Annotated in this window: 53 protein-coding genes; 22 read left to right on the top strand and 31 right to left on the bottom strand. The window is 35.2% G+C overall.

Going from position 1 to position 57,671, the window contains the following annotated elements:
- The first annotated feature begins 267 nt into the window (after positions 1–267).
- The 5 genes from A9G11_RS01185 (at position 268) to rpmE (ending at position 4,176) form a co-directional block, all read left to right on the top strand.
- Complete coding sequence (locus tag A9G11_RS01185) at positions 268–729, top strand: DUF721 domain-containing protein (RefSeq protein WP_065617712.1); 462 nt, start codon at positions 268–270, stop codon at positions 727–729.
- Between the two features lie 62 nt (positions 730–791).
- Entirely contained in the window at positions 792–1,196 is a 405-nt protein-coding gene (locus A9G11_RS01190) for a YhcB family protein (protein ID WP_065617713.1), read from the top strand.
- 81 nt (positions 1,197–1,277) lie between these two features.
- Positions 1,278–2,651, top strand: a complete 1,374-nt coding sequence (locus tag A9G11_RS01195) for a Do family serine endopeptidase (RefSeq protein ID WP_065617714.1) — start codon at positions 1,278–1,280, stop codon at positions 2,649–2,651.
- A 120-nt stretch (positions 2,652–2,771) separates the two neighbouring features.
- Positions 2,772–3,824, top strand: coding sequence for an outer membrane-stress sensor serine endopeptidase DegS (gene degS, locus A9G11_RS01200; RefSeq protein ID WP_065617715.1), 1,053 nt, complete (start codon positions 2,772–2,774; stop codon positions 3,822–3,824).
- A gap of 136 nt (positions 3,825–3,960) precedes the next feature.
- A complete protein-coding gene (gene rpmE / locus A9G11_RS01205; RefSeq protein ID WP_065557564.1) occupies positions 3,961–4,176 on the top strand; it encodes a 50S ribosomal protein L31 in 216 nt (71 codons plus the stop codon).
- Positions 4,177–4,263: 87 nt separating this feature from the next.
- Here the strand turns inward: rpmE and metJ are convergent, their stop codons facing one another.
- On the bottom strand, positions 4,264–4,581 hold the full coding sequence (gene metJ, locus A9G11_RS01210; RefSeq protein ID WP_065617716.1) for a met regulon transcriptional regulator MetJ: 318 nt from the start codon (positions 4,579–4,581) through the stop codon (positions 4,264–4,266).
- 179 nt (positions 4,582–4,760) lie between these two features.
- Between metJ and metB the strand changes: the two genes are divergently transcribed.
- Complete coding sequence (gene metB, locus A9G11_RS01215) at positions 4,761–5,927, top strand: cystathionine gamma-synthase (protein ID WP_065617717.1); 1,167 nt, start codon at positions 4,761–4,763, stop codon at positions 5,925–5,927.
- A gap of 45 nt (positions 5,928–5,972) precedes the next feature.
- Here the strand turns inward: metB and citX are convergent, their stop codons facing one another.
- From citX to A9G11_RS01250, 7 genes are all read right to left on the bottom strand, one after another.
- Positions 5,973–6,539, bottom strand: coding sequence for a citrate lyase holo-[acyl-carrier protein] synthase (citX, locus tag A9G11_RS01220; RefSeq protein WP_065617718.1), 567 nt, complete (start codon positions 6,537–6,539; stop codon positions 5,973–5,975).
- 75 nt (positions 6,540–6,614) lie between these two features.
- Entirely contained in the window at positions 6,615–8,144 is a 1,530-nt protein-coding gene (gene citF, locus A9G11_RS01225; protein WP_176701217.1) for a citrate lyase subunit alpha, read from the bottom strand.
- A gap of 12 nt (positions 8,145–8,156) precedes the next feature.
- Positions 8,157–9,044 carry a citrate (pro-3S)-lyase subunit beta gene (gene citE, locus A9G11_RS01230; RefSeq protein ID WP_065617719.1) on the bottom strand — a complete coding sequence of 296 codons (888 nt, stop codon included), beginning with the start codon at positions 9,042–9,044 and terminating at the stop codon, positions 8,157–8,159.
- A complete protein-coding gene (gene citD / locus A9G11_RS01235) occupies positions 9,041–9,331 on the bottom strand; it encodes a citrate lyase acyl carrier protein (protein WP_065617720.1) in 291 nt (96 codons plus the stop codon). Before citD ends, citE begins: the two co-directional genes overlap by 4 nt.
- A 23-nt stretch (positions 9,332–9,354) precedes the next feature.
- A complete protein-coding gene (gene citC / locus A9G11_RS01240; RefSeq protein ID WP_065617721.1) occupies positions 9,355–10,389 on the bottom strand; it encodes a [citrate (pro-3S)-lyase] ligase in 1,035 nt (344 codons plus the stop codon).
- 4 nt (positions 10,390–10,393) lie between these two features.
- On the bottom strand, positions 10,394–11,239 hold the full coding sequence (locus A9G11_RS01245) for a fumarylacetoacetate hydrolase family protein (protein ID WP_065617722.1): 846 nt from the start codon (positions 11,237–11,239) through the stop codon (positions 10,394–10,396).
- Positions 11,240–11,334: 95 nt separating this feature from the next.
- Positions 11,335–12,723, bottom strand: coding sequence for a 2-hydroxycarboxylate transporter family protein (locus tag A9G11_RS01250; RefSeq protein ID WP_065617723.1), 1,389 nt, complete (start codon positions 12,721–12,723; stop codon positions 11,335–11,337).
- A 182-nt stretch (positions 12,724–12,905) separates the two neighbouring features.
- On the opposite strand from A9G11_RS01250, the gene A9G11_RS01255 reads away from it, so the two are divergent.
- Together A9G11_RS01255 and A9G11_RS01260 are read left to right on the top strand one after the other, a co-directional pair.
- On the top strand, positions 12,906–14,498 hold the full coding sequence (locus tag A9G11_RS01255; protein ID WP_065617724.1) for an ATP-binding protein: 1,593 nt from the start codon (positions 12,906–12,908) through the stop codon (positions 14,496–14,498).
- A 13-nt stretch (positions 14,499–14,511) separates the two neighbouring features.
- A complete protein-coding gene (locus A9G11_RS01260; RefSeq protein WP_065617725.1) occupies positions 14,512–15,213 on the top strand; it encodes a response regulator in 702 nt (233 codons plus the stop codon).
- A 412-nt stretch (positions 15,214–15,625) separates the two neighbouring features.
- On the opposite strand, the gene A9G11_RS01265 is transcribed toward A9G11_RS01260, so the two are convergent.
- From A9G11_RS01265 to A9G11_RS01275, 3 genes are all read right to left on the bottom strand, one after another.
- Positions 15,626–16,090: an AraC family transcriptional regulator gene (locus A9G11_RS01265; protein WP_065617726.1), complete on the bottom strand. Its 465-nt coding sequence runs from the start codon at positions 16,088–16,090 to the stop codon at positions 15,626–15,628.
- Between the two features lie 93 nt (positions 16,091–16,183).
- On the bottom strand, positions 16,184–17,581 hold the full coding sequence (locus A9G11_RS01270) for a glycoside hydrolase family 1 protein (RefSeq protein WP_065617727.1): 1,398 nt from the start codon (positions 17,579–17,581) through the stop codon (positions 16,184–16,186).
- 11 nt (positions 17,582–17,592) lie between these two features.
- Positions 17,593–19,497 (bottom strand): beta-glucoside-specific PTS transporter subunit IIABC, encoded by a 1,905-nt coding sequence (locus tag A9G11_RS01275; RefSeq protein WP_065617728.1) that lies wholly within the window; start codon positions 19,495–19,497, stop codon positions 17,593–17,595.
- Positions 19,498–19,764: 267 nt separating this feature from the next.
- Here A9G11_RS01275 and A9G11_RS01280 point away from each other — a divergent pair, with 267 nt between their 5' ends.
- Positions 19,765–20,925 carry an MFS transporter gene (locus A9G11_RS01280; RefSeq protein ID WP_065617729.1) on the top strand — a complete coding sequence of 387 codons (1,161 nt, stop codon included), beginning with the start codon at positions 19,765–19,767 and terminating at the stop codon, positions 20,923–20,925.
- Between the two features lie 105 nt (positions 20,926–21,030).
- On the opposite strand, the gene citG is transcribed toward A9G11_RS01280, so the two are convergent.
- From citG to A9G11_RS01360, 16 genes are all read right to left on the bottom strand, one after another.
- Complete coding sequence (citG, locus tag A9G11_RS01285) at positions 21,031–21,918, bottom strand: triphosphoribosyl-dephospho-CoA synthase CitG (RefSeq protein ID WP_065617730.1); 888 nt, start codon at positions 21,916–21,918, stop codon at positions 21,031–21,033.
- A 302-nt stretch (positions 21,919–22,220) separates the two neighbouring features.
- On the bottom strand, positions 22,221–25,241 hold the full coding sequence (locus tag A9G11_RS14740; RefSeq protein ID WP_065617731.1) for a DNA translocase FtsK 4TM domain-containing protein: 3,021 nt from the start codon (positions 25,239–25,241) through the stop codon (positions 22,221–22,223).
- A gap of 104 nt (positions 25,242–25,345) precedes the next feature.
- Positions 25,346–25,870: a gamma carbonic anhydrase family protein gene (locus tag A9G11_RS01295; RefSeq protein ID WP_065617732.1), complete on the bottom strand. Its 525-nt coding sequence runs from the start codon at positions 25,868–25,870 to the stop codon at positions 25,346–25,348.
- Positions 25,871–25,872: 2 nt separating this feature from the next.
- Complete coding sequence (locus A9G11_RS01300) at positions 25,873–27,093, bottom strand: Bcr/CflA family multidrug efflux MFS transporter (protein WP_442902960.1); 1,221 nt, start codon at positions 27,091–27,093, stop codon at positions 25,873–25,875.
- A gap of 160 nt (positions 27,094–27,253) precedes the next feature.
- Positions 27,254–27,943, bottom strand: a complete 690-nt coding sequence (rsuA, locus tag A9G11_RS01305; RefSeq protein WP_065617734.1) for a 16S rRNA pseudouridine(516) synthase RsuA — start codon at positions 27,941–27,943, stop codon at positions 27,254–27,256.
- A 2-nt stretch (positions 27,944–27,945) separates the two neighbouring features.
- Positions 27,946–28,695 (bottom strand): class I SAM-dependent methyltransferase, encoded by a 750-nt coding sequence (locus tag A9G11_RS01310; RefSeq protein ID WP_065617735.1) that lies wholly within the window; start codon positions 28,693–28,695, stop codon positions 27,946–27,948.
- Complete coding sequence (gene prlC / locus A9G11_RS01315) at positions 28,682–30,709, bottom strand: oligopeptidase A (protein WP_065617736.1); 2,028 nt, start codon at positions 30,707–30,709, stop codon at positions 28,682–28,684. The genes A9G11_RS01310 and prlC overlap by 14 nt, the downstream gene beginning before the upstream one ends.
- A gap of 93 nt (positions 30,710–30,802) precedes the next feature.
- Positions 30,803–31,060, bottom strand: a complete 258-nt coding sequence (locus A9G11_RS01320) for a BolA family protein (protein ID WP_065617737.1) — start codon at positions 31,058–31,060, stop codon at positions 30,803–30,805.
- 94 nt (positions 31,061–31,154) lie between these two features.
- On the bottom strand, positions 31,155–31,427 hold the full coding sequence (locus A9G11_RS01325) for an STAS domain-containing protein (RefSeq protein WP_065617738.1): 273 nt from the start codon (positions 31,425–31,427) through the stop codon (positions 31,155–31,157).
- Positions 31,428–31,433: 6 nt separating this feature from the next.
- Entirely contained in the window at positions 31,434–32,078 is a 645-nt protein-coding gene (gene mlaC / locus A9G11_RS01330; protein ID WP_065617739.1) for a phospholipid-binding protein MlaC, read from the bottom strand.
- 10 nt (positions 32,079–32,088) lie between these two features.
- Positions 32,089–32,799 carry an outer membrane lipid asymmetry maintenance protein MlaD gene (mlaD, locus tag A9G11_RS01335; protein WP_065617740.1) on the bottom strand — a complete coding sequence of 237 codons (711 nt, stop codon included), beginning with the start codon at positions 32,797–32,799 and terminating at the stop codon, positions 32,089–32,091.
- A gap of 11 nt (positions 32,800–32,810) precedes the next feature.
- Complete coding sequence (gene mlaE, locus A9G11_RS01340) at positions 32,811–33,590, bottom strand: lipid asymmetry maintenance ABC transporter permease subunit MlaE (RefSeq protein WP_065617741.1); 780 nt, start codon at positions 33,588–33,590, stop codon at positions 32,811–32,813.
- Complete coding sequence (gene mlaF / locus A9G11_RS01345; RefSeq protein ID WP_218056001.1) at positions 33,590–34,405, bottom strand: phospholipid ABC transporter ATP-binding protein MlaF; 816 nt, start codon at positions 34,403–34,405, stop codon at positions 33,590–33,592. The genes mlaE and mlaF overlap by 1 nt, the downstream gene beginning before the upstream one ends.
- A 1,213-nt stretch (positions 34,406–35,618) precedes the next feature.
- Positions 35,619–36,317 carry a methionine ABC transporter permease gene (locus A9G11_RS01350; RefSeq protein WP_065617742.1) on the bottom strand — a complete coding sequence of 233 codons (699 nt, stop codon included), beginning with the start codon at positions 36,315–36,317 and terminating at the stop codon, positions 35,619–35,621.
- Between the two features lies 1 nt (position 36,318).
- Positions 36,319–37,362, bottom strand: a complete 1,044-nt coding sequence (locus tag A9G11_RS01355; protein WP_065617743.1) for a methionine ABC transporter ATP-binding protein — start codon at positions 37,360–37,362, stop codon at positions 36,319–36,321.
- 8 nt (positions 37,363–37,370) lie between these two features.
- Entirely contained in the window at positions 37,371–38,513 is a 1,143-nt protein-coding gene (locus A9G11_RS01360) for an amidohydrolase (RefSeq protein WP_065617744.1), read from the bottom strand.
- 181 nt (positions 38,514–38,694) lie between these two features.
- Here A9G11_RS01360 and A9G11_RS01365 point away from each other — a divergent pair, with 181 nt between their 5' ends.
- Positions 38,695–39,543, top strand: a complete 849-nt coding sequence (locus tag A9G11_RS01365; protein ID WP_065617745.1) for a MetQ/NlpA family ABC transporter substrate-binding protein — start codon at positions 38,695–38,697, stop codon at positions 39,541–39,543.
- A 32-nt stretch (positions 39,544–39,575) separates the two neighbouring features.
- On the opposite strand, the gene A9G11_RS01370 is transcribed toward A9G11_RS01365, so the two are convergent.
- Both A9G11_RS01370 and pepN read right to left on the bottom strand, forming a co-directional pair.
- Positions 39,576–39,908: a rhodanese-like domain-containing protein gene (locus tag A9G11_RS01370; protein WP_065617746.1), complete on the bottom strand. Its 333-nt coding sequence runs from the start codon at positions 39,906–39,908 to the stop codon at positions 39,576–39,578.
- 121 nt (positions 39,909–40,029) lie between these two features.
- Positions 40,030–42,663, bottom strand: a complete 2,634-nt coding sequence (pepN, locus tag A9G11_RS01375) for an aminopeptidase N (protein WP_065617747.1) — start codon at positions 42,661–42,663, stop codon at positions 40,030–40,032.
- Positions 42,664–42,927: 264 nt separating this feature from the next.
- Here pepN and pncB point away from each other — a divergent pair, with 264 nt between their 5' ends.
- The 6 genes from pncB (at position 42,928) to mdtH (ending at position 50,445) form a co-directional block, all read left to right on the top strand.
- Positions 42,928–44,121, top strand: a complete 1,194-nt coding sequence (pncB, locus tag A9G11_RS01380) for a nicotinate phosphoribosyltransferase (protein WP_065617748.1) — start codon at positions 42,928–42,930, stop codon at positions 44,119–44,121.
- 148 nt (positions 44,122–44,269) lie between these two features.
- The gene (gene asnS / locus A9G11_RS01385; protein ID WP_065617749.1) at positions 44,270–45,673 is read left to right on the top strand and encodes an asparagine--tRNA ligase; all 1,404 of its coding nucleotides are present in this window, start codon (positions 44,270–44,272) and stop codon (positions 45,671–45,673) included.
- 294 nt (positions 45,674–45,967) lie between these two features.
- Entirely contained in the window at positions 45,968–47,188 is a 1,221-nt protein-coding gene (locus A9G11_RS01390; RefSeq protein WP_065617750.1) for a porin, read from the top strand.
- 295 nt (positions 47,189–47,483) lie between these two features.
- On the top strand, positions 47,484–48,641 hold the full coding sequence (locus tag A9G11_RS01395) for a porin (RefSeq protein WP_065617859.1): 1,158 nt from the start codon (positions 47,484–47,486) through the stop codon (positions 48,639–48,641).
- 133 nt (positions 48,642–48,774) lie between these two features.
- Positions 48,775–49,233: a methylglyoxal synthase gene (locus tag A9G11_RS01400; RefSeq protein ID WP_065617751.1), complete on the top strand. Its 459-nt coding sequence runs from the start codon at positions 48,775–48,777 to the stop codon at positions 49,231–49,233.
- Positions 49,234–50,445, top strand: a complete 1,212-nt coding sequence (mdtH, locus tag A9G11_RS01405; RefSeq protein ID WP_065617752.1) for a multidrug efflux MFS transporter MdtH — start codon at positions 49,234–49,236, stop codon at positions 50,443–50,445.
- Here mdtH and A9G11_RS01410 read toward each other — a convergent pair.
- Both A9G11_RS01410 and lpcA read right to left on the bottom strand, forming a co-directional pair.
- Positions 50,411–51,202, bottom strand: a complete 792-nt coding sequence (locus tag A9G11_RS01410) for a class II glutamine amidotransferase (protein ID WP_065617753.1) — start codon at positions 51,200–51,202, stop codon at positions 50,411–50,413. The two genes, mdtH and A9G11_RS01410, sit on opposite strands and share 35 nt — an antisense overlap.
- 4 nt (positions 51,203–51,206) lie before the next feature.
- The gene (lpcA, locus tag A9G11_RS01415; protein WP_065617860.1) at positions 51,207–51,782 is read right to left on the bottom strand and encodes a D-sedoheptulose 7-phosphate isomerase; all 576 of its coding nucleotides are present in this window, start codon (positions 51,780–51,782) and stop codon (positions 51,207–51,209) included.
- A 373-nt stretch (positions 51,783–52,155) separates the two neighbouring features.
- Between lpcA and ribH the strand changes: the two genes are divergently transcribed.
- From ribH to ubiB, 6 genes are all read left to right on the top strand, one after another.
- Positions 52,156–52,626 (top strand): 6,7-dimethyl-8-ribityllumazine synthase, encoded by a 471-nt coding sequence (gene ribH, locus A9G11_RS01420; RefSeq protein ID WP_065617754.1) that lies wholly within the window; start codon positions 52,156–52,158, stop codon positions 52,624–52,626.
- Positions 52,627–52,630: 4 nt separating this feature from the next.
- Complete coding sequence (gene nusB, locus A9G11_RS01425; RefSeq protein ID WP_065617755.1) at positions 52,631–53,050, top strand: transcription antitermination factor NusB; 420 nt, start codon at positions 52,631–52,633, stop codon at positions 53,048–53,050.
- Positions 53,051–53,071: 21 nt separating this feature from the next.
- The gene (locus A9G11_RS01430) at positions 53,072–54,121 is read left to right on the top strand and encodes a TrmH family RNA methyltransferase (RefSeq protein ID WP_065617756.1); all 1,050 of its coding nucleotides are present in this window, start codon (positions 53,072–53,074) and stop codon (positions 54,119–54,121) included.
- 85 nt (positions 54,122–54,206) lie between these two features.
- Complete coding sequence (gene nadR, locus A9G11_RS01435; protein WP_255308514.1) at positions 54,207–55,208, top strand: multifunctional transcriptional regulator/nicotinamide-nucleotide adenylyltransferase/ribosylnicotinamide kinase NadR; 1,002 nt, start codon at positions 54,207–54,209, stop codon at positions 55,206–55,208.
- Positions 55,209–55,271: 63 nt separating this feature from the next.
- Positions 55,272–56,048: a bifunctional demethylmenaquinone methyltransferase/2-methoxy-6-polyprenyl-1,4-benzoquinol methylase UbiE gene (gene ubiE / locus A9G11_RS01440; RefSeq protein ID WP_065617758.1), complete on the top strand. Its 777-nt coding sequence runs from the start codon at positions 55,272–55,274 to the stop codon at positions 56,046–56,048.
- Positions 56,049–56,062: 14 nt separating this feature from the next.
- The gene (gene ubiB, locus A9G11_RS01445) at positions 56,063–57,604 is read left to right on the top strand and encodes a ubiquinone biosynthesis regulatory protein kinase UbiB (RefSeq protein ID WP_141674323.1); all 1,542 of its coding nucleotides are present in this window, start codon (positions 56,063–56,065) and stop codon (positions 57,602–57,604) included.
- Positions 57,605–57,671: the final 67 nt, after the last annotated feature.

A 57,671-nucleotide genomic window follows, 5' to 3' on the forward strand; every position in this document is an offset into this window, starting at 1 on the left:
TCAATAATCTCGTTTGTCTAAAAATCACTAAATCTAGATCAATTTTATTTTGGATGAGGTGATTTTTTCATTGTTTTAATTTATAACGGTATAATTTGTTGTTATTTATTCGATGTTAAGTAAAAAAATTATAATTAAATGTAAAGATATTTTTTTGAGAGGACATTTTTTGATAAATAAGGTAAATTAGTTAACATATAAAATAAACAACTTATTTAAAAAACAGATTTGTTATTTGTTGCTTGGCTGGAGGAATAAAGCTAATTTATGCGTTATAATGAGCCACAAAAATTAGCGTCAATTTTGGCGAAAGTTTCCTCATTGTCGAAAATACAAGAAAGAACGAATGCACTCAGTAAGTTATCTAATGTTGTTAGTGATTTATTACCATCACCATTAAATCAACAATGCAGAGTTGCAAACTATCGACGCGGTATATTAGTTATAGAAGTAAGCTCTGCAAGTTGGTTAACTAGATTGAGATATGAACAAAGTGAATTAATCTCAGGTATACGTAGGCAAATATTACCTTCTTTATCCTCAATCCAATATCAGATTAATCCAAATATTACAGCACAATTATCCCAAGTTGATAATCAGTTACTGAATAAAGCGAAGACACCAAGCATCATGACGCAGAAAAGTGCAGAGTTTTTATATACGTTAGCGGAAAATGTGCCAGATAAGTTAAAAAAACAATTGATAAAACTTGCTAACCATGCAAAATAAGTGAAGTTAATTAAACGACAGTTTTATATAATCATATAACGAAAAGAAACAAGGAGTGAAGTATGGATAAAGATATGATGACTTATCTTGTCATTGGGATAGTAATTGGTTTTGTTATTGGATTTATTTTTATGAGCATTATTAGCCCTAAAGCACGTAAATATTCCAAAGTTAAACGTGAGCTAGATCAAACAAGAGATGAGTTAAATTCACAGAAACAAATGATAGTTAAGCATTTTTCTCATAGTGCTGAAATCTTAGATAATATGGCTAAAGATTTCCGACGTCTTTATCAACATATGGCTGAAAATTCTAGTCAATTTGTCATGAATGAAGATATACCGACAATAGAACTTAATTCAGATAGTGATAACAGCAATAAAAATGAATTAACGCTTGATAAACAACCAAAAGACTATTCAGATAATCCTTCTGGTTTATTCAAAACTGATGAAAATAAATCTTAACTATTGTGAACTTTTTTGCTGTTAGTTTATGGCATGACATTTATTTAATTATTTAATTATTTAAAAAGTGAGAGTTGTAAGATGATCAATTCATTTAAAAAACACAAAAAATTACTGAGCATTATTGCATTAAGTTTAGGTATGAGTTTGTCTACATTGCCTAATGCATTTGCGGCTTTTCCAACAATTCCAAACGGTGATAATACAGAGCAACCGAGCTTGGCGCCGATGCTTGAAACAGTATTGCCTTCAGTTGTCAGTATTAAGGTTAAAGGCACTGCGCAAATGGATAATAATATGCCGGAGGAGTTCAGACGTTTTTTTGGTTATCTTGATACTCCTCAACGGCCTTTTGTTGGTCAAGGATCGGGTGTGATAATTGATGCTGAAAAAGGCTACATAGTAACCAACAATCATGTTATTGATAATGCTGATGATATTACTGTGACGTTAAATGATGGTCATGAATATAAAGCAAAACTAATTGGTAAAGATCCACAGAGCGATATTGCTTTACTTAAAGTTGAAAATGCAAAAAAATTGATAGCTATTAAATTAGCTGATTCCGACAAATTACGAGTCGGTGATTATGTGGTTGCGATTGGTAATCCATTTGGTATTGGTCAAACAGTGACATCAGGAATAATTTCCGCACTAGCCAGAAGCGGATTGAATATGAATGGATTTGAGAATTTTATTCAAACAGATGCTTCAATCAACCAAGGAAATTCAGGTGGGGCGTTAGTTAATTTGAATGGAGAATTAGTTGGCATAAATACAGCAATCATTGCACCGAATGGTGGAAATGTCGGTATTGGTTTTGCTATTCCAAGTAATATGGTTAAAAGTTTGACTTCTCAACTAATCGAATATGGTGAAGTTAAACGTGGTGTACTTGGTATAAAAGGAAATGAGTTAACCTCTGACATAGCCAATGCGTTTGATCTGGATGTTCAAAAAGGGGCATTTGTCAGCGAAGTTCTTGATAACTCAGCAGCTAAAGATGCGGGTATAAAATCAGGTGATGTGATTGTATCAATGGATGGTAAACCGGTTGATAGTTTTGCAGAATTGCGTGCTAAGATTGCTACAACGGGGGCAGGGCGTACTGTTCAATTGGGTATAATTCGTGATGGTAAAGAAGTAAATCTTGAGGTTAAACTCAAAAATAGTGATGAATCTACAACTGAAGCTAAATCGCTACACTCAGCTTTAGAGGGAGCAACACTCAGTAATGGTGAAGTAAAAGGTCAAAAAGGTGTTTTGATTGAGAGTATTGCTAAAAATTCACCGGCCTCTCGATTAAGTCTACAAGAAGGCGATCTTATTACGGGTGTTAATAAAGAACGCGTAAATAACATTGCTGATTTGCGCAAAATTATTGATAGCAACCCATCTGCAATTGCTTTGAATATTGTAAGAGGTAATAGTCGTATTTATCTAATTTTACACTAATTTATTATGCCACTTAATTTCGTCGATGTTTTAGTTTTACATCGACGAAAACAGCAATTCTAACCTTTATATAGATATGATAGAATCATATCTATTCTTCCCATGGTAATCTTGATAACAATGCTTAAGAAATTTTTATGGCCAGTGTTGATTGGTACAGTTTTAGCGATTGTATTATTAATTATTTTCCCTTCTTTGCGAAATGGATCTCAATCTAATTTCTCAGTCTCGTTTTTTAATAATGATCCGCTAAGTTATTCTGATGCAGTAAAAATTGCAGCACCAGCCGTTGTCAATATTTATAGCCGTTCAATTAATACTGTACCTCAGCAATCACAAAATAACGCCATTACACCACTTGGTTCAGGAGTGATTATGAGTGAAAATGGCTACATAATTACCAATTATCATGTGGTAGATGGCGCCGAACAGATTATTGTTGCCTTGCAAGATGGGCGAATTTTTGAAGCTTTATCTGTTGGATCAGATAAACTTGTCGATATTGCAGTATTAAAAATTGAAGCAACCAATATACCTACTATTCATATTAATCCTAATCGTGAACCGAAAATAGGTGATGTCGTTTTGGCAATTGGTAATCCTTATAATATAGGGCAAACCATTACTCAAGGAATTATTAGTGCGACAGGTCGTGATGGATTAAGTCCATATAGGCGACAAAATTTTATTCAAACTGATGCTTCAATTAATCATGGTAACTCAGGTGGTGCATTGGTTAACACAAAAGGTGAATTGGTCGGAATTAATACATTGACCTTCGCTAAAAATACCGGTAATGAAGTTCCGGAAGGTATTGGATTTGCTATTCCAACATCATTAGCTGTTAAAATAATGAATAAATTAATTCAAGATGGCAAGATTATTCGTGGTTATATTGGCATTGATGGCTTAGAGTTTGCACCAACACAAAATCCAAGTGATTTGCCAGTTATCTTAGGTATTTTAGTGACCAATGCTGAAGGCCCGTCATTGCAAGCTGGTGTACAAGCTGATGATATTTTAATTATGGTGGATAATAAACCAGTAAAATCTATTGTAGAAACAATGGATCAAATTGCAGAGTTGAAACCAGGAACAACCATCCCCATTATAGTATTACGAAATGGGGAGAAGGTTGAGCTAAAAGTAACAATTGGTCAATTACCCGTTTAGTTGTTTTATCGCTTGATAATACGTCTAATTGGACGTATAATCGCGACCTATTCTGTTTTTTAACACTCGTATGGTGTATAGATTTTGCTTTAATAGCCATTTATATAGCGATACGAACAAACTTTAGAGGCTTATTATGAAAGAAGGTATTCATCCAGAATATACTGCAATTACAGCAACTTGTTCTTGTGGAAATGTTATTAAAACTCATTCAACTATTGGTCATGATATTCATCTTGACGTGTGTGGTGAATGTCATCCGTTTTATACCGGTAAACAACGTGATGTTGCAACTGGCGGACGTGTAGATAAATTTAAACAACGTTTTGCAATGGTTGGTGGTAAAAAATAATATTTGCCTGATTCTAAACCAGCAATTATAAGAAAGGCGCTATGTGCGCCTTTTTGCTTTTTATATAATTGTGATTGAGTAATTCAACTACTCATCTATTAATTGAGGATCTATTCCTAACGCTTTCATCATCTCTCTAGCTTGTTCAGGAATACCGTCATCATGATCTTTTTGTAAATCTTCATCGCATGGTAAAGGTTGCCCAGTGTACGCATGAAGGAAAGCTTCACATAATAACTCACTATTTGTGGCATGACGTAAATTATTAACTTGTCGTCGAGTGCGTTCATCAGTTAATATTTTTAATACTTTTAACGGAATTGATACTGTAATTTTTTTGACTTGCTCACTTTTTTTACCATGTTCGGCATAAGGGCTGATATATTCACCATTCCATTTCATCATAATTTATTTTCACCAAAATCACATTACAAATAATGTGGATAATTTTAGCTTTTTTTTCAAGATACTGCAATCTACACATCAAGATAGTTAGACGTCTAGACATGTTGACGTCTTATATAAATGTGATATGCTTATAACACTGTTTTTACGACAAATCATTGTTATTTAGGGATGTTATTATGGCGAATCCAACTGAAAGTCTAAACCAAGGAACGATTGCTGTTCGCGGCGGTTTAAATACAGATGAACAATATGGCAGTGTTATACCGGTTATTACTCCTTCAACTTGTTATCGTTATCATGAGTTTGCTACACCGAGAGAATTTGATTATGCTCGAAAATCTAATCCTAGTCGTCGTTTAGTTGAAGAAACTGTTGCTAAATTGGAAGGTGGGGCAGATGCAATTTTAACTAATTGTGGTATGTCCGCGATTCATCTCATTAGTATTTCGCTTTTAACACCAAATGATTTAGTCGTTGCACCTCATGATTGTTACGGAGGTAGTTATCGCCTATTTAACAGTCTCAGCCAACGAGGTTACTTTAAAGCGAAATTTGTCGATCAATCCGATCCGGTAGCATTAAAAGAGGCTTTAAATTTAAAACCAAAGTTGGTATTAATCGAAACACCAAGTAATCCATTATTACGTGTAGTTGATATTTATGAGATTGCAAAGCAAGCTCATGAAGTAGGTGCATTAGTATTAGTTGATAATACCTTTATGACGCCAATCTTACAAAAACCTTTGGCACTGGGTGCAGATATTGTTACCCATTCATGTACCAAATTTTTAAATGGTCACTCCGATTTATTAGCTGGCATTTTAGTTTTTAAAGATCAGCAACTCGCTACAGATGTATTATGGTGGGCGAATAATATAGGTACCTTAACGTCTTCATTTGATAGTTTCTTATTATTACGTGGTTTACGCACTCTTTCTGCCCGTATCACGTTGCAACAGATAAATGCACAAAAAGTTGTCGAATTCTTAGTCAATCATCCTAAAATTGCCAATGTTTATCATCCTTCTTTACCTTTGAATCATGGACATGAAATTGCTAAAAAACAACAAAAAGGTTTTGGCTCTTTGTTAAGCTTTGAATTAGCCGGGAAAGCAGAAGCGTTACCGAAATTTTTAAAAGCACTCAATATTTTTACCCTTGCGCAATCTCTGGGTGGAGTTGAAAGTCTAATTTGTCATCCAGCTACAATGACTCATTCAGGCATTACTGCTGAAGCTCGAAAAACAGCCGGTATTTCTGATCAGTTATTACGTATTTCTGTGGGACTTGAAGATATTAGTGATCTACTTAATGATTTGCAACAAGCGCTAGCAGTAATTTAAATGATTTGAAGCAGTAGGATTGATGATGAATAGTGATTATCGATCCTATTTTACCTGTTTTCTAGAAGCATTTAAACTTGATGAGTCAAGATAATCTTTAATTCTCCTTTCTATTGCTAGGAAAATTTCCTCTAGTGAGTGTTTTTTTGCCCGACTACATATTTTGGCTGCCTCTTGGCAAACTAGGCATTGTCTGGATCGATGATTAAATTTACTACGAGAAACACTCCTTTGTGAGAGTGGGTCGATGACATCAATATCCCACAATCGACCTAAAGGGTGATTATCCTCAATATCGATACAGAGCTGTTTTAATTTATCAATAGAGCATGGAACCGAAATAATAGCTTCAGATCCTGTGACATAATGATAGTGTTGTTCATCGATCAATGCTATTGCATTTGCTATAAAACAGTTATGTAATGCGGTTATAGCTTCTTTAAATAAGAAAAGGCTACCACTACTATTTTTTATTGCACCCGGAATGACCAAACTTAATGAAATAACTGGATAGTGGTAACGAGTAATTGCAATGAGTTGATTTTCAACGCGTTTTTCTTTAGCTAATAACATTTGCTCAAGGTTAATAGGTTGACCATCATCAAATTTCATTAATATTTAATCCCTACTCAAAATAGTCATAGCATAACATGGTTAAATGTTATGCTATTATTGTTAAAGTTAAATTTATTCTTTAACTTGACGAACTACATCAATAATTGAACCGTCACGGAAATGGACAATGCCCACGATTTTATCATTAAATTCAATTGGTCGAGGTTCACCAGTTAATGCAATTGCTCGTTTATAAAGTTCATCAATAGTCATTACTGGTAAATTAGCAGCTTTAAGGCGCTCAGCAATTTCTGGACGATTTGGATTAACGGCAATACCATGATCAGTAACCAGTACATCAACGCTTTCACCTGGTGTAACAATTGTAGTAACTTTCTTAATAACTGTCGGTATACGACTGCGGATTAATGGTGCTACAATTATGGTTAAGTTAGCGCCGGCGGCAGTATCACAGTGACCTCCAGAAGCTCCACGCATAACACCGTCTGAACCTGTTAAAACATTAACGTTAAAGTCAAGGTCAATTTCTAAAGCACTAAGAATGACAATATCTAATTCATCAACACTTGCCCCTTTTGATGCTGGGTTAGCATAAACATTGGTTGATACTTCAATATGATCTTTGTTACGACCTAAAGATTGTCCCGCTGTACCATCGAAACTTTGGGTATCTAACAAACGTTTAACTAATCCTTTTTCATGCAGATCTACAATACTCGCAGTAATACCACCTAATGCGAATGAAGCAGTAATATTTTTTGCACGCATACGGTTTTCAAGGAATCGAGTCGCAGCCGTTGATGATGCTCCAGAGCCTGTTTGAATGGAAAAACCATCTTTAAAATAACCAGAATGTTCGATTACATCCGCAGCATAACGAGCGATCATTAGTTCTCGAGGATTACTGGTGATACGTGCTGCTCCTACACTGATTTTGCTTGGATCACCAACTTCATCGACCTTAACGATATAGTCAACTTGATCCTGACGGATACTTGCTGGATGATTAGGATAACCTACAATATCTTCAGTAAGTAACACGACTTTTTTGGCAAATTGTGCATCAACCATTGCATAACCTAATGCACCACACTGAGATTTACCTGATACACCATTTGCATTACCTTGTTCATCTGCCGTTGAAACAGCTAAAAAGGCGATATCAATATTAATTTCACCGCTTTGGATCAGCTTTACTCGACCACCATGAGAATGGATATGTACTGGGTTTTCCATTAAACCATGAGAAATAGCATCGGCTAATTTACCTCTTAATCCGGAAGTATAAATTTTAGTGATAACGCCTGCTTGAATATGAGGAATTAATGCTGAGTTACAACTTAATAATGAACTGGATGCTAAAGTTAAATTTTTAATACCTAATTTGCTAATGGTTTCAACCACTTTATTGATAACTTTATCACCTTCTCGAAACGCATGGTGAAAAGAGATCGTCATACCGTCACGTAATTCGCATTTATGGATCGCCTGTTCAATAGAATCACACAATTTACGTGTATATTTAGACTCATCTTTTAAATATGGTGTCATCGCATTGGCGTCAACAAAAGGAGTAATGTTTTTGAGATCTGGATGCTGTTTAAGCAAGTCATCAAGTTTTTTGTTTATAGAAGTAGTCATTTTTCTGTCCTATCAAATTTCTTTACGTACACCAGAATATTTGGCTAACTCAATAACCTTTCTGGCACGAGCAATAATCGGCGCGTCAATCATTTTTCCATTTAGAGAAATAACACCAAGTCCTTTTCTTTCACCTTCTTCTGCAGCTTCAACCACTTTTTGAGCATTTTCAACTTCTTTGGCAGTAGGTGCGTAAGCATTATGTAATAGTTCGATTTGTCTAGGGTTAATTAGCGATTTACCGTTATAGCCTAATTTTTTAATTAGACTGACTTCTTTTAAGAAACCTTCGTCATCATTCACATTGGAATAAACGACATCAAAGGCATCAATTTTAGCTACACGAGCCGCGTGTAATACAGCGCAACGAGCATAAAAGAGTTCAGTACCATCGCCTCGTTCAGTTTGCATATCAACAAGGTAATCAAAGGCAGCTAAAGCAATACCAATCAATCGTGGTGAAGATTTAGCAATAGAAACAGCATTAACCACAGCAACAGCAGATTCAATGGCCGCCATTAATTTTGTGCTACCTACTTCACGACCACACTCTTTCTCAATTCTTTCAACGTGAGCTTCCAATTCATGAATATCTTCAGCAGAATTTGTCATAGGTAAACGTACAACATCGACTCCAGCTCTTACTACAGCTTCAAGGTCTTTTAAACCGTAAGGAGTATTTAATGCGTTAATTCTAACTACTGTTTCAATACCATGTTCTTTATAGACGGGTAAAAGAAGTGTTTGTGCAACTAATAATCGAGCTGAATCTTTTTCTTTGATAGAAACCGCATCTTCCAAATCAAACATAATCGAATCAGGTTTATACACAAAAGAGGTAGATAGCATTGCCGCATTGGCACCAGGAAGAAATAACATACTTCTACGTAATCTTTTCATAGTAATTTACTCCAATCTAAGTTTTCTTCATTGGCGCCACGCAAAACAGCACATTGTACTCTTGCTTTGATAGCACAATCGAGCGCGCCTTTGTCATCGATAATAATTAAACCGTCAGTCACATTAAGAGCGGTAAGTGTTTGATCTACAACAGCGCGTATTTGATCACCAAATTGTTTATTAACATCGCTATTAATCACAATTTCAATTCCTGTATTGGGCATGACTTTGACTAACAAATCACTCGATTCGAGAGTTCCTGCCATAGCTTCTTTTTGTATTTTCATTTTTTTACCTTTTCTAAAATGAATTAATTTTTCGATTCAACAAAATGCTTAGCCAGGTAGGCCCATGTTGTTGAGGGAACCAATTTTTTAACCTGATCATATTGGTTTGATGCCAATAATTTTCTGACTAAAGATGCTGATATTACTGAATGACCTTCGAGTACGCGTTCAATTTCCACAACGTTGACAGCTGGGTTTTGACTGACATTTTGGTCTTGTAACCAGTAATACATAGCTTCATTGTAAGATCGGGTTATTTCACTAAAGGGTTCAGTACCAATAAATCTATGAGTAATGTTAAGTGTTGGGGCAATATAGTTACGGAAAATAAGTAGATCGATACCCATAAAAGCGTAATCAATTTTTGCCTTATCTTTTAAAAAATAAGAAGGAAATGTCGCTCTAGATATAATGTAAGTGGAGCTAGCGTGTACTTTAACATTATTGATATGCTTACAACCGTCCTTAACTAATTGTAAGCGTACATCAAATGAAAAGAGTGACGCATTTTCATTAACGACAAAAACATGTAACCAATCACATTGGTTTGCGGCATATTCAATTAGGTATTGGTGACCTTTAGTAAAAGGGTTAGCATTCATGACAATGCTACCAATTTTGTTACCTTCTTTTCGTTCTATACTCAATTGTTTACAATATTGTTTTATTCCAACAGGCGTGTTTTCAAGTAAAACAATCAAATTTGGTATTTCAACAATAGGATAAAAACCACAACCCTTAAAAAAATCTTTATTTTCAGGTTTGGTGTATAAAAATAGATGAAAATAGCCATTTTCATTGGCATATTTTATGACTTTATCGATTAAAGTAAGATTGAGTTGATTACCTCTATAATCAGGATGAATAGCAACACATTTGATAATGTCACGATCAATACCGGCACAAGCAATAATATAATTATTCGATTTTGCTACAATAAAAGTAGTCACTTGAGGATCTAAATCAAGCTCAGACATGGATAACAATTCTATGATTTGTTTTTGAGCCTCTTCTGATTTAGAAATATCAACAACCACATAATCAACTAAATCGTACATAAAACTACCTTTTTTCTGCAACAACAAAGTTAGTTAGACGTCCGATCTTGGAAATTTCAACTTCAATAATGTCACCATCTTGCATAAATACCGGAGGATTACGTTTTTTACCAACACCACCCGGAGAACCGGTGAGAATAACATCGCCTGGAGATAAATGTGTAAATGTACTGATATAAGCAATTAACTCTGGTACAGTATGAACAAGATTTTTAATTGAATCATGTTGCATATCTTTACCATTTAAAAACGTAGTTAGAGTTAAAACAGTTGGATCTGGAATTTCATCTGTCGTAGTTAAACATGGACCAAATGCACCCGTATTCGGCCAGTTTTTACCGGCAGTAAACCATGTGTATTGCCAGTCACGAATTGAACCATCCATATAGCAGCTATAACCGGCAACATGGGATAAGGCATCTGCTTGATCAATACGAAAACCAGCTTTACCGATAATAATTGCTAATTCACCTTCGTAATCTAATTCATTGGTGATTGCAGGTTTGATAATATTGGTTTTATGACCTGTTTGCGAATCAGGGAAGCGTACAAATAGTGTCGGTGCGGAGCTAGTTTCGTTAAATTCTGCCCGTTTTTCAGCATAATTCATTCCAACACATAAAATTTTGCTTGGATTAGGTATAACGGGTAAATAAGTAATTTGTTCTTCATTAATATCACTTGGTTCATTTATATAGGCTCTTGCGATAGATAACCCATCCTTATCTGCCAGAAGCGATTTTAAATCGGCATATTTATTGCCGAGTTTTTGTCCTAAATCAACAATACCATTGGTAGTGTAAAGACCAAAACTCGCTTTTCCTGAGATAAGATAACTGACCAGCTTCATAAAAACTCCTTAAAAGCTTTTTTGTGTAAATTGCGATTATAAAAATAAAATTAACAACCTTAGTTAGTTCACTAAGGTTGCTTTTAAAAAATTAATTAAACTAAGAAATTACCGAGAATCAGTAAAGAAACCGATACGTTGATTGCACCACCAATACGTGTTGCAATTTGAGCAAATGGCATAAGTTCCATACGTTCAGCAGCAGTTAAGATTGCCACATCACCTGTACCACCTTGACCACTTTGGCAACATGAAATTACTGCAGCATCAATTGGATACATACCAAGTTTTTTAGCTACAAAAAATCCAGTAGTAACCAAACTAACAACAGTACAAACAATAACAGCCAGGTTAACAATGGTAAACGCTGCAACTATTTTTTCCCAAGGTGTAATTGCCACACCTACTGCAAATAGGATAGGGTAAGTAACAGAAGTTTGGAAGAATTTATATACAACTTGTGAACCACTTAATACTTTTGGTGAAACACCAGAAGCTAATTTAACAATTACAGCCGCAAATAACATCCCAACAGGTGCTGGAATACCAGTTAATTTGTGACCAATCATACCAACCATATAAAGGATAGCAGCTAATAACACGCCAGAAGCAAATGTTGTTACGTCAATAACAGAATCAGATTTATTCGCTTTGTTATTCGCGAGTTCATCTTCCTTCGAAGCAGGTAATAATCTACCATTACCAGTTAGATGTGGGTAAGCTTTACCTAAACGATTAAGAATACCGCCACAGATAATACCTGTCAAACCACCTAACATAACAATTGGTAAGACTTGACCTAACGCATCACCTTGTTCCATACCTAAAATTGAGGCATAACCTATTGATAAAGGAATTGCACCTTCACCAACACCGCCAGCCATAATTGGTAAGACAAGGAAGAAGAAAGTTTCAAAAGGAGTTAAACCTAATAGGTAACCAACACCTACACCGACTAACATACCAACGATTTCACCACATACCATTGGAACAAATATTTTTAAGAAACCTTGAATAAGTGTTTTCTTATCCATATTCATAATACTACCAACGATAATACAGCAAATATATAGATAAAGAATGTGGGTATCTTTATAAAATTTGGTTGTCGCCACTACAATTGGCTGAGGTAAAATACCGTAATAGACTAATGCAGAAGGAATAAATGTTGCACAAATTGCCGCAGCACCCATTTTACCAACGATAGGTAATCTTTTGCCAATTTCTCCACAAAGGAAACCAAAGAAAGCACAAGTAACGACCATTACCACTATTTCACTTGGTAATTTACCCGTTACTAATACTTCGGTAAAGATCATGATACCGGCGATAATAAATAGTGGTAAAGGAATTACCCCTATTTTATAATCGTCCATCAGTTTCCACCAGCCATAGGGCCAAAAGCCATTTTTTTGGGTATTACTTTTAACAGAATTTAATACTTCTTCATTCTGCGTTTTTGTTGTTGAACTTAAATCAACCATTTTTTTTATATCTCCAAAATTATTGTATGTACTTTGAATGGCGCATATGGTGGCAAAATATTAATACAAATTTTGTGATATAAATCATAAATTAAGTGTGGTTTTTATGGTTTTAAAGGCTCTATGTTTTTTAATGCTGTGTTAGACTCTTTCACAGTTATAAAGTTGAAATAAGAGTGAGAATGCGAAAGAAAATTCAATTGTCATTTACTACAAAACTATTTTTATCTCTTTTACTTTTTTCGGTAATTCTTCTTGCACTTTTACAGAGTTATATTTGGAATGCAACAGAGACAGAGTTATATCGTAGTTTAGGTGAAAAAGCACAAATTCAAGCTAAAGAATTATCTGTTATCCCTAATTTGATTGAGTATGTAAGAGAAAAAGATACCGATAAAATAGCCAATTTAGTTTCCGACATTTTTAAACAAAGTGATGCAAGTTATATTGTTATTGGTGATGAAAAAGCTTATCGCCTTTATCATACGGGTAATGGTTCTTTATATTCGCCAATGGTTGGTGGGGATAATCAGGATGTACTCGACGGTAAAAGTCGTATCACAATCAGTAAAGGTTCACTTGGTTTTGCACTACGTGGTAAAGCTCCGATTGTGTATCAAGGTAAGGTAATTGGCATTGTTTCTGTTGGATATATGGTTGACGATATTTATCAATTACATAGAAAACAGTTTATCCCATTCATCTCGTTTTGTACTTTATTATTTTTTGGCTTGTTTATTTTTTCTTTTTGTTTTGCAAAAGCAATTAAAAAACAGATGTTTAATTTAGAACCGAAAGCAATTGCATTACTGGTTAAAAGTCAAAAATCAATCATGGAGTCTATTTTTGAGGGGATTATTGCTATTGATCTTAACTATAAAATCATCAATATCAATCAATCAGCTAGACGTATGTTAGATATCAACATTGATGATGATAAGCTAATTAATCATGATTTATGTGATTTTATTAAATCAACCGATTTTTTATATGGTAGTGAAAATCAGATTGCTGATATACATGACCATATCTGTTATTTCAATAATCTTATGGTTATGGCTAATCGCATCAGAGTAATGGTTGATGATCAAATTCAAGGTTGGGTTATTACCTTTCGTAATTTTGATGATATTAATTTATTAAGTATGCAATTAACCCAAGTAACCCAATATGTGGATAATCTACGTGCTTTAAGGCATGAACATTTAAACTGGATGGCGACCTTATCCGGTTTAATTTATATGAAACGTTATGATGAAGCGCAAGCATTTATAGCATTACATTCCACGGATAATCAGAAAAGTTTAGATTTTGTCGCTGAACATTTTAAGGTACCTGCTGTGTGCGGGTTATTAATTGGTAAATACTCAAAAGCACACGAAATTGGTTTAAAGTTGCGGTTTGATCCTGCATGCCAATTACAAGCTTTACCTGCAGCAATTACTGAAACTGAATTCATGTCGATTTTAGGTAACCTACTTGATAATGCTTTTAATGCCAGTTTAAAAAATAGTGTTGGTGATAAAACGATTACTTTATATCTCAGTGATGCAACTGAGGAAATTGTATTAGAGGTGGGGGATCAAGGGTGTGGAGTAGATAGTCGTATTCGTGATTCAATATTTGAACCCGGTGTTACATCACAAGACGCTAAAGAACATGGAATCGGTTTGCATTTAGTATCAACGTATGTAAAAAAAGCCAATGGTTATATTACATTTGAAGATAACGAACCTTACGGTACGATTTTTTCTGTTTTTATACCCAAATCATAAAAAGAGGTAAAAAATGAACGAAGTAAAAGAAGATAGCATTAAAGTGCTGATCGTTGAAGATGAACCGATTTTAGCCGAATTAAATGCAGAATTTATTCAAAGAGACACAAAAGTTAATGTGATAGGCATCGCTTCAAATTTAGCAGAAGCAAAGATTATGGTTGAGAAACTTAAACCAACATTAATCTTACTTGATAATTATTTACCAGATGGTAAAGGTATCGAGCTGTTTGAATATATTATTAATAATCACCTTGCTTGTTATGTAATTTTTATTACTGCAGCAAGTGATATGGATACTTGTAGTAAAGCTATTCGGTTTGGTGCTTTTGATTATTTAATTAAACCGGTATCATATCAACGTTTAAAACATTCCTTGGAGCGTTTTGAGCTTTTTTTATATCGACAAAGTTTGCAAAAACATGTGAATCAAAGGCGAATTGATGAACTTTTCAATTTACAAACTAAAGATTTTGTTGATATTAATCGGCACTCAAAAGGTATTGAAGAGATCACACTGCAAAAAGTGAAAGATCTTTTTATGCAAACAGACCAAGCGCAAACGGTGGATCAAATTGTTGAAAAAGCACAAATCAGTAAAACTACTGCAAGACGATATCTAGAATATTGTGTACAAACAAAATTATTAACAGTTGAACTTAATCATGGCAAGATAGGTCGGCCAGAAAGGCTTTATAAACGACTAGGTAAGTAACTTTTTTGCATCTGCCTGAAAAATGAACGACGTAGATCAATTAAACTGTTATAAACAATAAATTATTACAGATCCTTTTAATATTGATGATAGAGGTATGACCTTCTAGGTAAAATTATCGCATATCAAAAAATTAATGTGATTTTCAATTAATAGCTAGCGCTATTTAGTCCAAATTAAAACTATATCATCGAATCTTATCATATATTGAAATAAGTAAGATAACGCTTGCAATGGATTGCCATATAGTTATTTATTCATAAATAAAGATTTTGGTAAGTCATGACTCCTGTGTATTGATAAAGCCAATAAAAGAGTAGGAATGATGAGGCATTTTCACCATTTAACGCTTATTTTATTGATGTTAATAAATCGATAACGTGTTATTTTACAAACAAATAAATTATTTAATTTATCCTAAAGGCAAATAAACATCAGTTATCATTTGTTGTGGATCTATATTTATACCGACATTGACATAATGAAAGATTGGAGGGAAATTGCCGATTTTCTCCTCACTATGTGGCAACCATTGTTCCAGTAAATAAATAATGGCTTTGTTGTTATTTCGGGAACCAATATCTCTAGCCTTTGCACAACGTAGTTGCGGAATGGTTTTATTGATTATGCCATAAGAATTTTGTTCTATTGGTCGATCAACGGAAATAGCAAAATCGACATGATGATGTTCGATAGGTGTCGTAGATGGATTGGTATAATGAATACCATAGTTTTGATGTTTTTCACTATCTAAAAAATTATTTTCTTGGCGCCATTTGATAAGTTTTTTGATCGTTTGACCTTCCAGGGAAGGGGAGCCAAAATGTTCTACTGTTGCGATAAGCGTAAAAGGGAAAAATACAATTTCAATATCCATACCACACCTAAAAAATGATTATAAGCTAAATAGCGAATTTTAAATTATAAGGGTTTAATGCCCTTATAATTTAGTTAAGAAATAGATTTATGATTAAATTCCATTATTTTTAATTACATTTTGATACCAAAAAAAACTATCTTTTTTTATTCGTTTTAAGCTTTTTAGGTCGTGGTCATCACGATCAACATAAACAAATCCATAACGTTTTTTAAAACCTTGATGAGAGCTTAATAGATCAATAACCGACCATGGGCAATAACCAAATAGTTCAACGCCATCTTCAATAGCATCATAACAAGCTGAAATATGTGCTTTGATGTACTCAATACGATAATCATCATGTACTTTGTTGTCGGTAGTTAATTTATCAGGAGTACCTAAACCATTTTCAGTGATAATAAGTGGTAAGCGATATTGTCGGTAATACTCATTAAGTACTAAACGTAATCCCATTGGGTCAATTTGCGCCCCATAAGTGGATGCGGTTAAATGTGGATTTTTTTCAATTTTAAAGTAACCATATAGGTCAAAATCAATATCTTTCTCTTTTGTGCCAAATGGATGTTGAGCATCTTCAGGTAGATAGCTTGCAACTAAAGTTCGGTAGTAGTTTACGGCAATAAAATCAGGTTTAGCACGTTTTAGAATCTCGGCATCTTCAGGTAAGGTTATTGGATAGATATTACAACGCATTAAGTATTGTTTATAATAGCCCGGATAATCTCCGTAACAATACATTTCAAGGGCATAATTGGTTTTGAAATTATCATTCATTTTGGCAGCCCAAACATCCATTGGTTTGTTACTGGCAGGATAGGTCATAGTTGATGAAACCGCTGGTCCAACTTTGCTGTTAGGGATTAACTCATGGCAATCATTGGTTGCTAAGGCGTGTGCAACAAACATATGATAGTCCATCTGCGCTCTTACTTTTTCAGTATCTTCTGGAGCAACGTGATACATATTCATTCTTTCATTAACACGAATCATAAGGTTTTGTTCGTTATTAATTTGCCAGTGTTTAACTCTGTCTCCAAAAGCTTTATAACAAATTTGCGCATAGCGTCTGAATGCATCGACTGATTGACGATCTTGCCAACCATTATATTTCTCAACTAAAGCAAACGGTAAGTCAAAATGATAAAGTGTGATGAAAGGAATAATATCATTTTGTATGAGTAGATTGATCACACGATTATAAAAATCAATTCCAGCTTGATTAATTTCACCGTCACCGTCTGGAATGATGCGAGCCCATGAAATTGAGAACCGATATGTTTTAAGCCCCAGTTCTTTAAATAATGCTATATCACTTTCAACATGATGATAAAAGTCACTGGCTACTTTGCTATCAGCTTGAGTAGCTGAATGTTGGAATGAGTTGAAATCTGCAACTGTCATGCCTTTTCCATCTGCATCCCAACCACCTTCTATTTGAAAGGCAGAGGAGGAGGCTCCCCACCAAAAATCTTTGGCAAAAATTTTCATATTTTAAACCTCTAAACTTCAATCATTAGTAATTTATCATTATAGCTAACGGCAAATTGTTTGCTGCTTTCAATATTTTTATAATGTTCAGAATCAACGACAACAACGGACGTTGTTAAGTCAAATTTCTGTTGTTCAATCTTATCAATGTCAAATGAGACGATTTTTGTCCCTTTAGTAATATGTTGTCCAACTTGCACATAAGATTTGAAATATTTTCCTTGTAATTTGACCGTATCAATGCCGATATGGATTAATAGTTCAACACCATTATCTAGTTTTAGACCTATGGCATGCATGGTTGGATAAAGTGCAGTAATAGTACAGTTAGCGGGGGCAATAATTTCACCAATTTTAGGATATACTGCAACACCTTTGCCCATAGCACCAGAAGCAAAAACAGCATCATTTACATCAGCTAATGGAATAATTCGTCCTTTTATTGGTGAGTCGATAGTATCGTTAGAAAATAAGACATTATTTTTCTTTAATTCATTTGATACTTCAGATTCATGCGATTCACTAGGTATAGTTGATTGAGAAGATTCAGGTTGTTCATTAGGTATATCATTAAAACCGACTAAAATTGTGGTGATGCAAGAACCAAAAAATGCAATACAACAGCCAATTAAATAACATAAAAAAGCGGTCGTTCCTGCTTCAGCATAAACTGGGATAGTTAAAATCCCTTGATTGGCAAAGGCAGTACCATAAGATCCCCCCCAACCCATTAATCCACCACCAATAGCCCCACAAATAACCGCACAGATCATAGGTCTTTTTAGCCGTAAATTAGCGCCATAAATAGCAGGTTCAGTAATGCCAAATAGTGCGGTAATGGTTGCAGAGGCAGCAACCGTTTTTAAATTTTTATTCCTGGTTTTAAAAAATACGCCTAAAGCCGCACCAGCTTGTGAGAAGTTAGCTGCACCAGCAAAGGCGAGTAAATTTTGTTGTCCAGTTTGTGCAACGTCATTGATCCCTATCGGTACTATGGCTCGATGAGCGCCAAAAATAACTAAAATACACCAGATACCACCAATAAATGCACCCAATAAAATAGGACTAATATGCATAATGTAATAGTAAAGGAAATTGATGATTTTACCGATATAGATACCTGTTGGACCAAAAATTAATAATGTCGCAGGGATCATGATAAGGAGTGAAAAAGTCGGTACCATGATAATTTTTAATACTTCAGGAATAATTTTTTCCAAAACAATTTGTACATAGCTTAAGATAAAAACAGCTAAAATAATTGGAATGACGCTAGATGTGTAACTTGCTTTAGTTAGTTCTATAGCAAAAAAGGTGACTTCACTTTTACCTGCCATTAGGTTAACTATGGATGGATAGCATAAAGTTGCACCAATAATCATAGAAATAAATTCATGCGCTTTAAATACTTTCGCTGCGGTATAACCTAAAATAATTGGCATGAAGTAAAATACTGCATCGGAGGCGGCGTGGAGGATAATGTAGGTATCATAGGGTTTAATATCGGTCTGATAATAGTAATTACCAATCATTACAGCAATTGCTAAAATTCCTTTTAGCATACCTGATGCCGCTATAGCAGGAATAACAGGCGTAAAAATTGCTGCAAAAGCGTTGAGAATTTTTACACCGATAGAGACTTTGGGCGTATTTTGTTTGCTAGGCTCTAATTTCCCTATTAAAGGGAGAATTGCATCGTAAATTTTAGTGACTTTATTACCAAGTACGACTTGATATTGTCCGCTACCTTCAACCACAGAGATGACGCCTTCGGTTTGTAGTAGTTTGTTACGATCAGCTTTTTGATTATCCCTTAACTGAAATCTTAAGCGAGTAAAGCAATGCGTTAGACTGATTACATTTTCTTTACCACCAACCAATTGTAAAACTTGCTGAGCAATTTTTTGATAATCCATTATTATCTCCATTACATGCAGGATGGGTAAATTTTGAGAAAAAAAAGATCAAACGTACTAGATTATGTCGTTAAATGAGTAACAACAATCATCATATATGTTTGATCTTACTTTGATTTTCAGTAACACTTTTTTTATCACCTTATTAATAGTAATCAACCTAGCACAGTTTAAAAATTAAGACAAGATTGATTTGTTTAGTTGATAAATATTTTATTTGGATATATTTTTGTGCAAAACAATTATAATTTTTAAACCTGTATACGAATGAGAACTGCGAAAAAAAAATCTTATCTTTTGTTAAGTATTGTGTTTTTTTTCTGGTATGCCCAGTATGTTTATATTCCTTATCAAACACCTTATCTTGCTACGATTAATCTATCGACCAATTTTATCGGAATTATAGTAAGTGCTTATGGTGTGTCGCAGTTATTATTACGTCTTCCGGTAGGTATTTTGGCCAATGTTAAAGAGAAACATAAAATCTTTATTGTATTAGGATCTTTTTTGGCAGGATTTGCTTCAATCATTCGAGTGATTGAGCCTGACGGCTTAGGTTTTTTGATTGGTAATATTATTTCGGGATTTGCAAGTGCCATGTGGATCTCGTTTATGGTTTTGTTTTTAGGTTTTTATCCCAAAAACAGAAAAAGTTATGCAACTAGTCTAATTATCATGGTAAATAATATTGGTATTTTTTTGGCTTTTTTATCCAGTACGTTATTATTTGATTATTTAGGCATGAGGCTGATTTGTGTACTTAGTTGTCTAAGTGGATCCATTGCTTTTATTTTGGCTATAAGACTTAAATATCCAGAAAAGATCCAACATGATTTTAGCTATCATAATCTTTTTAGCGTATTAACTAATCCTAAATTACTATTTTTTTCACTACTTGCCTTAATTCAGCAAGGGATACAGATGTCCACTACAATGTCATTTACCAATCAAATAATGAGTAATCTTGGTGCAAATGCAACCATGATTGGAATATCGTCAATGGTGTATATGTTGTCATCTGTATTATTTGCTAAATTAGGGGCAAGTAAATGGATAAATAAATTAAGTATATCGACTTGGATCATTGTTTCATTTATTTTACTTGCCTTGTATTGTCTGTTAATCCCAAAAGTTACATCAAGTTATATGATTTTACTTTTACAAGTTATTCCGGGAATGGGAACGGGTATTTTATTTTCGTTTTTGACGTTTGAAGCTATTGCAGATATTCCTGCTTATGCGCGTTCGGCTGCTATGGGATTATTTCAAGCTATCTATGCAGTCGGTATGACTTTATTTCCAATCATGGTGGGGTATGTGAGCTTACAATTTTCAATGATCCAAGCTTACTTTATTTTAGCATTAATAGCATTTTTTGCTGCCGGTTTGTATGTAGTCTATAGTTTGAAGAACAATAAAATTGGTTAAATGATACTTTTAAACTAGATAGTTTTTGTACTTTTAGCTAAATAATTAATCATGGCTAAAGAAGAAAAAGCCTGATAAAAATAACTTTAATGCTAATATCATAGATTAATACTGAGATAGAAACCAGGTAATGGCAATTAAATCGGCGGAGCCACCCGGACTTAAATTGCGTTTGATCAGTTGATTATCCAGCTCAGATAAGTACTGACGTCCATTAGCATGTGTGATGCCACCTAGATCAATGAGTTTTTTAGCCTGCTGTTGAACAAAATTCAATCCTTCAAGTCCGCCACGTGAAACTAAATTAGTATCTTGATTATAAGCGAGCAGATATAACATAGTTTGTAATAAACAACTCTCTTCATCATATCCTTTATTTAGCATTTCATTATAAATAGGCAGGGAGATATTTCTTACAGTGGCATAGCCAGATTCAGCTTCACCTCTTGCGCCAGAAAGATTATGTAGTTTGAATAACTTTTCTCCGACAGAAAGTGTGGGGTTATTTTGTTTTAATTCACTATTAACAATACCTTGGCAAATAGCCGATACCGTATCGCAAATAGTTTGTGCTTTAATTGGTGATTTTTGTTGTTCTAGCTTGCCTATGGCACCAAGTAACAAGCCAAAAGCGAAAATACCACCTTTATGGGTGTTAATATGATTTGTGGCTTGGTACATAGCTTGTTCACATTGCATTCCAATTGGCCTTATTCCGGTTAAAAATTCGTGGCTACCTTTAGTCGCAGATTCATAACCATATTGGTAAAATTTATCAAACCAGTCTGAAATAGCTTGGATACTTTTGACAAATGTATCGAAATTCATATCTTGGTGAGATCCATTATTATGCATATCAACTAAGCCTGGTTTAGGTGAAAGACAGATCTCTTTAATTAAAGCACTAATTGCCAGTTGAGCGGGTAAACTTCGGTTTGTAACATTATTTAGTTCGGATTGTAATTGCTTAGCTTGTTGTGAATAGTCGCTCATTGTCAATTTTTACTCATTATCACTTATTAACATGTTGATTTAAATTAGTTTACTCGATTGAGATAATTCATAGCCAACTAATCATAACACTATTTTTTGTTAATGCTAATTATAGGCATAAATAAAGGAAAGCATACAGCTATTTTTTGCTGAACTATTTGGGTATTAGTGGGTTTAATTTAGTTATATATCATCTATAAATTGATTAATATACTAATAAATATAAGGTTATTTTTAATCGATAAATTAATGCTTTTGCTCAAGCCGTTCATTTAGCTAAATGAACGACTTAAGTCTTAAGATTAATAATCGTTATGAGATGGTTGGGCTAGGACTTCACGGTTGCCGTTATGACTAGGCGCACTGATAATCCCTTCAATTTCCATTTGTTCGACAATTCGCGCCGCTCGGTTGTAGCCGATTCTGAATTTTCGTTGTACGCTTGAGATCGACGCTCGGCGTGTTTCTATTACAAAATCGACAACCTGATCAAATAATGGATCAAGATCCTCTGCAACAGTATCTGTACCACCATTATCATTATCATCGGTTGCCACAGTGACATTTTCAATATATTTTGGTGTGCCACGAGCTTTCCAATCCTGCACAACAGCATGTACTTCTTCGTCACGGACAAAGGCACCATGAACACGTACAGGAATCGAGCTATTTGGCGCTAAATAGAGCATATCACCCATACCGAGCAGAGATTCTGCACCCATTTGGTCTAAAATTGTTCGTGAGTCAATTTTACTCGAAACGGTAAATGCAATTCGCGTCGGAATGTTGGCTTTAATTAATCCTGTGATGACGTCAACTGACGGTCGTTGGGTTGCTAAAACTAGATGAATACCGGCAGCTCGTGCTTTTTGCGCAAGTCTAGCAATTAACTCTTCTACTTTTTTACCCACGGCCATAATAAGATCGGCAAATTCATCGACCATAACCACAATATAAGGAAGTTTTTCAAGCATAGGTATATCAAGATCCATGCTATCGGTAGGTTTCCAGAGTGGGTCTGGGATAGGTCTGTTCATCTCTTCTGCTTGTTTTATTTTCTCGTTATAACCGGCAATATTACGAACGCCTAATTTTGACATTAATTGATAACGACGCTCCATTTCATTCACACACCAATTTAGTGCGTTAGCCGCATCTTTCATGTCGGTTACAACTTGTGTTAATAGATGAGGGATCCCTTCATAAATAGAGAGTTCAAGCATTTTAGGATCAATCATAATAAATCGGACATCTTCTGGTTGTGATTTATATAAGATGCTTAAAATCATTGCGTTAACACCAACCGATTTTCCAGAGCCTGTTGTTCCGGCGACTAATAAATGAGGCATTTTAGCTAAGTCAGCAACCACAGATTGTCCGGCGATGTCTTTACCCAATACCACGGTTAGTGGAGATTGAGCATCTCGAAATTGTGGGCTGTCTAACACTTCGCGGAAATAGACGGTTTGGCGATTTTTATTAGGTAACTCAATTCCAACATAAGGTTTACCAGGAATGACTTCAACTACACGTACTGAAGGCATTGATAATGAGCGCGCTAAATCTCGATCTAAGGTTGAAATTCGAGCAGCTTTGATACCAGGTGCTAATTCAATTTCAAAACGTGTGATAACTGGACCAGGCATATAATCGACGACTTTTGCTTTCACTCGATAGTCAGATAAGCTTTTTTCCAGTAGTTCAGACAAGGCATTTAATGCCGCATGATCGACTTCAATTCTTGTCTTAGGTGGTGCAGTCAGTAAATTTAGTGACGGTAATGGTGTAGTTGGTTTCGGCAATGGTTTATCATTACGTCTTAATAGAGGATGAATAAGACTATCTTCTTCTTCGTCGTCTTCTCCTTCTCCTTCATATTCCTGATTATCTTCCCCTTCGCTTAGATTATCGGCGAGATCATCATCAAAATGATAGTCCTGATTATTCATCTCAATGGTTGGGTTTGACTGTTCTATTATCGGTAAATAGGGCGATAGAGTAGGTTGTTCCTCATCTTCCTGTGGTGATAGTATTACCGGCTCTTGGGGTTGTTCTTCGGTGAATTCCGGTACAGTTGCAAACGCTGTTTGGTCAATAGGCGTAGTTAATGCTGTTTCAGTTTCATGGTGTGCCAATGTAAATAAGGTTTTACTTGGTGCATCAGCTATTTTATATTTTTCTTCTTCCTCAATGAAAGGTTCGGCTTCTGTTGCATTATCATGCGAACCTACTGGCACATTTTCTGCTTGTTCTGTTGATTGTGTTGCTACTTGTGAGTTCGATGTTTGTTGTTTAGAATGTGCCAGCTTTCGCTCATTCATACTTCTTAAAATCAATTCTAAACGAGATAGAATATCATTAGGATCAGCATCTTCTTTAGTTGTGTTATTTTGCGTTTCATTGTCCACTTGAGTTTGTTGTACTGAGGTATTTTCAAGTGAATGCAGTAAATTTTCAGTTGTTTGTATCAGTGCATTTTCTTGATTAAGTGGCGTTGTTTCTGATTCTTGCTCTTCTACAGATTCAGTCGAAGCATCTGTATCACCCAAAATAGGTTGGGTTACTGATGCTTCGTTATTCATGACTATTCTTGGTAATTGACTTGTATCTGTTGGTATAGTTTCTTTGTCAAAAGGGATCGTAAACTGGTGTTCTTTTTCCTGATCTGTTGGTGCTATCTGGTTGTCTTGTTTTATTGCTTGCTCTGTTGTTTGTTTCTTTTTGCATAAGTTGATTAACCATTTTATTGGCGTAAGCAATATCATGACAAATGCACCTAATTTTTCGGTTAAATTAATCCATGAAAAACCAGTTAATAGAGTTACACAGGCGAGGCAAGTGATAAATAGAACTAAAGAAATAATTATATTATTCATTACCGGTAAAAGGCTTTCTATGACAATAGAGCCAAGATAACCACCCGCTTCAAATTGTTCGGGGTCGCTGATATTTAATGCAAAGAAACCTGTACTACTAAAGATAAAAGCTAAAACGCCGATAATACGAAATGATAGACTAAAATAGTTAATTGGTTCACCTGTATGTCGATAAAAATGAACCATTAATTGTAAGCAAATGAATATGGTGATAAAGGGGACACTATAAGCAATAAATCCAAAAAATTGGAATAGTATGTCTGCTACATAAGCGCCAATATAGCCACCAAAATTACTCACAGGAGAGTGCCAAGCGGTACGAGACCAACCCGGATCAGAAGGATCGTATGAGTATAGTGATAAAAATAAGTAAGCAGATAAAGCTATTATAGCCAATAAGATAAATTGAGCAATTATATGCCTTCTTGTAATTTTTGACTTTTTCAAACACGTACCTAAAAAACTATCACTATTAAAATTGTTGGCATTTTACCATAAATAACACCTACTCACAGCGTGATTACATATAAAAGTTAAATTTATTGTGAGAATTACTTAGTTATAGGATAGAGGGTATTTTTAAATCTTAATCCATTTTGTACGTATCTTTGGCCATTAGCAATATTGGCAGCAATTTCACGCTCTGTGAGTTTACGAATAATTTTAGCCGGCGATCCCATTATCAAGCATCCCTCTTCGTAAGGTAAACTATGCGTTACTAGTGAGTTTGCTCCAACTAAGCAGTTTTGAGCAATTTTAGCATTATTTAAAATGGTACTTCCCATGCCAATTAAGACATTATCTTCAATAGTACAACTGTGTAAAATGACATTATGTCCAACAGTGACATTTTCACCAACAATACAAGGAATGTCAGTATCAATGTGTACAGTTGAGTTATCTTGTACATTACTGTTTTTACCGATGCGAATAGGGGCAATATCACCCCTTAATACCGCATTAAACCAAATGGAAACGCCTTCTTCCAAAGTTACATCACCGATGATATCGGCTGATTTTGCGATAAAGCAAGTTTGGTGGATGTTAGGTTGTAAATCGCCTAATTTATATATCATTTTTATTTCCTTTTAATATTCCTAACGCTTAAAAATAGCCAAACAGCTAAGAAATTACATATTACCATTGAACCAACCATTAGCCACTCTGTCATATTGTTGGTGGTGGTTGTTGCTGTTTGCGATGAGGCAAAAATTGATAGTAATATACCAATAATGCCGGCAATAGCGAATCGGATTGTTCCTGCTAATGATGATGCTGTGCCAGCTATATGTGGATAAAAATCTAGCACAACGGCCATACCATTACCACCTATAATTGACATACAACCTATATAACCAGCAATACAAGCAACTAGATATAGGAAACCTAACTTAAATAGTGTTACCAGCATTAATCCAATCGCCATGATAAATTGAATAAAAAGTCCAAATTGCATCATTTTAATTGAGCCAACCCGTTTAACAAAACGACTATTTAAGGTGTTCATTAACACCATGACAATGATGTTAAAGGCAAAATAGTAGCCGAAATTTATTGAGGCTACACCATGTATATTCATGTAAACAAAAGGGCCTAAGCTAAGAAACGAGAATAATCCAGCGCCCGAGAATGCACCTATCATCATATAAGTTAAGACTTGTCGATGTCGAAATAAGGTAATGAAATTACTTAATATTCGTACTAAACTGAACTTTGCACGCTTAATTTTGGGTAAGGTTTCTGGAATGAAAGTAATAACGAGTCCTAAGCATAATAGTGCAACAAAGCACAGTATGTAAAAATTTGCTTCCCAATTGAGCCAATTTAAAATAAATCCACCAATAATAGGTGCTAGAAGTGGTGCAACGTTTGAAATTAACATGACAAAAGACATCATTTTAGAAAATTCGTCACGGTCGCGATAGATATCTTTCATTAATGCATTAATAACAATGGTAGTTGCCGCAGCAGCTATACCGTGAAAAAAACGGGCGGTAATTAGTTGATTTATGTTAACAGCAATACCGCAAGTTAACGCTGCACAAGCAAAAATAATTAAACCTATTATTAATACCTTACGGCGACCATAACTGTCAGTTATTGGTCCAAATAATAATTGACCAAATGAAAATCCTAATAAGTAACAGCTGATTGTTAACTGTACCGTCGCATCGGTTACCCCAAAATTATGGGCTATGGTTGGCATGCTAGGTAGATACATATCTATGGATAAAGGCATTAACATAGATATAAAACCTAGAATAAAGATAAGTGCTTTTTTGGAAATTTTAAATTGTATTTGAGTGTTTTGGGTTTGCAAGTGGTTACTCCCGTTTTGGTTTTGTTATGAAAGTTAATAAGATGCAAATTAATCAATAAAACAGGTAAAACTCTCAATAATGATTTTATTGACCTTATTCATTGAGAGTTTAAATTAATATAGCGTTATTTATCAGAATTTAGTTAAATGAGTTGATTTCATCTTGAGTAAGCGAGCGGTATTCGCCTTCTGGCATATCAAGAACAACATTACCTATTTGTTTACGGTGCAACTGTACAACATGATTGTTGACAGCGGCGAACATGCGTTTCACTTGGTGATATTTTCCCTCACTGATAGTCAATTCAGCATGAAAATCATCAATGATTTGCAAAATAGCTGGTTTGGTAAGCGATCTCTCACTGTGTAATTGAATACCATTAGCAAATCGTTCGATTAGATCTTTTGTTAAAGGCTGTTCAACTGTTACCGCGTAGACTTTTTGGCAATGATGTTTAGGTGATGTGATGCGGTGTGACCACTTACCATCATCAGTTAATAATACTAATCCGGTAGTATCTAGATCGAGTCGTCCGGCTGCATGTAGTTTTTCAGGCATAGGTTCATCCATAAAATAGAGAATGGTTGGATGATCAGGATCATCTGTTGAACACACATAACCTTGTGGTTTGTTTAGCATAAAATAACGTTTGTTTGTTACAGGTATAATTTCATTACCGTCGTAATGAACAACTTGTTCAGGCATTAATTGGTAAGCGCCCGATTTTATAATTTCACCATCGACAGTTACTTTTTTGGCTTTTAGCTCTTTAGTTACAACTGTACGGCTAGTACTTAGATGATGAGCAAGAAATTTATCTAATCGCATAATTAAATCATTTCCTTTTTTACTTCAAGGGGTGGATAAATATCAAAGCGATGATTTTTAGTTTTTATATTCGCAATTGGTTTTTGATTGGCTAAAAAGGGTGCATAATCAGGTCTTTTGACCACAACACGTTTTTTAGCTAGCTGTCTAGCAGGTACTAGTAAACTATCTGCGTCCATATCACTGCCAACCAATTGTTGAAAAATACGCATCTCTTTTTTGACTAATGCACTTTTAGATCGATGTGGAAACATCGGATCTAAGTAGACAACGTCTGGTTTTTCATGCAAGGAATTTAGACCTGTAATGCTCGAATTATAAATCAACTGTAAGCGTTGTACCAGCCAACTACCAATAGTGGGATCTTGATAGGCACGAAGTAGACCATCTTCTAATAGCGCCGCAACCACAGGGTGCCTTTCAAACATAGTGACGTGACAGCCTATTGATGCTAGCACAAAGGCGTCACGACCAAGTCCAGCTGTGGCATCAATAACAGTGGGTAAATAATCACCTTTTACACCGACCGCCTTTGCAATAGCTTCACCGCGTCCACCACCAAATTGGCGACGATGAGCCATTGTTCCTGAGACAAAATTAACGGATATTGCCCCTAACTTGGGTTCGTCCGTTTTTTGTAGTTCGATTTGGTTTGATTGTGATACGAGTGCATAGGGAAGATGACTATGAGTGGATAACCACTGCTCAGCTAAAAGTGTTAGCTGAGCCAAATTAGAACTAGTGGATACCATAATGACGAAGTAAAGCCTCAAGTTGTGGTTCGCGTCCACGGAAGTTTTTAAATAGTGTCATCGGTTCGTCACTTCCACCTTGTGATAATATATTGTCAAGGAAAGCATTGCCGGTTTTAGCATTAAAAATCCCTTCTTCTTCGAAACGAGAAAAAGCATCAGCAGATAATACTTCTGCCCATAGATAGCTGTAATAACCTGCCGCATACCCACCAGCAAAAATATGACTGAAAGCGTGTGGGAATCGTCCCCATTCAACCGTTGGAACAACGGCTACTTGTTGTCTAACTTGTTTTAAGGTCTCTAAAATGTCAGCATCTTTTTGGGTATGTAGTTTAAAGTCAAATAGACCAAACTCTAATTGGCGTAAAATGAATAATGCAGCTTGATAATTTTTAGCATCTAACATTTTTTCTAACATTTCTTGAGGTAGTGGTTCACCGGTTTGATAATGTCCAGAAATAAAGGCTAATGCTTCGGGTTCCCAGCACCAATTTTCTAAAAATTGACTTGGTAATTCAACCGCATCCCAAGGCACACCATTTATACCTGCTACAGAGGAAACGTCAATTTCTGTTAACATATGGTGCAAACCATGTCCAAACTCATGGAATAGGGTAGTAACTTCATTATGAGTAAACAGAGCAGGTTTATCACCGACAGGGCGATTAAAATTGCAAGTTAAATAAGCCACGGGTTTTTGCAAATGACCGTCTGCAAAACGCATACAACCGATGCAATCGTCCATCCACGCTCCACCACGTTTGTGTTCACGTGCGTATAAATCAAGATAAAAACTACCTTTTAATTCACCATTAGCTGAATAAAGATCGTAAAATTTAACTTCCGGTGACCATACATCTACCCCTTGACGTTCTTTAGCGGTAATACCAAAGATTCGGTGTACAACTTCAAAAAGTCCTTTAATTACTTTTGCTTCAGGGAAGTATGGTCGTAACTCTTCATCATTAATGGTATAAAGATACTGTTTTTGTTTTTCACTATAGTAAGCAATATCCCAGGGTTTTATTTCACTTGCACCAAAAAATTCGTAAGCATAACGTTTTAATGTGGCTAACTCTTTTTCACCTTGTGGTTTTGCTTTTGTCGCTAAATCGGTTAAAAATTCAATTACTTGTTGAGTCGATTGTGCCATTTTGGTTGCGAGTGATTTATCTGCATAGGTATCAAAACCTAATAAGTGAGCAAGCTCGTCACGTAGTGCTAAAATTTGTTTTATCACATCGGTATTATCCCACTTACCTGCATTCGGTCCTTGATCTGATGCTCGAGTGTTATAAGCTTGATAAAGTTCAAAACGTAGATCACGATTATCACAATAAGTCATAACCGGTAAATAACTCGGCATATCTAGGGTGAGTAACCAACCGTCTTGACCTTTAGCTTTTGCTTGTTCTTTAGCGGCTAAAAGAGCGCTTTCTGGCATTCCGGATAGCTCTTTTTCATTGGTGATGAGTTTTGACCACCCCATTGTTGCATCAAGTACGTTATTACTAAATTTAGAGGATAATTCCGATAATTTGGCTACAATTTCACCATAGCGTTTTTGTTTATCATCAGGTAATCCGATGCCCGATAGTTCAAAATCACGTAGTGCATTATCAATCACTTTTTTTTGAGCTTTGTTGAGTTTTGTGTACTCTACACTCTCTTTAAGTTGTTTGTAAGCTTGGTATAGTGGTTTATGTTGTCCAACCCAAGTGCTATATTCAGACAAGAGTGGAAGGCAAGCTTCATAAGCTTCACGTAATTCAGGACTATTTTTAACTGAATTAAGATGACTCACCGGTGACCATGCTCGACCAAATTTTTCATCCATTTCATCAATGGGTTGAATCAAATTATTCCATGTATATTGGCTATTTTGTTCAAGTACCGTTTCAATAGTATGACGACAATTTTTTAGTGTCTCTTTTATAGCAGGAACAACATGCTCTGGTTTTATTTGTGAAAAGAGAGGTAGGGGAGCATCAGTTAATAATGGGTTAGTCATGTCGTAATACCTTTATGCAATAATTTTGTCTTGTTATAAGACATTATGTGGTGGCAAATACTGTCAATTCAAGTTTTTTTTAGTTTAGGGTCATTATAATCCCATTAGTTTGCGTTGTCGTTGCCATTCTGTTGGAGTATAAGTTTTAATTGATAAAGCATGGATCCGATTATCATTGATGAATTCAGCAAGAGGAGCATAAATAATTTGTTGTTTTTTTACTCGGCTTAATTCTGCAAATAGTTCACCTACAGCAATAATTTGAAAATGGCTTCCGTCATCAGTCATAACATGTATATCATCAAGGTTGAGTGTTTCTTTTAGTTTATTTATGATTTCTTGTTTATCCATTATTAAAACTCATCGTAAAGTTAATTGTTATTTTTAATAATTTGTCAAAATGTTTCAGGTTAGGTATACGTTTTAGTATAAAGCGTGAAATTAATTAATCATCAAGAACGGGTTGTAAATCGTAAAGCGCAATTAATGTTTGTAACTGAGGATTAATTCCAGACAGTTTCACTTGATATTTAATACAAAAATAGACAAGAATTGCCAGCCCAGAAGAATCAACACGCGTAAGTTGTGCTACATCAATTGATGTTGTTCTATTTAATAGAGAACTTTGGGTTGTCCAAATTTCATTTAAGGAGTGAGCATCTAGCTCACCACTTAAATATAAGATATCTTGTCGAGTTTCAGTTTGGATGCGCGACATGATAGACTAACCTTTTTGTTTAGAATTAGGATCGATATTGCGTTTGGAAAGATCTGTTAATTGTTTGGTTAGTGCATCAATTCCGTTCTGACGTAAAATAGTTGACCATTCATTTTGTTTAGTAGAGATCATACTTACACCTTCGGCAATTAAATCATAGGCTTTCCATTCACCGCTAACAGTGTTTTTGCGCCATTGGAAATCAATTCGTAATGGTTGTTGACTTTTATCTGGTTGGATCAGTAAAACGCGTATAGAAATTATTGATTTACCGGTTAAATCTTTCGCTGATTCAATCTGATATTCTTGTCCATTGTACATAGAAAGAGCTTGAGCAAATGCTTGTACTAGATACTCTTCAAAAGCCGAGAAATAAGCATTTCGTTGAGCTTCAGTAGCAGTTTTGTAGTAGTTACCAAGAATTAATGCACCAGCATATTTTACTTGAACATAAGGTAGTAAATCGGATCTGACAATATTTTTAAGTAGATTGGGATTTGATTTGATCGCCGATGATTGTGCATTTATTTTTGAAAATATTTTATCAGCGGCTACTTGCATCTCTTTATAGGGATCGTTTTCAGCAAAAGCTAAAGTACTTACCATTAAAGCGAGTACTATAAATATGGTTTGTTTTAATTTGATTAACATTATTAACTCCTTACTCTTCGCTAGTGTCTTGGTTTTTGTCTTCGTTTTTGTCTTGGTTTTTATCTTCGTTTATGTCTTGGTTTTTGTCTTCGTTTATGTCTTGGTTTATGTCTTCGTTTTTGTCTTGATTTATGTCTTGGTTTTTATCTTCGTTTTTGTCTTTGTCTTTATCTTTATCAGATGAACCACCTACGCTGTAAAGGAATTGACCAATTAAATCCTCTATAACCATAGCTGGTTTGGTATTATTTATCACAAAACCTTCTTGGAAATAAGGAGGTTTATCGGTATCTTTCGATGTTGTGTTTTTTGCACCTTCTGGCGCATCAAGCTGATCAAGTTCTAATTCTGTACCTTGATCAAGTCCAAAGTTGACATCAATAAATTGTTCACCTAATAAGCCAGATGTTTTTATTGAAAGAGAACTGGAACTTGGGATTTTATCATATTGTGTATCGATATCCATTGTTACATAGGGTTTGTAAATCGCATTATCTGATGATTTTAATGTAATATCACTGACACGACCAATTACCACACCACCAATTTTGATAGGTGAGCGTGCTTTTAATCCACCAATATTATCAAATACTGCATAAACGCGGTAAGAGTTATGACTTATAAATGATGTTGGATCGGTAACTCTAAAACATAAAAATAGTACCGAACAAATAACCAGTACCATAAATAACCCAACAGTAATTTCAACTTTACGACTCATGTTTAATGACCTCAATGACTAAACATTAATGCGGTTAAAATAAAATCTAACCCCAAAATAACTAATGATGAATAAACAACTGTATTAGTTGTCGCCCGACTAATTCCTTCTGATGTTGGTACGCAATCGTAACCATTAAAAAGCGCAATCCAGGTACTGGCTATCGCGAAGGCAAAACTTTTTACAAAACAGTTACCTAAATCATGCCACCAATCGACATTACTTTGAATTGATGACCAAAAGAATCCTGCATCAATTCCTTTCCAATCAACGCCAACTAATACACCACCTAAAATTCCCACCGCAACAAAAATGGCAGTTAAAAATGGCAAGCAGAAAAAACCAGCCCAAAAACGTGGTGCAATTATACGTCTTAAAGGATCTATAGCCATCATTTCTAAACTGGATAATTGTTCGGTTGCTTTCATTAAGCCGATTTCTGCGGTTAATGCGGAACCTGCACGACCAGCAAAGAGCAATCCGGCTACTACCGGACCTAATTCACGGAGTAACGCTAAAGCAACCATCATTCCTAGACTCGCTTCAGCGCCGAAAGTGGTAAGGATAAAGTATCCTTGTAGTCCAAGTACCATGCCGATAAACAGACCGGATACAATAATAATGGTGAGCGATTGTACACCAATAAAATAGAATTGTTTGACAAGTAATGGGAATTGTTTGTCAAATTGAGGTTTTCCCATTATGGCGCCAATTAACATTATGCCCGAACGACCAATCATGGCAATGAGATTAATTAGCCATTTTCCCATTTTTGCGAGTAAATTTGACATTAGTTTGTACCTCTGCTTAGGTCTAATTTATAATCGTCAGCAGGATAATGGAAAGGAACTGGACCGTCAGCAAGTCCTTCAAGGAACTGTTTTACACGTAAATCTTCATTATCGCGTAATTGTTCGGATGTCCCGCCCGCAATAATATGCTGCTCTGCAACAATATAAGCATAATCAGCAATACTAAGTACTTCGTTAACATCGTGACTGACAACAATACAAGTTAATCCTAATGATTGATTAATTTCGGCAATTAACTTAACAATTACGCCCATGGAAATAGGATCTTGTCCGGCAAAAGGTTCATCGAACATAATCAAATCAGGATCTAATACAATTGCACGAGCTAAAGCTGCGCGTCTAGCCATTCCTCCTGACAATTCAGAAGGCATCATATAAGCTGCACCGCGAAGACCTACCGATTGTAATTTCATTAAAACTAAATTATGTAATACTGGTTCGGGTAAATTAAAATGTTCACGTAATGGGTAAGCGACATTGTCAAATACATTGAGATCCGTAAATAAAGCGCCAGATTGAAATAACATACTCATACGCTTACGAACTTCATAAAGCCGTGAGCGTGACATGCTAGGAATATCTTCACCATCAAATAAGATCTGACCTGATTGCGGTTTTAATTGCCCACCTATTAAACGTAATAGTGTGGTTTTACCAATCCCAGACGGTCCCATGATGGCTGTTACTTTGCCTTTTGGAACACTGAGGCTCATGTTTTTATAAATTGGTCTTGAACCACGATAAAATGACATATCATGGATTTCTACCAAGTTTTGCTGTAATGCATCCGCCACAATGATTTCCTACACTACTTAATTTAAAATTGCGCTCATTTTACTTGATAATTATAAATAATGAAATCTATTAAAGAGATTGTCTCTGTGTGTTATCTGTTTTGTTGGATATTTTACGCTTGAATTCAAGTACTAAGTGCGAATCTTAACTAAAATAAAGATGACAAATAATTTAGCCTTTTATTAACTCGATTTGCACTTAGAGGTTGAGTGTAGCCGTTTTAATAAGTTTAAACGGTATAGACTCATGAATTATTTTTACCAATCAGCTGACCTGCATAGGCAAACAACAGCACAACTTACCACAATGTATATTAAATAGAAGATGACAGATAATTTAGCCTTTTATTAACTCGATTTGCACTTAGAGGTTGAGTGTAGCCGTTTTGATAAGTTTAAACGGTATAGACTCCTGAATTATTTTTACAAATCTGCTGACCTGAATAGGTCAAACAGTAGTACAACTTACTGCAATGTACATTAAATAGAAGATGACAGATAATTAAGCCTTTTATTAACTCGATTTGCACTCAGAGGTTGAATGTAGCCGTTTTAATAAGTTTAAACGGTATAGACTCCTGAATTATTTTTACCAATCGGCTGACCAGCATAGGTCAAACAGTAGTACAACTTACTGCAATGTATATTAAATAGAAGGCGACAAATAATTTAGCCTTTTACTAATTTAATTCGCATTCAAAGGGTGAGTTGTAGCCGTTTTGATAAGATTAAACGGTATAGACTCCTGAATTATTTTTACAAATCGGCTGACATGCATAGGTCAAACAGTAGTACAACTTACCGCAATGTACATTAAATAGAAGATGACAGATAATTAAGCCTTTTACTAACTTGATTCGCACTCAGAGGTTGAGTGTAGCCGTTTTAATAAGTTTAAACGGTATAGACTCCTGAATTATTTTTACCAATCGGCTGACCTGCATAGGCGAAACAGTAGTACAACTTACCACAATGTACATTAAATAAAAGGCGACAAATAATCTAACCTTTTACTAACTTGATTCGCACTCAGAGGTTGAATTCAGTACGGTTTTTATACTTAAACATATAGCTGACCTGAAACTTCTTGTTAATTAGCTCAATCTTATGCGTTAACACAAACCTGACGAGTATTAATTATAAATGGTCAGGTTTGGAAAAGAGGTTATTAATAGGCTAGTTAGGATAATTATCCTGTTTGATCCTAGCTTAATCATTCATGTCTTGCTTTACGTGCTAAGTAATTACCCAGACTTTGTACAAATTGTACGGTAATAATGAGAATGATTACGGTGATTATCACCGCCGTTGTATCGAAGCGTTGGTATCCATATGAAATGGCAAGATCACCAATCCCACCAGCACCAACTGCACCAGCCATAGCGGTGGCATTAATGAGTCCAATTGTTGCAGTAGTTAATGTCAAAATTAGCGAGCTGAAAGCTTCTGGTAACATAAAATGCCAAATAATTTGTAGCGGAGTTGCGCCCATTGATTCGGCTGCTTCAATGATACCACTGTCAACATCTAGTAGAGAGTTTTCAACTAAACGAGCTATATAAGGTGCTACATATATGGTTAATGGCACAATTGCCGCTGCAAGACCTATTGATGAACCGACAAGTAGTTTGGTTAAAGGAAGAATAGCTACTAATAGAATGATAAAAGGGAGCGATCTTACCGTATTAATAATAGGATTAACAATTCGATAGATTCGTGGACTCTCTAATAGACCAGATGGTCTTGTGGTAACCAAGCAGATGCCGAGAGGGATCCCAAGTAATGAGCCTATGAGTAAAGCAAAAAACACCATTATTAGCGTTTCATAAGAGGCTTGGGCAAATTGCAGAGCGGTGATCTGTGTTGAAAAATAAGAGGTTAAATAAGTCGTAATAGTATTGATTATTTCCATTTTAATTAATCTCCCAGTGACTGATTTCGGATACTTGCACACCATTTGAGCGTAGGTAATATACAGCGTCGCTGATATCACTATCACTCCCTTGTAATTGAATAAACATACTGCCAATGACTGTTTTTTGAATTTCGGACATATGCGCAAATAAAATATTTACTACAACTTTTCTTTGTAAAATAAGCGAATTGACGACAGGTTCGGAAGCAGATCGTCCAAGGAATTCGAGTTTAAACAATTTGAAGTTATGTTTGATTTCTTCGGTTTCCAGTAAATTTTCGACGACTCCGTATGGGATCTGATCGTTAATGACCGAACTGACAAAATTTTGGGTGGTTGAGTGTTTGGGGTGACCAAATACTTCAAGTACGTTGCCATGTTCAATAATTGAACCTTTTTCCATAACAGCCACTTTATGGCAAATCTGTTGGATAACATGCATTTCATGAGTGATTAATACGACGGTGATTTTATACTGCTCGTTAATTTTTTTAATTAAATCTAAAATTGCTTGTGTCGTTTGTGGATCAAGCGCTGAAGTGGCTTCATCACATAATAAGATATCAGGGTTATTGGCTAGCGCACGGGCAATGCCAATGCGTTGTTTTTGTCCGCCCGATAACTCTTTAGGATAGCTATTGGCTTTATCTTTTAATCCAACAAATTCAAGAAGTTCATCTACTTTTTGTTCAATATTATGTTTACTTTCTTTAAGTAAAATTAATGGGATAGCGACATTTTCAAATACTGTTTTCGATTCAAGTAAATTGAAGTGTTGAAAAATCATCCCAATTTTTCGCCTTACTTTACGCAATTCGTTATTAGAAAGATTATTCAGCGTCTTGTCTTGAATTATCACTTTACCTTGTGTAGGTTTTTCTAAAAAATTGATTAAGCGAACTAAGGTACTTTTACCAGCACCACTGTAACCAATAATCCCATAAATATCGCCTTTATTAATGGTTAAATTAATATTTTGCAGAGCTTGAGTTGTGACACCATTACGTTCATATTGCTTGGATATATTTTCGAATTTAATCATTATGTATCCTATTTATTATTATGTTTTAATTCGATAAGTGCTTGTTTAGCGAGTTCAAATAAGTAATTAACGGCAGGCACTATCATCTTTTGATTGATTTGAAATTTGGGGTGGTGTAGGGCATGAGGGCTTTGTGAGCCGAGATTTATAAATGCTCCCGGTACTACATGTAAATAATGCGCAAAATCTTCCCCCCCAAGTTGTGGTTTGAAATCAACTACGTCATAACCCGTTTGTTTCGCCACTTGTTTGGCTAAGGTAACCCATTTAGCGACATTAATCACCGACGGCGGACCGTCAAACCATCTTAGTTCAGCTTTGGCACCCATGCTAATAGCCACGTTTTCAACAATACTAATTAATTGTTGTTTTACTTTAGCTCTAACTTCGGGAGTTAATGTTCTGACCGTACCTTCCATTTCAACTTTTTCTGGGATGACATTCCAAGTATTACCACCTAGAAACTTAGTAATACTGACAATGACAGGATCTAAACCGCTAATGGTGCGACTGGAAATGGTTTGTATAGCACTGACAATTTGAGCGCCAATGACAATAGGATCGATACCTGATTCTGGTCTGGCAGCATGAGCGCCTATGCCAGTTACTGTGATTTCTATGCGATCGACATTGGCAGAGAATGGTCCAACGCAGGAAGCCATTTGATTAACCAAAAGGTTAGGATTATTGTGTGATCCAAGAATTGCATCTACACCATTAAGTGCGCCTATATCTATAAAATGTAAGGCTCCGCTAAAGTTCTCTTCGGCGGGTTGAAATAGCAAGCGTACAGTTCCTTGTAAATTATTTTCTTGTGCTTTAAGCAGATAAGCTGCTCCCATTAAAACCGAAGCATGTAAATCATGACCACAAGCATGCATAACTTCACTATTTTTGGAGCGATAATCTAATTCGGTTTGTTCATTAATAGGTAAAGCATCAATGTCTGCACGTAATGCTAAAACGGGTGATCCGGAGCCAATTTCAGCAATAACCCCTGTTTTTGCACCCAATTCTAAAATACGGATATTCGCTTGTTGTAAATAAGATCTTATTCGTTTAGTGGTTTCAAATTCTTGATTAGAGAGTTCAGGGTTTTGATGTAATTCTCTGAAAAGTTGATGAACTCTGTTTGCAACTGAATTAATCATAATGGTTTCAACATTTAATCATGGATAATGAATTAAACGGTAACATAAGTTAATTTGTTGCTCTAATAATCGTTTTTTATATCTTATTCCTTTTGGTTATAAGATAGAATAACTTGGAATAAATGAACCTGTTATTCTGTGTTAGAGTGAGACATGTTTATAGTTTATAAGGATCGCTAACATGAGAAAATATTTCAACAAACAGAGTTTATTCAACTATATAGCAATGATATTATTAGCGAGTTTGGCTTTAGTGATGAGTGGTTGTGACAACTCGTCAAAATCAGCCAATAATCAGACTAAAAAAGAAATTAGTATGGGGGTTTCACCGGGACCTTATAATGATCTTTTCAAAGATGCAGTTAAACCCATTCTTGAATCAGAAGGGTATAAGGTGAAGTTAGTCAATTTTCCACATTTACTTGAATCTGATGTTGCATTAAGTGAAGGTAGTATTGATTTGACGGTAGCGCAACATACTGCTTATATGAATGTATTTAATGAGCAACGCAAAGCCAATTTGAAACCAGTTGTGCATGTACCTTCTGTACCGGCGGCGATTTTTTCCAATAAGTATACGTCATTAAAACAAGTGTTTAGTGGTGCGAAAGTGGCGATTCCCCAAGATGCTTCAAATGCAGCTCGTTCCTATAATTTATTAGAAAAAGCAGGTTGGATTAAATTAAAGGCTAATACCAATCCCATTATTGTGAGTAAAAATGATATAGCGCAAAATATTGCTGGTATTGAAATTATTGAAATGGATTCGGCTAATATCCCTCGTGTACTTAATGAGTTAGATTTTGCCGTTATTCCCGGTAGTATTGTTTATTCAGCCAATATTGATTCAAGTAAAGCACTTTTGTCCGAAACTATTGTGCCTGATTTAGAAATCATGGTGGTGGTTAATGGTGGTAATGAAAATAGCCAATGGGCGCAAGATGTTAAACGTATCTATCAATCTCAGCAATTTAAAGATTATATGCAAGCACATAACCAAAATGGTTATTGGGTTATGCCTCAACAATAGTGATAAATTAGGCCTGTTTGTTAACAGGCTTGTTAATATTTTGCCATTTGTTTATCTACTGTTGAAGCCCAAGCATCAATACCACCTGTTAGGTTATATATGTCATCAGAATCAAAGCCATTTTCGACTAAATAGTTGGCAACATTAAGACTACGATTACCATGGTGACAATAAATTACTATCGTCACTTCATCAGGTATTTGATCTAAATAAAGTGGAATGAGATTCATTGGAATGTGCGTTGCACCGGCAATAGCACAAATAGCAACTTCATTTGGTTCACGCACATCTAATAAAAAAAGTTGTTCGTGTTGATGTAATTTTTGTGCTAACTCGGTTGGTGTTATTTCTTTAATTGTTACCATAATAAAAACTCATTAAATTAATTGTAAAGATGTTTCAGGTCTGTTATACGTTTTAGTATAAATTATTAACTCAATCTAATTAACCTCATCCTATTTTTATTCTAAGATGAGGTTTGGTTGGTTATGCTGCTAATGCTTTACTGATTTTTTCATATAAATCTTTTGATAAATGATCTAATTTCAATAAAGATTCTAATGCTTGTCGCATTTGTTGCTGACGTTTTTCACCATAACGTTTTAAGCGAATAAGTGGATCAATTAGTCGTGCGGCAACTTGCGGATTTTTTTGGTTTAGCTCAGTAAGAATTTCAACTAAAAATTGATAACCACTGCCATCTTCAGCATGGAAAGCTACTGGATTATTGTTTACAAAAGCACCTATAAGCGCTCGGATTCGGTTTGGATTGCTAAGCGTAAATGAACGGTGAGTTAGTAATTTCTTCACATTCATAAGTACATGTTTATCCGGGCTAGTGGCATTTAAAGCTAACCATTTATCCATAACCAGTCCGTCTTGATACCATTTATTATCAAAATCAGTCAATAATTCAGCACGACAATCAAGTTCAGCTTTGACTGCAGTGGTTAAAGCCGCTAAGCAATCAGTCATATTGTTAGCATGGTGGTACTGTTGGCTAACTAACGTATTAGCTTGAGATTTATTGTCAGCATAGGCGAGTAAGGTTAAACAACAATTTTTTAGTGAACGTTTAGCAATATCAGCATGGTTAATCTGATATTGGGTGGTTTTATTATGCTGATATACTGCATTTAATTCATCATAGAGTTCATTAGCAAAGCGTGTTAATAAATAATGACGGACTTGATAAATCGCAATTGGATCAACAACTTTAAATAGATTCGCCAGCTCATTTTCAGACGGTAACGTTAAAATTTGTGCGATCAATGCCGGATTCGTTACTTCTGAAAGTAATACAGCTCTGAAAGCATCTATTACGGAGTCTGGTAAAATTTGCTGTTTATTGTGTTGATAATTATTAACATTTAAGCGGACGTATTTTGCTAATAGCATTTGTGCAGCATCATAACGGCTAAAGGCATTACTCGCATGTTGCATAAGGAAAATTAAATCACTATCTTGATAATCGTAGTTTAATTTAACTGGAGCAGAAAAATCGCGTAACAGTGAAATAATCGGTTGTTCTTTTACATTATCAAATATAAATTGCTGTTTAGTTTGGGTTAAATTTAGAACATGGTGAATAGGTTTGCCTTGATATTCTAGAGTAATTACCTCTCCATTTCGTTGATATAATTCAATATCCAGCGGAACATGTAGCGCATGTTTTTGTTTTTGATCTTGTGTCGGTTGGGTATATTGTTCTACCGTTAAGGTATATTGTTTTGTTTGAGCGTCATAACTATCAGTAACGGTCAACTCAGGGGTACCTGATTGGCTATACCATAATTTAAATTGTGTTAAATCAATGCCTGAAGCATCTTGCATTGCAGCGACAAAATCGTCACAAGTTGCCGCGCTACCGTCATGGCGTTTAAAATAGAGTTTCATGCCGGCTTGGAATTTTTCTTCACCAAGTAGTGTATGCATCATACGAATTACTTCCGCCCCTTTTTCATACACGGTGACCGTATAGAAATTATTCATTTCTATAACTTGTTCTGGACGAATAGGGTGTGACATTGGACTGGCATCTTCCGCAAATTGAACGGTGCGCATGATTTTTACATCATTAATGCGTTTGACAGCTCTTAATCCGCGATCTGAAGTGAATTCTTGATCACGAAATACGGTCAAACCTTCTTTTAAACTGAGTTGGAACCAGTCACGACAAGTCACACGATCGCCCGTCCAATTATGAAAATATTCATGTCCAATGACTGATTCAATACCTAAATAATCTTCGTCAGTTGCGGTTTCTGGTTTAGCTAGTACATATTTGGAGTTAAAGATATTAAGACCTTTATTCTCCATAGCACCCATATTAAAGAAATCAACAGCAACAATCATAAAAATATCTAAATCATATTCTAGACCAAAGCGAGTTTCATCCCAGCGCATGGCGTTTTTTAAGCTAGCCATAGCCCAATGAGAACGATCTAAATTACCTTTATCCACATAAATTTCTAAATCTACTTTACGATTTGATTGAGTGATAAATTGATCTTTCAAAATATCAAAATCACCTGCGACTAAAGCAAATAGGTAACATGGTTTTGGAAATGGATCTTGCCATTGCACCCAATGACGTCCGTCAGTAAGTTCACCTTGAGCAATACGGTTACCATTAGAAAGCAGGTAAGGGTAGTGTTGTTTATTAGCCGTAATTCGCGTTGAAAATCTGGCTAGCACATCAGGTCGATCCAGATAATAGGTGATATGACGAAAGCCTTCAGCTTCACATTGGGTACATAGTGCATCACCAGATACATATAAGCCTTCTAGGGCTGTATTATCAATCGGTTTGATTTCGTTAACGATAGTTAAGGTAAATTCAGCAGGTACATTACGTATAATTAAACCTGTGTCCGTGATTTGGTAATCATGCCAAGGTTGTTCATCAATATTAATGGAGATTAATTTAAGATCTTCACCATCTAAAGTGAAATCATTGGCTAGATTATTTTTCTGAATAACCCGGCTACGCGCAGTGACGGTTGTAACTTCAGGCGCTAAATCAAAATCGAGATCGATATCAGTAATAGTAAAATCCGGTGCTTTATAATCTAGTCTATATTTTGCTAATAATTGTGTTTCTGTCGCTTTTGTACTCATTATTTGTATGCCTTCTAAGTTTATACTCAATCAACATTATAAATTTTGGGATATAGATAATAACGTAACCTATCTTTAGGGTATTAGAATGAAGAAAATACCATGTTAACGTCTGTTAAGTATATTTGTTTATTTACGCTAAAATTCAATTGATAGATAGTATAGCTGATTAAAATCAATCTTATTATATAATTAATCTATATCTTAATTATTATTCTGCTATAATCGCTAATATTTTCTTTCAGGTATTAACTATAGATTCACATGTTACCAGCTATCATTACTTCAATATTAGACACTGATGCTTATAAGTTGCATATGCAACAAGCCGTCTTTCATCATTATCCAAAGGCAACCGTTGTTGCTGAATTTCGTTGTCGAAGTGATGATTTATTAGGGAAATATGTGGATGAAATAGCTCATCAAGTCAAATTAATGGAATCATTATCACTGTCTAATGATGAGTTTAATTATTTATCTAACATCTCATTTTTTAAATCTGACTATTTAAATTGGCTAAAAAATTGGCATTTCAATAGTGAGTTACTTACTATTGAGAATCAAGATGGCTTACTGGTCATTCGAATAGAAGGACTTTGGTTAGATGTCATTTTATGGGAAGTTCCATTACTAGCTGTAATTAGCGAGATTGTACATAAAGATCGTTCTCCACAAATAGGTGTACCGGAAGCTTTAAAGCGTCTCAAAGATAAATTGGCACAATTTGAGCAAAATACTGCTGATATGGATATGTCAGGATTTAATCTAATGGATTTTGGTACGCGTCGGCGTTACTCCTTTGCCGTACAAGAAGCTGTAGTCAATTATTTAAAGACTCACTTTAGCAATTTCCACAGTACGAGTAATTATCTGCTTGCTTATCGTTTAGGACTTACTCCTGTGGGTACTCAAGCACATGAATGGTTTCAGGCTCACCAACGTTTAAGTGCAACGTTAGAAAATTGTCAAAAAAATGCATTACAAGTTTGGCTAGATGAGTATCCTCATGATTTAGGTGTCGCTTTAACTGATTGTATTACTATGGATGCTTTTTTACGCGACTTTGATCTCTATTTTGCTTCTCATTACCAAGGGTTGCGGCATGATTCAGGTGATCCAATTGAATGGGGAGAAAAAGCAATTGCGCATTATCAACAATTAGGTATCGATCCTCATACTAAGTTATTAGTCTTTTCGGACAGTTTAAATTTTGATAAAGCAATTAAGATTTATAGACATTTCAATCATCGTGTTCAATTGTCATTTGGTGTGGGAGGCTTTTTGGCGTGTGATATTCCTTCGTCCGATTTTAATACTAAAGCTTTGAATATTGTATTAAAATTAACCGAATGCAATAGTCAACCTGTCGCTAAATTATCTGATAGCCCAGGCAAAACCATATCACAGGATATGGCTTTTGTAGATGAATTAAAACGGACTTTTAGTGTTCAACATTAAAAATGTTATAGCTAAAGTTAAAAATAAAAATCAATAAATTTTTTTATAATATTTACTGTCAACTGGTCTATAAAGTATGATTGGTGGCATTTACAATATACCTGTATTACTTCAAATATTAATTAATAATGTAGAGATGGATAATTAAATGAATTCAGTTGCACCTATTGTTGACGTGTTACAAGGCAAAATCGCTGTTGGTAGCACTATTTCAGTTCAAGGTTGGGTAAGGACTCGACGTGATTCAAAAGCCGGCATATCTTTTTTGGCTGTATACGATGGATCTTGTTTTGATGCCGTTCAAGCTGTTATCGAAAAAGATTTACCCAATTATGAACATGATGTTTTACGCCTAACGACCGGTTGTTCGGTTAAGGTTACAGGTAAAGTTGTCGAATCCCCGGGACAAGGTCAAAAATATGAGTTACAAGCAACATCAGTAGATGTTTATGGTTTTGTTGAAGATCCTGATACCTATCCAATGGCAGCAAAACGTCATTCTATCGAATATTTACGAGAAGTAGCACATTTACGCGCACGAACCAATATTGTTGGCGCAATCACGCGTGTACGTCATACCCTTGCTCAAGCTATTCATCAATTTTTTGATGAACGAGGCTTTTTTTGGCTCTCCACACCAATTATTACCGCATCAGATACCGAAGGCGCGGGTGAAATGTTTCGCGTTTCCACACTTGATCTATTAAATTTACCAAAAACGGATAAAGGCAATGTAGATTTTGATAAGGATTTCTTTGGCAAAGAAGCATTTTTAACCGTTTCAGGTCAATTAAATGCCGAAACCTATGCTTGTGCTTTATCTAAAGTGTATACTTTTGGTCCTACTTTCAGAGCGGAAAATTCTAACACTACTCGCCATTTAGCGGAATTTTGGATGATGGAGCCAGAAGTTGCTTTTGCTGATCTTAACGATAATGCCAAATTAGCAGAAGATATGTTGAAATATGTATTTAAAACAGTACTTGAAAAACGTGCTGATGATATGCAGTTTTTTGCTCAACATGTTGATAAAGATGCGATTAATCGCCTTGAAAATTTCATTAACGCTGATTTTGCACAAGTGGATTACACTGATGCTATCACTATCTTACAAAACTGCAATGCCAAATTCGAAAATCCGGTAAGTTGGGGAATTGATTTAGCCTCTGAGCATGAACGTTATTTAGCCGAACAACATTTCAAAGCCCCAGTTGTTGTTAAAAACTATCCTAAAGACATTAAAGCTTTTTATATGCGTATGAATGATGACGGTAAAACCGTTGCTGCTATGGATGTGTTAGCACCAGGAATTGGTGAGATTATTGGTGGCTCTCAGCGTGAAGAGCGTTTAGAGATGTTAGACAAACGTATGGATGAAATGGGACTCAAAAAAGAAGATTACTGGTGGTATCGGGATTTACGCCGTTATGGCACTGTACCACACTCAGGATTTGGTCTTGGCTTTGAACGCTTAATTGTATATGTGACAGGGGTTCAAAACGTTCGCGACGTAATTCCATTCCCAAGAACGCCACGCAATGCAAATTTTTAAATTGGTGAAATCATAAACTGACTTTTCTGTCGGTTTATGATTTAAGCAAAATTAAACTTACCTTAACAAACGGTTAAAAAACAACCAAACAATCCCAATTTATATCTTTGACATCATATTTAACTAAAAGTTCACTTGATTTTAAAAATTTTTTCTACATAATTTACACTACTGTAAAAAGTAAATAAAAATAATATATAGAATTTTATTATTTTTAAATATGTAATCATTGTACAAAAATCGACATTAGCTTTTAGCTGTGTCTGTTTAAAAAAATAACCATGAGGGTAAGAAATGAAACGTAATCTATTAGCGATCGCTATCCCTGCACTTTTAGTTGCAGCTGGAGCAAATGCGTCTATCGAAGTATGGAACAAAGATGGTAATAAAGTTGACTTTTACGGACGAGTAAAAGCAGCTAACCATATTACTGATCGTGGACAAGACGGTGAAGGTGATGATTCTTCAGCTCGTTTAGGTATGTCTGGTCAAACTCAAATTACTGACGGCATTACTGGTTATGGCCGTTGGGAATATGAAGCTAAAGCTGGTAAAGATTCTTCTAATGAAGTGCGTTACGCATTTGCAGGTTTAAACTTTGGTGACTATGGCTCATTTGATTATGGTCGTAACGACGGTGTTTTAAAAGCACTTACAGCTTATACTGACGTATTACCAGAATTTGGTGGTGATGCTGCAAATAATGCATGGCACGTGTTAACTGAGCGTACTAAAGCAGTTGCAACTTATCGTAACAATAACTTCTTTGGTTTAACCGATGATCTTAGTTTTGCATTACAGTATGCAGATAATGGTGATGCAACTAAAGCTCAATTCTCTAAAGCTAAATATGATGATGATGATAATCTTATTAGTGCGGGAAGTGCTCGAGATCGTATTAATGGCAAGTCAAAAGAAGCTTGGGGTGCAAATTTACAATGGCGTATTTTTGATACAGGTTTAACTGCTGGCGTAGGTTATGCTCAGTCTTCAGGTAGTTCTGATCGCGCTAACACTTGGACAACAGGTATCAAATATGATAATTATAACCTATATTTAGCGGCTAACTATTTCCAAAGTAAATGGAAAAAAGGCTATGATCACGATAAAATGATTGATGGTGATTATTATCATTATGGGGAAAGTGATATAAAAATTAAAGGTGTTGAATTAGTGGCTCAATATGGCTTTGATTTAGATGTGGGTCGCCTAACTCCATCTTTAGCTTATGTACAGCATAAAGCTGACTATGATGGTTTAAATTATAAAGATGCCACCTCCGTCACTGGGTACAATCATCTAAATGGCAAAAATTCCCCATTAGTTAAATATGTATCTGTAGGTGCAACTTACGATTTAAATAAAAACTTTAGCACATTTATAGAATATAAATTTAATTTACTTGATCGTAAAGATATTGGTGCTGAATTAAATACTACTCATCAACGTGATCGTCATGTAAATAAACCAGGTACTAAAGATGTGTTAGGTCTTGGTATGATTTACCAATTCTAATTAGTTAATGTATCTTATAGAAAGGCACTTCGGTGCCTTTTTTATCAATTTTTACACTTCCTCAATGATAAAAACACATTTTATGCTTAAAAAAAATTATTGTGCGCAATACAATATTTAAAAAATTTGTAGTTTATCTATTCAACGTTGTAAATCTACAATGTGAGCAATAAAAATCTAGTATTAATAACAAATCACAGAAATAATAATGGTTGCTTATGTTAGTAACTATTTATTAGACCAAGTGCAAAGAAATTTGCATGCTTTAATAAAAAATACCTACGAGGGTAACAAAATGAAACGTAATCTTTTAGCAATTGCTATTCCTGCTCTTTTGATTGCAGGCACAGCTAATGCATCTATTGAAGTGTGGAACAAAGACAGTAATAAAGTTGACTTTTATGGTCGAGTTTATGCTCTCAATTATATTACTGATCGTGAAAATCAGACCGGAGAAGGCGATAAAACAACAGCTCGTCTGGGTATGTCAGGACAAACTCAAATAACCGATAGTGTGACAGGTTATGGCCGTTGGGAATATGAAGCTGAAACTGGTGATAATGCCGATAATGAAACGCGTTATGCATTTGCTGGTTTAAATTTTGGTGATTTTGGATCGTTTGATTATGGCCGTAATGATGGTGTGTTAAAAACCTTAACTTCTTATACTGATGTATTACCAGAATTTGGTGGAGATGCTTCTGATAATGATCTGTATGCACTAACAGCGCGAACCAAAGCCGTTGCAACTTACCGTAATTCAGATTTCTTTGGCTTAGTTAATGGATTACGTTTTGCCGTTCAATATGCTGATAATGGTGATAATAGTTCTACGCAACATTTTAGTAAATATGAACATAATGACGGTCATGATAGTGCAGAAGCTTGGGGTACAGTAGTCGATTGGGATGTGTTTGACACTGGTTTATCTATTGGTGCCGGTTATGCACAAACAGGTGGTCATAAAGATGCTAAAGCATGGTCAGCAGGTATTAAATATGATAACAACAATCTTTATTTAGCTGCCCTATATATCCAAGGTAAACAAAAATATGGTTGGGAACATGCATCTACGTTAACTAATCATAAAGATGCTGATTTAAAAACTAAGGGCTATGAACTTGTTGCGCAATATGGTATTGACTTTGAGATAGGTCGTTTAACGCCATCTGTTGCTTATATCCAACACAGAGTTCAAGATGCATCTAGTGTTTCAAGAAGTGGTGATTCAGGACTTAAGGGTAATGATTTAGTTAAATATGTAGACGTTGGTTTAACTTATGATTTTAATAAAAACCTACAAGCTATCCTTGATTACAAAATTAACTTGCTAGATAAAGATGATATTGGTGCGCGTCGTAGCTTATATGGCGATAACTACAAAGATCATCATTCAATTATTAATGCGAACACTAAAGACACTGTAGCGCTTGGTTTAATTTATCAATTCTAATTAAATCTATCGTTATAAATTATAAAGGCACTTCGGTGCCTTTTTTATTATTTTTTACACAGTAAATATCACTTGCACTTTTTTTAATTGTCTGTTAAAACACCAAAACTAATAATAAATTAGGAAAACAATGATGCTTTATACCACTCGTAAATTATCAGGTAAAAAAAATATAGCTTTAGTTGCACATGATCATTTAAAAAAAAAACTATTAAATTGGTGTAAAAGGAATCGTGAAGAGCTTTCTCGTCATAATTTATGTGCTACTGGTACAACTGGCACATTAATTAAAAAAGAGATAGGGCTTAATATTATACCAATGCTTAGTGGTCCAATGGGAGGGGATCAACAAATTGGTGCATTAATTGCTGAAGGTAAAATTGATATTCTTATCTTCTTTTGGGATCCGCTTAATGCAGTGCCACATGATCCAGATGTTAAAGCATTGCTACGAGTATCGACGGTATGGAATATTCCTGTTGCAACCAACCAAGCAACTGCTAACGCATTAATTCAATCGTCAATTTTTACCGGTGAGGTTGAAATTGATATTCCTGATTATCAAGGCTATCTAGCGGAACGAACAAAGTAAATGCCAATACCCTCACAGATCCGTAAAACGGGTAGACGAATATTACTCCTTGATAATTTATTTATTGTCTTAGGGTTTTATGTTGTTTTTCCACTGGTTTCAACCCATTTTGTTAGCCAAATAGGGTGGAGTGCGTTATTTGTGGGGTTTGCACTAGGTTTTCGACAGTTTGTTCAGCAAGGCTTTGGTATTGTAGGGGGAGCGATAGCCGATCGCTTTGGTGCTAAACCAATGATTGTAATGGGCATGTTTTTACGCAGTGTTGGTTTTGTTTCAATGGCGATTGCTAGTGATCCATGGTTATTGCTTCTCTCCTGCTTGCTTTCCGCGCTTGGTGGGTTACTATTTGATCCACCAAGAATGGGGTTAACTATCAAATTTACTCGTCCTCATGAACGAGGTAAGTTTATCTCACTATTAATGATACAAGATAATGCCGGTGCTGTTATTGGCGCTTTAATTGGTGGGATTTTGATTGATTATGATTTCCAATTAGTTTGTTGGTGTGGCGCTTTTATATTCTTCTTGTGTGGTATTTTCAATTTATTTTGTTTACCTGCATATCATATTACCGTTGGTAAAACGCCGATTATAAACGGTATGAAAATGGTACTGAAAGATAAAAAATTTACACGTTATGTGTTGACTTTAACGGGTTATTATGTGCTTTGGGTGCAAATTATGTTGATGCTACCATTAACCATAACTAATGTTTCAGGTAGTCAGAGCAATGTAAAATGGATGTATGCGATTCAAGCAGGCATATCACTTATTTTACTTTACCCGTTAGCGCGAATTAGTGAAAAATATTTTAGATTAGATCAACGTCTGAAATTTGGACTGTTTGTCATGTCATTTGGATTTATTATTATCGGATTTACTAGTGAATTATCTTTTTTATTGTCATTTATTGCACTCTTTTATTTAGGTGCGATTATTGCTGAGCCTGCTCGTGAAACACTATCTACGGTACTTACTAATCCCAAAGCCAAAGGTAGTTATATGGGATTTAGTCGATTGGGACTTGCTTTAGGTGGGTTTATTGGCTATACCGGCGCCGGTTGGCTTTATGATGTCGCTATACAAATAGGCTTTCCTCATCTCCCTTGGATCGTATTGACTATAATTGGTTTATTGACACTCGGTTATTTACAATACTTATTTAAAGATGAACCACCTATGATTCGGAGCAAAACGAAAAAGATTGGCTAATTTCTCCATTTTTAAATAATATAGCTTCTCCTGTATTGAGTTTGTGCCAAATTTCATTTGAGGTTAATGGAAGAGTAGAAATAATTGTTACTACATCTTTAGGAGTGGTGTGTTTTTGAAAATCAATTTCAACATCTTCATCAATTAATTTAGCTTTGCCAAAAGGTGCTTTACGCGTTATCCAATGCAAATTAGTTGAGCAGTAAGCAAACACATATTGTCCATCAGAAAGTAGCATGTTAAATATGCCAAGCTGATTTAATTTATCCGCGCATTGTTGAATGTAGTTAAATAACTCTAAATCATCAACAGGTTTTTGTGGATACTTTTGATGAAGTTGATTGATTAAATAACAAAAAGCATATTCACTATCAGTTAAACCCACCGGTTGAAAAAGTCCTGTGTCTAACTCTTGATAATCAGTTAGTTGCCCGTTATGAGCAAAAGTCCAGTTTTTTCCCCACAACTCGCGAGTAAATGGATGTGTATTTTCTAGTGCAACGGCACCGCGATTAGCTTGACGAATATGAGCAATTACCGCTTTAGATTTTATAGGGTATTGTTGAACCATTTTGGCAATCGGCGAATAGCTACAAGGCTCAGGATCTTTAAATGTCCGGCAACCTTTCCCTTCATAAAAAGTGATCCCCCAACCATCTCTGTGAGGACCTTTGTCCCCACCTCGTTTCATTAGACTTGTAAAGCTGAAACAAATATCGGTTGGTACATTAGCACTCATACCTAATAATTCGCACATTTGCTTAAGCCATCTGTTTTTCAATTAATAAAATTAAGATATGGATCACTTTGATGTGAATTTCTTGTACACGATCGGCATACCCAAAATGTGGTACACGAATATCGACATCAGCAAGTCCATTCATCTTCCCACCATCTTTACCAGTAAGTGTGATGATTTTCATACCTTTTTGTTTAGCAACTTCGATAGCGTTAAGAACATTAGTCGAATTACCTGAAGTTGAAATACCTAAAAGTACATCACCTTTCTGACCAACGCCTTCCACATAACGAGAAAAAATGGAATCAAAACCATAATCATTACCAACGCAGGAAATATGACTTACATCTGATATTGCGATTGCCGGATAAGCTGGACGATTATCGCGATAACGACCGGTTAACTCTTCGGCAAAATGCATCGCATCACAATGGGAACCACCATTACCACAGGATAAAACTTTGCCACCTTGTTTAAATGAGTCAGCGATTAATAGTGCTGCTTGTTGAATATGTTTTAGATTTTTATCATCAGCAATAAAATTAGTTAACACTTCTTTTGCTTGATTTAACTCATTTCGAATATCATCGATGTACATTGATATTACCTCATCAATAAAAAAAACCTCTACCATTGTAGTTCCTTCAAAATAGCTTGCAAGCGTTAAAACGATTTATTTTGTTAAGAAGTTTCAGGTTAGCTATACGTTTTAGTATAATTTATCTCTGGAATAACAAATTTGTAATCGCGTTGAAGGTTTTTTAATTCAATAGTTATTTTGTTGTTACTCATTAGCATATTTCGAATTGATTCAATCTTTATATCTTATTTGAGCATAATACAGGTAGATCGTGGTGTTAGCGCTATTTGCTAATAGGATAAGCAGGTAATTTATGATACAATTAACAAAATCTTTTTTCACCAATATTGATAGACAAACAGCATTTAAAATCAATCAATAAGGAATTAATATGCAAACAATTGAAGGTAAAGTTGCCGCGCCGAAAGCAAAAGTGGCAATAGTCGTTGCTCGTTTCAATCATTTTATTAATGATAGTTTGGTAAATGGAGCTATTGACGCATTAACTCGCATAGGTCAAGTAGATAACAAGAATATTTCGGTTATTTGGGTACCCGGAGCATATGAAATTCCGCTGGCAACAAAAGTTGCGGCGCAATCAAAAAAATATGATGCAATTGTTGCATTAGGTACCGTTATTCGTGGTAGTACAGCCCATTTTGATTTTGTTGCTGGTGAATCAAGTTCTGGATTATTAAATGCAAGTTTAGAATTTTCCATTCCAGTAGGATTCGGAATTTTGACTACAGAAAGTATTGAACAAGCTATTGAACGTGCAGGTACCAAAGCAGGTAATAAAGGTGCTGAAGCGGCATTAACTGCACTTGAAATGTTAAATGTTATAAAAGCAATTAAGGAGTAAATTAGTGGCATTAGTCAATCCTCGTCGTCGAGCAAGAGAGTGTGCCGTACAAGCCATCTACTCTTGGCAGGTTTCCAAAAATGATCTTGTAGATGTTGAGACAAGTTTTATTGCGGAACAAGATATGAAAGGCGTCGATGCTAAGTATTTTCGTGAGTTATTAAATGGTGTTGCAAAAAATACAGCTGAGCTAGACGAAAAAATGGCACCATATCTTACTGATCGCATGGTTGAGGAATTGGGACAAATTGAGTTAGCGGTATTAAGAATTGCGCTTTACGAATTGATGAAACGTCATGATGTGCCTTATAAAGTAGTGATTAATGAGGCGATTGATCTGACTAAAACGTTTGGCGCAGCTGATAGCCATAAATTTGTTAATGGTGTATTAGATAAAATCGCACCAACTATTCGTACCCGATAACCGTTTAATAGTGAGAGTTCTATGAGCGACAATCCCCAAAAAAGTAGCCCAACTATTTTTTATGCAAAAAACAGTCAGTCGGATAAATCCTCTCGTTCCCCAAACAGTAATAAAGTAAAAGGGAAGGGAAGGCGTACTGAACAAACTTTTCAATCAAAATCCAAAAATAAAAAAGATTCTGATCGTATTGAAACGTTTAAACCAAAAGTAAACAAGACTAATTTTGCTAAAAAGGTTGATCACGTTGATCCATTTTCATCAGAAGAAAATGACTCTCCATGGCAAAGAAAAGTTCGCGATAATGAACAAATGCCGACATTTGGGTATGATGAACACCGTCAACGTAAAGAAGAATCGCTAGTCTACAGTGAAAATAGTTGTAAATCTGTTTTTAAACATCGACGCTATGCGATTGTTAAAATGTTTGTCACGCAAGAAATGACTTATCAGTTTAAAGATTTGATTGAGTGGTTAGTTAAACAACGATTAGGTTATGATGTTGTTTCTAATGAACAAATTACTAAATTAACGCAAACCCCTCATCATGGCGGTATCTGTTTAATTATCAAAAAGCGTACGCCTTTAATGTTGCTTGATTATATTGAGAAAAATAGTCACAAAATGAATGACTATGTTTTAGCAATTGATGATGTAAACAATCCACATAACTTAGGCGGTTTAATCCGTAGTGCTGCTTTTTATGCTGTCAATGGTGTCATGTTACGCCAAACGAATCTGCTTGATAGCGGAGCTGCAATGCGGGTTGCTGAAGGCGGTGTTGAAGCTGTAGAATCAATTAAAAGTGATGACTTTGTGGCATCACTTGATCTTTTTAAACAACATGGCTATCAAGTTGTTGCTTTATTACCTTGTCAGGCAAAGTCAATTAAATCTAGTGAATTACATCGAATTCAATTTCAGAAAAAAGTCGTTGTTGTTATTTTTCAACAAATTAATATGAAACTGATTAATTGTGCAGATGTTGTTGTTTATCTAAAAGGTAATGATAATATGCCGGCACTTAATATCTCGGTGGCCACAGGCATTTTGTTATCAAATCTACAAAAATAAAAAATATGCTTTATGCTTATACCACCGACGTTTAGCGGTGGTATAAGTTAGTTTTAGATAAGTCAAATAGGCAAAATAGCATCATTTGATTAGAAAATACCAATTTTTTCTGTACATTGTTACCAAATTTCTAGGAGTCTTGGTAAAAATTATGGTATCCAAACATCGAGTCGGTTTAATTTTCGGTAAATTTTACCCTTTACACTGTGGTCATATCTATTTAATTGAAAAAGCGATAAGCCAAGTTGATGAATTACATATTCTTCTTGGCTGTGAAGCAATTCGAGATAAACAACTTTTTGATAAAAGTCGCTTACCAAAACAGCCTCAAGTTAGTGACCGTTTTGCGTGGTTAAAAGAAACATTTAAAGATCGTCATAACATTCATATTCATATTTTGGATGAGACAGGTATTGAATATTATCCCAACGGTTGGCAAGACTGGAGTGATCGTGTTAAAAAAATTCTATCAGAACATAAAATTACTCCGACGGTTGTTTTCACCAGTGAAACACAAGATGTAAAAAATCATCAGTTATATTTTGGTTGTCCGGTAGTGACGGTGGATGCTGATCGTGAATTTATGCATATTAGTGCTACTGAAATTCGACAAAACCCTTATAAGAATTGGCCTTTTATTGCTCAAGTTGCTAAACCTTTTTTTGTTAAAAAAGTCGCAATTATTAGTCATCAAAAGTTGAATGATTTACCTGTTCAATTTGCTAATATTTACAATACTGAATATGTAGCTAATGGTTATATTAATTATATTCAGCGAGAAGTATCAACATGTCATAACCAGCGCTATTTAAGTGAATCAGATTATATTAAAATTGCTATGTTACAGGTTGAACGTATATCGACTGCTGAAAGAGTTGCAAATAAATTGCTGTTTACTTCAATTGATTTTGCTACTCTCGCTCAATATTATCATCAAATCTTTCATAAAGAACATGAAGTTCTAAAAGCATTAACAGAGAGTTATCATTTTGATTTAGTTATCAATGAAAAGGATTTAAATCCAACGCATTCATCATTAGAGCATTTTGAAACGGTTGCAAAGATGGTTGATGCATTATTGATTTAGTCCATCGCATTTATCATTGCTTGTGCTAGAATAGGCCTAATCTTTGTGATAGGTAACTTTTTTATGTCTCAATCTTCCGATAAACAAGATAATTCTAGCCAAGAAAAAATTGATTTTGGTTTTACGCAAGTTCCAAAACAAGAAAAAGTAAAACGAGTTGCTGATGTCTTTCATTCTGTTGCAGATAAATATGATGTGATGAATGATTTAATGTCATTTGGCATTCATCGGTTTTGGAAAAAAATCACCATAGAATATAGCAGTGTTCGAAAAGGGCAAAAAGTTTTAGATTTAGCCGGAGGTACAGGTGATTTAACCGCTAAATTTTCAAAATTGGTAGGTGATGAAGGATTAGTGGTACTTGCTGATATTAATGAATCAATGTTGAAAGTTGGTCGAGATAAACTTCGTGATAAAGGCTTGTTTAAAAATATTGAATATGTACAAGCTAATGCTGAAGAGTTACCTTTTACTGACAACTATTTTGACTGTATCACTATCTCCTTTGGCTTACGCAATGTCACTGATAAAGAAAAAGCGCTAAGGTCGATGTGGCGCGTATTAAAACCTGGTGGGCGTTTGTTAATTTTAGAGTTTTCAAAACCGCAATATCAAATCTTAAATAAAGCTTACGATCTCTACTCATTTTCCGTCTTACCTTTAATGGGTAAAATCGTTGCAAATGATGCTAACAGCTATCGTTATTTAGCCGAATCAATTCGTATGCATCCGGATCAAAAAACCTTGAAAAAAATGATGGAAGATGCGGGATTTGTTGATGTCAAATATCACAATATGACCGGTGGTATAGTGGCTTTACACACGGGTTTTAAATTTTAATGCGATGATACACAATGACATTTTTTAGACTTTATAAAATATTAACCGTATTTTGCGCATACCAATTAAAAGAACTATTACCAGTCCATCGTTCTTCAAAATGGCTACGTTTTCTATTGATGTGTTTGTTTTGGGTCAGACCGAAAGCTAAACAGTTAGAGATAGGTGAAAGATTACGGCTAGCCTTACAAGATCTAGGACCGGTATGGATCAAATTTGGTCAAATGATATCAACCAGACGCGATGTATTACCACAACATATTGCCAATGCTTTGGCTAAGTTACAAGATCAAGTCGATCCATTTTCTGGCCAACTAGCCAAACAGATCATTGAATCAGCATTAGGTCAACCGATTGATTATTACTTTTCTGATTTTGATGAAAAACCGTTAGCTTCAGCGTCAATCGCTCAGGTACACACCGCTATATTAAAACGCAGTCAAGCCGAAATTGTCATCAAAGTCTTACGTCCAAATATTTTACCGGTTATTCAGGCGGATATCGCCTTAATGTATTGGGTGGCGAAACAGTTAACTAAGCGTATCAAGTCTGGTGAAAAATTGCGGGCAGTTGAAATTGTTCACGATTATGAACAAACGCTGTTAAAAGAGTTAGATTTACAACAAGAAGCATATAATACCGCGAAACTACGCACTAATTTTATTAATAGTGATATTTTATATATCCCTTTTGTTTATCAAGCGTTATGCCGAAAAAATGTATTAGTGGAAGAACGCATTAAAGGCGTGCCAATTGCTGATATAGGACAACTTAAACAAAATAATGTCAATATGAAACTGCTGGCAGAAAGAGGAGTGCAAGCCTTTTTTACGCAGGTTTTTCGCGATAATTTTTTCCATGCAGATATGCATCCAGGTAATATTTTTGTTGATATTTCTGATCCACAAAGTCCACGTTATATCGGTATTGATTGTGCCATAGTTGGGGTTTTAAGTGATGAAGATCAACGTTATCTTGCTGAGAATTTTTTAGCCTTTTTCAATCGGGATTATCGGAAAATTGCTGAGACTTATATTTTATCAGGTTGGGTACCTGAATCGACCGACGTAACCGCCTTAGAGATGGCGATGCGAAATGTATGTGAACCAGCTTTTGCCAAACCACTGGTTGAAATATCATTTTCTCAGATTTTATTTGAACTATTTCAAGTTGCTCGCCAATTTGATATGGACATTCAACCGCAATTAACTTTGCTTGAAAAAACGCTATTTTATATTGAAGGAATAGGTCGTCAACTTTATCCCGAACTTGATTTATGGCAAACGGCTAAACCATTTTTAGAAAAATGGTATGAAGATAAATATAGTGCCAAAAAATTATTGCAACAAATCTGGTCATCATTACCGCAGTGGCGAACTCTTCTGCCGGAATTGCCTGCAAAATTAGCGGATAGTGAACGAATAAATAAACGGATGACGAATCAATTAAAACAACTTAATAAAGAGCTGCAAGAAAGTAAGCAACGCCAGCATTATTTGTTAGTTATGATTGGTTTAGTTAGCGCCTTATGTATGATTACCTTAATTATTCATTAGCCGTGCTATTTTGGGATCTTATAAATTAAGTGTATAATTTGTTTTACTAACTTTATCGGAGATCTTT

The sequence above is a fragment of the Gilliamella sp. wkB108 genome, from assembly GCF_001690195.1.
In the GTDB taxonomy this organism is placed as follows: domain Bacteria; phylum Pseudomonadota; class Gammaproteobacteria; order Enterobacterales; family Orbaceae; genus Gilliamella; species Gilliamella apicola_L.

Excerpts from the sequence above, each read along its gene's own strand:
- A9G11_RS01185 (WP_065617712.1), top strand. The coding sequence starts at position 268 with ATGCGTTATAATGAGCCACAAAAATTAGCGTCAATTTTGGCGAAAGTT.
- A9G11_RS01190 (WP_065617713.1), top strand. The coding sequence starts at position 792 with ATGGATAAAGATATGATGACTTATCTTGTCATTGGGATAGTAATTGGT.
- A9G11_RS01195 (WP_065617714.1), top strand. The coding sequence starts at position 1,278 with ATGATCAATTCATTTAAAAAACACAAAAAATTACTGAGCATTATTGCA.
- degS (WP_065617715.1), top strand. The coding sequence starts at position 2,772 with ATGCTTAAGAAATTTTTATGGCCAGTGTTGATTGGTACAGTTTTAGCG.
- rpmE (WP_065557564.1), top strand. The coding sequence starts at position 3,961 with ATGAAAGAAGGTATTCATCCAGAATATACTGCAATTACAGCAACTTGT.
- metJ (WP_065617716.1), bottom strand. The coding sequence starts at position 4,581 with ATGATGAAATGGAATGGTGAATATATCAGCCCTTATGCCGAACATGGT.
- metB (WP_065617717.1), top strand. The coding sequence starts at position 4,761 with ATGGCGAATCCAACTGAAAGTCTAAACCAAGGAACGATTGCTGTTCGC.
- citX (WP_065617718.1), bottom strand. The coding sequence starts at position 6,539 with ATGAAATTTGATGATGGTCAACCTATTAACCTTGAGCAAATGTTATTA.
- citF (WP_176701217.1), bottom strand. The coding sequence starts at position 8,144 with ATGACTACTTCTATAAACAAAAAACTTGATGACTTGCTTAAACAGCAT.
- citE (WP_065617719.1), bottom strand. The coding sequence starts at position 9,044 with ATGAAAAGATTACGTAGAAGTATGTTATTTCTTCCTGGTGCCAATGCG.
- citD (WP_065617720.1), bottom strand. The coding sequence starts at position 9,331 with ATGAAAATACAAAAAGAAGCTATGGCAGGAACTCTCGAATCGAGTGAT.
- citC (WP_065617721.1), bottom strand. The coding sequence starts at position 10,389 with ATGTACGATTTAGTTGATTATGTGGTTGTTGATATTTCTAAATCAGAA.
- A9G11_RS01245 (WP_065617722.1), bottom strand. The coding sequence starts at position 11,239 with ATGAAGCTGGTCAGTTATCTTATCTCAGGAAAAGCGAGTTTTGGTCTT.
- A9G11_RS01250 (WP_065617723.1), bottom strand. The coding sequence starts at position 12,723 with ATGGTTGATTTAAGTTCAACAACAAAAACGCAGAATGAAGAAGTATTA.
- A9G11_RS01255 (WP_065617724.1), top strand. The coding sequence starts at position 12,906 with ATGCGAAAGAAAATTCAATTGTCATTTACTACAAAACTATTTTTATCT.
- A9G11_RS01260 (WP_065617725.1), top strand. The coding sequence starts at position 14,512 with ATGAACGAAGTAAAAGAAGATAGCATTAAAGTGCTGATCGTTGAAGAT.
- A9G11_RS01265 (WP_065617726.1), bottom strand. The coding sequence starts at position 16,090 with ATGGATATTGAAATTGTATTTTTCCCTTTTACGCTTATCGCAACAGTA.
- A9G11_RS01270 (WP_065617727.1), bottom strand. The coding sequence starts at position 17,581 with ATGAAAATTTTTGCCAAAGATTTTTGGTGGGGAGCCTCCTCCTCTGCC.
- A9G11_RS01275 (WP_065617728.1), bottom strand. The coding sequence starts at position 19,497 with ATGGATTATCAAAAAATTGCTCAGCAAGTTTTACAATTGGTTGGTGGT.
- A9G11_RS01280 (WP_065617729.1), top strand. The coding sequence starts at position 19,765 with ATGAGAACTGCGAAAAAAAAATCTTATCTTTTGTTAAGTATTGTGTTT.
- citG (WP_065617730.1), bottom strand. The coding sequence starts at position 21,918 with ATGAGCGACTATTCACAACAAGCTAAGCAATTACAATCCGAACTAAAT.
- A9G11_RS01295 (WP_065617732.1), bottom strand. The coding sequence starts at position 25,870 with ATGATATATAAATTAGGCGATTTACAACCTAACATCCACCAAACTTGC.
- rsuA (WP_065617734.1), bottom strand. The coding sequence starts at position 27,943 with ATGCGATTAGATAAATTTCTTGCTCATCATCTAAGTACTAGCCGTACA.
- A9G11_RS01310 (WP_065617735.1), bottom strand. The coding sequence starts at position 28,695 with ATGGTATCCACTAGTTCTAATTTGGCTCAGCTAACACTTTTAGCTGAG.
- prlC (WP_065617736.1), bottom strand. The coding sequence starts at position 30,709 with ATGACTAACCCATTATTAACTGATGCTCCCCTACCTCTCTTTTCACAA.
- A9G11_RS01320 (WP_065617737.1), bottom strand. The coding sequence starts at position 31,060 with ATGGATAAACAAGAAATCATAAATAAACTAAAAGAAACACTCAACCTT.
- A9G11_RS01325 (WP_065617738.1), bottom strand. The coding sequence starts at position 31,427 with ATGTCGCGCATCCAAACTGAAACTCGACAAGATATCTTATATTTAAGT.
- mlaC (WP_065617739.1), bottom strand. The coding sequence starts at position 32,078 with ATGTTAATCAAATTAAAACAAACCATATTTATAGTACTCGCTTTAATG.
- mlaD (WP_065617740.1), bottom strand. The coding sequence starts at position 32,799 with ATGAGTCGTAAAGTTGAAATTACTGTTGGGTTATTTATGGTACTGGTT.
- mlaE (WP_065617741.1), bottom strand. The coding sequence starts at position 33,590 with ATGTCAAATTTACTCGCAAAAATGGGAAAATGGCTAATTAATCTCATT.
- A9G11_RS01350 (WP_065617742.1), bottom strand. The coding sequence starts at position 36,317 with ATGGAAATAATCAATACTATTACGACTTATTTAACCTCTTATTTTTCA.
- A9G11_RS01355 (WP_065617743.1), bottom strand. The coding sequence starts at position 37,362 with ATGATTAAATTCGAAAATATATCCAAGCAATATGAACGTAATGGTGTC.
- A9G11_RS01360 (WP_065617744.1), bottom strand. The coding sequence starts at position 38,513 with ATGATTAATTCAGTTGCAAACAGAGTTCATCAACTTTTCAGAGAATTA.
- A9G11_RS01365 (WP_065617745.1), top strand. The coding sequence starts at position 38,695 with ATGAGAAAATATTTCAACAAACAGAGTTTATTCAACTATATAGCAATG.
- A9G11_RS01370 (WP_065617746.1), bottom strand. The coding sequence starts at position 39,908 with ATGGTAACAATTAAAGAAATAACACCAACCGAGTTAGCACAAAAATTA.
- pepN (WP_065617747.1), bottom strand. The coding sequence starts at position 42,663 with ATGAGTACAAAAGCGACAGAAACACAATTATTAGCAAAATATAGACTA.
- pncB (WP_065617748.1), top strand. The coding sequence starts at position 42,928 with ATGTTACCAGCTATCATTACTTCAATATTAGACACTGATGCTTATAAG.
- asnS (WP_065617749.1), top strand. The coding sequence starts at position 44,270 with ATGAATTCAGTTGCACCTATTGTTGACGTGTTACAAGGCAAAATCGCT.
- A9G11_RS01390 (WP_065617750.1), top strand. The coding sequence starts at position 45,968 with ATGAAACGTAATCTATTAGCGATCGCTATCCCTGCACTTTTAGTTGCA.
- A9G11_RS01395 (WP_065617859.1), top strand. The coding sequence starts at position 47,484 with ATGAAACGTAATCTTTTAGCAATTGCTATTCCTGCTCTTTTGATTGCA.
- A9G11_RS01400 (WP_065617751.1), top strand. The coding sequence starts at position 48,775 with ATGCTTTATACCACTCGTAAATTATCAGGTAAAAAAAATATAGCTTTA.
- mdtH (WP_065617752.1), top strand. The coding sequence starts at position 49,234 with ATGCCAATACCCTCACAGATCCGTAAAACGGGTAGACGAATATTACTC.
- A9G11_RS01410 (WP_065617753.1), bottom strand. The coding sequence starts at position 51,202 with ATGTGCGAATTATTAGGTATGAGTGCTAATGTACCAACCGATATTTGT.
- lpcA (WP_065617860.1), bottom strand. The coding sequence starts at position 51,782 with ATGTACATCGATGATATTCGAAATGAGTTAAATCAAGCAAAAGAAGTG.
- ribH (WP_065617754.1), top strand. The coding sequence starts at position 52,156 with ATGCAAACAATTGAAGGTAAAGTTGCCGCGCCGAAAGCAAAAGTGGCA.
- A9G11_RS01430 (WP_065617756.1), top strand. The coding sequence starts at position 53,072 with ATGAGCGACAATCCCCAAAAAAGTAGCCCAACTATTTTTTATGCAAAA.
- ubiE (WP_065617758.1), top strand. The coding sequence starts at position 55,272 with ATGTCTCAATCTTCCGATAAACAAGATAATTCTAGCCAAGAAAAAATT.
- ubiB (WP_141674323.1), top strand. The coding sequence starts at position 56,063 with ATGACATTTTTTAGACTTTATAAAATATTAACCGTATTTTGCGCATAC.